The 57,671-nt window shown below is 37.8% G+C and carries 48 protein-coding genes and 5 riboswitches (1 of these 53 running past the window's edge); of the genes, 10 read left to right on the forward strand and 38 right to left on the reverse strand.

Annotation, left to right across the window (positions count from 1 at the left end; translation table 11 throughout):
* Positions 1 to 427: 427 nt before the first annotated feature.
* The 11 genes from AC1DFT_RS04235 to AC1DFT_RS04285 form a co-directional block, all read right to left on the reverse strand.
* Positions 428 to 1,759, reverse strand: coding sequence for an NCS2 family permease (locus AC1DFT_RS04235; protein ID WP_477917940.1), 1,332 nt, complete (start codon positions 1,757 to 1,759; stop codon positions 428 to 430).
* 94 nt (positions 1,760 to 1,853) lie between these two features.
* Positions 1,854 to 1,955, reverse strand: a riboswitch (purine riboswitch).
* Between the two features lie 83 nt (positions 1,956 to 2,038).
* The gene (gene guaA / locus AC1DFT_RS04240; RefSeq protein ID WP_477917942.1) at positions 2,039 to 3,592 is read right to left on the reverse strand and encodes a glutamine-hydrolyzing GMP synthase; all 1,554 of its coding nucleotides are present in this window, start codon (positions 3,590 to 3,592) and stop codon (positions 2,039 to 2,041) included.
* Between the two features lie 132 nt (positions 3,593 to 3,724).
* Positions 3,725 to 3,826: riboswitch (purine riboswitch) on the reverse strand.
* Positions 3,827 to 3,860: 34 nt separating this feature from the next.
* The gene (locus AC1DFT_RS04245) at positions 3,861 to 6,044 is read right to left on the reverse strand and encodes a DUF4129 domain-containing transglutaminase family protein (protein WP_477917944.1); all 2,184 of its coding nucleotides are present in this window, start codon (positions 6,042 to 6,044) and stop codon (positions 3,861 to 3,863) included.
* On the reverse strand, positions 6,041 to 7,246 hold the full coding sequence (locus tag AC1DFT_RS04250) for a DUF58 domain-containing protein (protein WP_477917946.1): 1,206 nt from the start codon (positions 7,244 to 7,246) through the stop codon (positions 6,041 to 6,043). The genes AC1DFT_RS04245 and AC1DFT_RS04250 overlap by 4 nt, the downstream gene beginning before the upstream one ends.
* Positions 7,243 to 8,193, reverse strand: a complete 951-nt coding sequence (locus tag AC1DFT_RS04255; protein WP_477917948.1) for an AAA family ATPase — start codon at positions 8,191 to 8,193, stop codon at positions 7,243 to 7,245. The genes AC1DFT_RS04250 and AC1DFT_RS04255 overlap by 4 nt, the downstream gene beginning before the upstream one ends.
* A 138-nt stretch (positions 8,194 to 8,331) precedes the next feature.
* Positions 8,332 to 9,150: an ammonia-dependent NAD(+) synthetase gene (nadE, locus tag AC1DFT_RS04260; RefSeq protein ID WP_477918084.1), complete on the reverse strand. Its 819-nt coding sequence runs from the start codon at positions 9,148 to 9,150 to the stop codon at positions 8,332 to 8,334.
* An 11-nt stretch (positions 9,151 to 9,161) separates the two neighbouring features.
* Complete coding sequence (locus tag AC1DFT_RS04265) at positions 9,162 to 10,643, reverse strand: nicotinate phosphoribosyltransferase (protein ID WP_477917950.1); 1,482 nt, start codon at positions 10,641 to 10,643, stop codon at positions 9,162 to 9,164.
* A 592-nt stretch (positions 10,644 to 11,235) separates the two neighbouring features.
* Positions 11,236 to 13,437, reverse strand: coding sequence for an outer membrane protein assembly factor BamB family protein (locus tag AC1DFT_RS04270; protein WP_477917952.1), 2,202 nt, complete (start codon positions 13,435 to 13,437; stop codon positions 11,236 to 11,238).
* A gap of 181 nt (positions 13,438 to 13,618) precedes the next feature.
* Positions 13,619 to 15,832 (reverse strand): outer membrane protein assembly factor BamB family protein, encoded by a 2,214-nt coding sequence (locus AC1DFT_RS04275; protein WP_477917954.1) that lies wholly within the window; start codon positions 15,830 to 15,832, stop codon positions 13,619 to 13,621.
* A 140-nt stretch (positions 15,833 to 15,972) separates the two neighbouring features.
* Positions 15,973 to 17,253 carry an aminotransferase class I/II-fold pyridoxal phosphate-dependent enzyme gene (locus tag AC1DFT_RS04280; RefSeq protein ID WP_477917956.1) on the reverse strand — a complete coding sequence of 427 codons (1,281 nt, stop codon included), beginning with the start codon at positions 17,251 to 17,253 and terminating at the stop codon, positions 15,973 to 15,975.
* Between the two features lie 88 nt (positions 17,254 to 17,341).
* On the reverse strand, positions 17,342 to 18,100 hold the full coding sequence (locus AC1DFT_RS04285; protein ID WP_477917957.1) for an exodeoxyribonuclease III: 759 nt from the start codon (positions 18,098 to 18,100) through the stop codon (positions 17,342 to 17,344).
* Between the two features lie 149 nt (positions 18,101 to 18,249).
* On the opposite strand from AC1DFT_RS04285, the gene AC1DFT_RS04290 reads away from it, so the two are divergent.
* Entirely contained in the window at positions 18,250 to 18,684 is a 435-nt protein-coding gene (locus AC1DFT_RS04290; RefSeq protein WP_477917958.1) for a GNAT family N-acetyltransferase, read from the forward strand.
* 66 nt (positions 18,685 to 18,750) lie between these two features.
* Here AC1DFT_RS04290 and AC1DFT_RS04295 read toward each other — a convergent pair whose 3' ends face one another.
* From AC1DFT_RS04295 to AC1DFT_RS04310, 4 genes are all read right to left on the reverse strand, one after another.
* Entirely contained in the window at positions 18,751 to 19,275 is a 525-nt protein-coding gene (locus AC1DFT_RS04295) for a Rossmann-fold NAD(P)-binding domain-containing protein (RefSeq protein ID WP_477917959.1), read from the reverse strand.
* 415 nt (positions 19,276 to 19,690) lie between these two features.
* On the reverse strand, positions 19,691 to 20,773 hold the full coding sequence (phaC, locus tag AC1DFT_RS04300) for a class III poly(R)-hydroxyalkanoic acid synthase subunit PhaC (protein ID WP_477917960.1): 1,083 nt from the start codon (positions 20,771 to 20,773) through the stop codon (positions 19,691 to 19,693).
* A gap of 41 nt (positions 20,774 to 20,814) precedes the next feature.
* On the reverse strand, positions 20,815 to 21,597 hold the full coding sequence (gene fabG / locus AC1DFT_RS04305) for a 3-oxoacyl-[acyl-carrier-protein] reductase (protein ID WP_477917961.1): 783 nt from the start codon (positions 21,595 to 21,597) through the stop codon (positions 20,815 to 20,817).
* Positions 21,598 to 21,664: 67 nt separating this feature from the next.
* Positions 21,665 to 22,126 carry a polyhydroxyalkanoate biosynthesis repressor PhaR gene (locus tag AC1DFT_RS04310; protein ID WP_477917962.1) on the reverse strand — a complete coding sequence of 154 codons (462 nt, stop codon included), beginning with the start codon at positions 22,124 to 22,126 and terminating at the stop codon, positions 21,665 to 21,667.
* 225 nt (positions 22,127 to 22,351) lie between these two features.
* Between AC1DFT_RS04310 and phaQ the strand changes: the two genes are divergently transcribed.
* A complete protein-coding gene (gene phaQ, locus AC1DFT_RS04315; RefSeq protein ID WP_477917963.1) occupies positions 22,352 to 22,762 on the forward strand; it encodes a poly-beta-hydroxybutyrate-responsive repressor in 411 nt (136 codons plus the stop codon).
* Between the two features lie 77 nt (positions 22,763 to 22,839).
* Positions 22,840 to 23,337, forward strand: a complete 498-nt coding sequence (locus AC1DFT_RS04320) for a PhaP protein (protein WP_477917964.1) — start codon at positions 22,840 to 22,842, stop codon at positions 23,335 to 23,337.
* 240 nt (positions 23,338 to 23,577) lie between these two features.
* Here AC1DFT_RS04320 and AC1DFT_RS04325 read toward each other — a convergent pair whose 3' ends face one another.
* The 4 genes from AC1DFT_RS04325 to AC1DFT_RS04340 all read right to left on the reverse strand — a co-directional run bounded on the left by AC1DFT_RS04325 (position 23,578) and on the right by AC1DFT_RS04340 (position 28,514).
* Entirely contained in the window at positions 23,578 to 24,939 is a 1,362-nt protein-coding gene (locus AC1DFT_RS04325) for an FAD-containing oxidoreductase (protein ID WP_477917965.1), read from the reverse strand.
* Between the two features lie 93 nt (positions 24,940 to 25,032).
* Positions 25,033 to 26,628, reverse strand: coding sequence for a catalase (locus tag AC1DFT_RS04330; protein WP_477917966.1), 1,596 nt, complete (start codon positions 26,626 to 26,628; stop codon positions 25,033 to 25,035).
* A gap of 123 nt (positions 26,629 to 26,751) precedes the next feature.
* The gene (locus AC1DFT_RS04335; RefSeq protein ID WP_477917967.1) at positions 26,752 to 27,816 is read right to left on the reverse strand and encodes a M24 family metallopeptidase; all 1,065 of its coding nucleotides are present in this window, start codon (positions 27,814 to 27,816) and stop codon (positions 26,752 to 26,754) included.
* Positions 27,817 to 27,926: 110 nt separating this feature from the next.
* The gene (locus tag AC1DFT_RS04340) at positions 27,927 to 28,514 is read right to left on the reverse strand and encodes a hypothetical protein (RefSeq protein WP_477917968.1); all 588 of its coding nucleotides are present in this window, start codon (positions 28,512 to 28,514) and stop codon (positions 27,927 to 27,929) included.
* A gap of 315 nt (positions 28,515 to 28,829) precedes the next feature.
* Between AC1DFT_RS04340 and AC1DFT_RS04345 the strand changes: the two genes are divergently transcribed.
* From AC1DFT_RS04345 to AC1DFT_RS04360, 4 genes are all read left to right on the forward strand, one after another.
* Complete coding sequence (locus tag AC1DFT_RS04345; RefSeq protein WP_477917969.1) at positions 28,830 to 29,087, forward strand: hypothetical protein; 258 nt, start codon at positions 28,830 to 28,832, stop codon at positions 29,085 to 29,087.
* Positions 29,088 to 29,134: 47 nt separating this feature from the next.
* Positions 29,135 to 29,884 (forward strand): gluconate 2-dehydrogenase subunit 3 family protein, encoded by a 750-nt coding sequence (locus tag AC1DFT_RS04350; RefSeq protein ID WP_477917970.1) that lies wholly within the window; start codon positions 29,135 to 29,137, stop codon positions 29,882 to 29,884.
* Positions 29,885 to 29,914: 30 nt separating this feature from the next.
* A complete protein-coding gene (locus AC1DFT_RS04355) occupies positions 29,915 to 31,639 on the forward strand; it encodes a GMC family oxidoreductase (protein ID WP_477917971.1) in 1,725 nt (574 codons plus the stop codon).
* A gap of 62 nt (positions 31,640 to 31,701) precedes the next feature.
* Complete coding sequence (locus AC1DFT_RS04360) at positions 31,702 to 31,905, forward strand: twin-arginine translocase TatA/TatE family subunit (protein ID WP_093274514.1); 204 nt, start codon at positions 31,702 to 31,704, stop codon at positions 31,903 to 31,905.
* Positions 31,906 to 31,946: 41 nt separating this feature from the next.
* Here the strand turns inward: AC1DFT_RS04360 and AC1DFT_RS04365 are convergent, their stop codons facing one another.
* On the reverse strand, positions 31,947 to 32,543 hold the full coding sequence (locus AC1DFT_RS04365) for a TetR/AcrR family transcriptional regulator (protein ID WP_477917972.1): 597 nt from the start codon (positions 32,541 to 32,543) through the stop codon (positions 31,947 to 31,949).
* Positions 32,544 to 32,765: 222 nt separating this feature from the next.
* Between AC1DFT_RS04365 and AC1DFT_RS04370 the strand changes: the two genes are divergently transcribed.
* Together AC1DFT_RS04370 and AC1DFT_RS04375 are read left to right on the forward strand one after the other, a co-directional pair.
* Positions 32,766 to 32,969, forward strand: a complete 204-nt coding sequence (locus AC1DFT_RS04370; protein ID WP_477917973.1) for a twin-arginine translocase TatA/TatE family subunit — start codon at positions 32,766 to 32,768, stop codon at positions 32,967 to 32,969.
* Between the two features lie 126 nt (positions 32,970 to 33,095).
* Positions 33,096 to 33,893 carry a DUF817 domain-containing protein gene (locus AC1DFT_RS04375; RefSeq protein ID WP_477917974.1) on the forward strand — a complete coding sequence of 266 codons (798 nt, stop codon included), beginning with the start codon at positions 33,096 to 33,098 and terminating at the stop codon, positions 33,891 to 33,893.
* 13 nt (positions 33,894 to 33,906) lie between these two features.
* Here the strand turns inward: AC1DFT_RS04375 and metH are convergent, their stop codons facing one another.
* The 16 genes from metH to AC1DFT_RS04455 form a co-directional block, all read right to left on the reverse strand.
* Positions 33,907 to 37,344, reverse strand: coding sequence for a methionine synthase (metH, locus tag AC1DFT_RS04380; protein ID WP_477917975.1), 3,438 nt, complete (start codon positions 37,342 to 37,344; stop codon positions 33,907 to 33,909).
* Complete coding sequence (locus AC1DFT_RS04385; RefSeq protein WP_477917976.1) at positions 37,325 to 39,184, reverse strand: bifunctional homocysteine S-methyltransferase/methylenetetrahydrofolate reductase; 1,860 nt, start codon at positions 39,182 to 39,184, stop codon at positions 37,325 to 37,327. The genes metH and AC1DFT_RS04385 overlap by 20 nt, the downstream gene beginning before the upstream one ends.
* Positions 39,185 to 39,259: 75 nt before the next feature.
* Positions 39,260 to 39,365, reverse strand: a riboswitch (SAM riboswitch).
* Positions 39,366 to 39,524: 159 nt separating this feature from the next.
* A complete protein-coding gene (locus AC1DFT_RS04390; RefSeq protein ID WP_477917977.1) occupies positions 39,525 to 40,910 on the reverse strand; it encodes a protoporphyrinogen oxidase in 1,386 nt (461 codons plus the stop codon).
* 188 nt (positions 40,911 to 41,098) lie between these two features.
* Positions 41,099 to 41,728, reverse strand: a complete 630-nt coding sequence (kynB, locus tag AC1DFT_RS04395) for an arylformamidase (protein ID WP_477917978.1) — start codon at positions 41,726 to 41,728, stop codon at positions 41,099 to 41,101.
* A 6-nt stretch (positions 41,729 to 41,734) separates the two neighbouring features.
* On the reverse strand, positions 41,735 to 42,577 hold the full coding sequence (gene kynA / locus AC1DFT_RS04400) for a tryptophan 2,3-dioxygenase (RefSeq protein ID WP_477917979.1): 843 nt from the start codon (positions 42,575 to 42,577) through the stop codon (positions 41,735 to 41,737).
* A gap of 14 nt (positions 42,578 to 42,591) precedes the next feature.
* A complete protein-coding gene (gene kynU, locus AC1DFT_RS04405) occupies positions 42,592 to 43,872 on the reverse strand; it encodes a kynureninase (protein ID WP_477917980.1) in 1,281 nt (426 codons plus the stop codon).
* A 241-nt stretch (positions 43,873 to 44,113) separates the two neighbouring features.
* A complete protein-coding gene (locus tag AC1DFT_RS04410) occupies positions 44,114 to 44,245 on the reverse strand; it encodes a hypothetical protein (protein WP_477917981.1) in 132 nt (43 codons plus the stop codon).
* 123 nt (positions 44,246 to 44,368) lie between these two features.
* Entirely contained in the window at positions 44,369 to 45,040 is a 672-nt protein-coding gene (deoC, locus tag AC1DFT_RS04415; RefSeq protein ID WP_477917982.1) for a deoxyribose-phosphate aldolase, read from the reverse strand.
* A 14-nt stretch (positions 45,041 to 45,054) separates the two neighbouring features.
* Positions 45,055 to 46,044 (reverse strand): substrate-binding domain-containing protein, encoded by a 990-nt coding sequence (locus AC1DFT_RS04420; protein WP_477917983.1) that lies wholly within the window; start codon positions 46,042 to 46,044, stop codon positions 45,055 to 45,057.
* A gap of 10 nt (positions 46,045 to 46,054) precedes the next feature.
* Positions 46,055 to 47,032 carry an ABC transporter permease gene (locus AC1DFT_RS04425; RefSeq protein ID WP_477917984.1) on the reverse strand — a complete coding sequence of 326 codons (978 nt, stop codon included), beginning with the start codon at positions 47,030 to 47,032 and terminating at the stop codon, positions 46,055 to 46,057.
* Between the two features lie 18 nt (positions 47,033 to 47,050).
* Positions 47,051 to 48,532 carry a sugar ABC transporter ATP-binding protein gene (locus AC1DFT_RS04430; protein WP_477917985.1) on the reverse strand — a complete coding sequence of 494 codons (1,482 nt, stop codon included), beginning with the start codon at positions 48,530 to 48,532 and terminating at the stop codon, positions 47,051 to 47,053.
* Entirely contained in the window at positions 48,529 to 50,055 is a 1,527-nt protein-coding gene (locus tag AC1DFT_RS04435) for an FGGY-family carbohydrate kinase (RefSeq protein ID WP_477917986.1), read from the reverse strand. The genes AC1DFT_RS04430 and AC1DFT_RS04435 overlap by 4 nt, the downstream gene beginning before the upstream one ends.
* Position 50,056: 1 nt before the next feature.
* Positions 50,057 to 51,094, reverse strand: a complete 1,038-nt coding sequence (locus AC1DFT_RS04440; protein WP_477917987.1) for a galactitol-1-phosphate 5-dehydrogenase — start codon at positions 51,092 to 51,094, stop codon at positions 50,057 to 50,059.
* The gene (locus AC1DFT_RS04445; RefSeq protein WP_477917988.1) at positions 51,069 to 52,040 is read right to left on the reverse strand and encodes a sugar-binding transcriptional regulator; all 972 of its coding nucleotides are present in this window, start codon (positions 52,038 to 52,040) and stop codon (positions 51,069 to 51,071) included. The genes AC1DFT_RS04440 and AC1DFT_RS04445 overlap by 26 nt, the downstream gene beginning before the upstream one ends.
* A 244-nt stretch (positions 52,041 to 52,284) precedes the next feature.
* Positions 52,285 to 54,570: a 5-methyltetrahydropteroyltriglutamate--homocysteine S-methyltransferase gene (gene metE, locus AC1DFT_RS04450; protein ID WP_477917989.1), complete on the reverse strand. Its 2,286-nt coding sequence runs from the start codon at positions 54,568 to 54,570 to the stop codon at positions 52,285 to 52,287.
* Positions 54,571 to 54,804: 234 nt separating this feature from the next.
* Positions 54,805 to 54,983, reverse strand: a riboswitch (cobalamin riboswitch).
* 83 nt (positions 54,984 to 55,066) lie between these two features.
* Positions 55,067 to 55,174, reverse strand: a riboswitch (SAM riboswitch).
* A gap of 94 nt (positions 55,175 to 55,268) precedes the next feature.
* A complete protein-coding gene (locus AC1DFT_RS04455; protein WP_477917990.1) occupies positions 55,269 to 55,985 on the reverse strand; it encodes a 3-ketoacyl-ACP reductase in 717 nt (238 codons plus the stop codon).
* A gap of 228 nt (positions 55,986 to 56,213) precedes the next feature.
* Between AC1DFT_RS04455 and AC1DFT_RS04460 the strand changes: the two genes are divergently transcribed.
* The gene (locus tag AC1DFT_RS04460; RefSeq protein WP_477917991.1) at positions 56,214 to 56,450 is read left to right on the forward strand and encodes a hypothetical protein; all 237 of its coding nucleotides are present in this window, start codon (positions 56,214 to 56,216) and stop codon (positions 56,448 to 56,450) included.
* Positions 56,451 to 56,620: 170 nt separating this feature from the next.
* Here the strand turns inward: AC1DFT_RS04460 and AC1DFT_RS04465 are convergent, their stop codons facing one another.
* Positions 56,621 to 56,950, reverse strand: coding sequence for a hypothetical protein (locus AC1DFT_RS04465; protein ID WP_477917992.1), 330 nt, complete (start codon positions 56,948 to 56,950; stop codon positions 56,621 to 56,623).
* Positions 56,951 to 57,035: 85 nt separating this feature from the next.
* A protein-coding gene (locus tag AC1DFT_RS04470) for a YcdB/YcdC domain-containing protein (protein ID WP_477918085.1) crosses the window boundary here: on the reverse strand, positions 57,036 to 57,671 show its end. Its footprint extends 1,593 nt past the window's final position; 636 of the gene's 2,229 nt are visible here — the last part of the coding sequence; the start codon falls outside the window, past its right edge; its stop codon occupies positions 57,036 to 57,038.

Genomic DNA, 57,671 nt, shown 5'->3' on the forward strand with positions numbered 1-57,671 from the left:
ATAATAGAGAACTTAAAAAGCTCATGTTGTTTTGCTGGCATCATCATTAAATGATGTCAAAATTGTTTTGCTATCAAGTTAACCGAAGTTAATCTTTCAAGCTATATTTCTTAACGTTTTGCATGTTCAGTTTTCAATGTTCATGTTGTTTATTTTGTCGTTTTGTTTTGGCGACCTTTGTATCTTAACACCCTTTTTAATACTTCGTCAACACTTTATTCGACAAAATGTTATAAAAAGATAATAACATTTTATTCAGATAAATGCAACTACTTTCTTTAATTAGTTCAAACGGTACTTGAACCCTTGTGATATCTACTTTCCCCTAATACTACATTAATACTTTTATTCGCTATTATTCTCTTTCTATCTACATTTTTAAAAATAAAAAAAGAGACACTAGGCCTCTTTTTTCATTACATTCTATTTATAAGAAAATAAAATAACAAAGGAAAACAACCCATAAACCATACATAATAGGATGAACTTCTTTAATTCGTCCTGCTACGATCATCGTAATTGGATAGAAGATAAATCCGATAGCGATACCCGTTGCAATGGAGTACGTTAACGGCATTGCAATAATAACGAAGAATGCTGGAACTGCAATTTCGAATTTATTCCAATCAATTCGACCTAGAGATGATACCATCAATACCCCTACGATAATTAACGCCGGAGCAGTAACATTGGAAGTGATTACACTTAGCACAGGGTAGAAGAATAACGAAAGTAAGAATAAAACCCCTGTCACTATTGCTGCTAAACCAGTACGTGCACCTGCTGCAACACCTGCTGTAGATTCTACATAAGAAGTAGTTGTTGATGTTCCGGAGATTGCTCCAGCTACAGTTGCAATTGAATCTGCAAGCAATGCTTTACCTGCACGTGGGAGTTTATCATCTTTCATTAATCCTGCTTGGTTAGCTACGGAGATTAAAGTACCGGCAGTATCAAAGAAATCGACAAACAAGAATGTAAGAACAACAACTAAAAACTGAGTTGTTAACAAAGCTGCTGGATCATTGAAAATTGCATCAAAAGCTACTCCGAATGTTGGAGCCATGCTTGGAATACTTCCAACTACTGCATCCGGTACTGGAACTAAACTAAAAATCATACCTATAATAGCAGTAATTAGCATACCGTAGAAAATACCACCCTTAATACCTTTAACCATCATCACAACTGTAAGCACTAAACCAAAGATTGTTAATAGAATGTTAGGATTTGATAAATCTCCTAATGAGACTATAACATCTGGGTTACTAACGATAATTTTGGAATTTTGTAATCCAATGAAAGTGATAAATAAACCGATACCTGCACCAACTGCATATTTCAACTCAGCTGGAATAGCATTAATAATTGTTTCACGAATGCCTGATAGCGAAAGAACAATAAAAATTAGACCGGAAAACAAAACACCTGTTAAAGCAATTTGCCAAGGAATTTCATAAGTTAACACTACTGTATAAGCGAAGAACGCGTTTAGTCCCATTCCTGGTGCTAAAGCTATTGGATATCTTGCTAAAATCCCCATTAATATAGACCCGATTGCTGCAGCGATCGCCGTAGCAGTAAATACCGCTCCTTTGTCCATATACATGAAATCTGGTAAACCAGGTACAGTCTCGAGAGATAATGTTAATGGGTTTACTACTAGAATATACGCCATGGCTAAGAATGTTGTTAAACCACCTATGATTTCTCGGCGATAGTTTGTACCTAGTTCTTCAAACCTAAAATACTTTTTCATGTGATCCTCCATTTTTTGTCCGTATAAACAAAAAGAAAAGCATACGACCAGTTGACACGGTCGTATGCTTTACATATCCCTAAACAAGCGAAAGAAAAATAGTTCCACTCATCGTAGTCGAATCATTTACGGTGATTCGGTAGAGACTTTTGGGCCTTATTCCCAACGTTATACGACAACATAATTAAATTATATTAGTAATATAACATTGTACTTTTTGAAAATCAATACTAAATCCGAACATTTCTATCGTTTATTATAATATAGTTCGCTTTCTGACTATTCCCACTCAATAGTTGCTGGTGGTTTGCTCGTTACATCATACAGTACGCGGTTAATGTGAGGAACTTCATTTACCAGACGCACGCTTACTTTTTCAAGTACATCCCATGGAATACGCGCCCAGTCAGAAGTCATCCCATCTATAGAAGTAACTGCGCGAATACCGATTGCGTAATCATACGTACGAGCATCTCCCATTACGCCAACACTACGGATATCAGGTAGCACCGTGAAGTATTGCCAAATATCACGATCTAGTCCTGCTTTGGCGATTTCTTCGCGAAGGATTGCATCTGATTCACGAACGATTTCTAATTTTTCTTCTGTTATTTCTCCAAGAACGCGGATACCTAGTCCAGGACCTGGGAAAGGTTGACGCCAAACGATTGCTTCATCAAGACCAAGCTCTAAACCAAGTGCACGCACTTCGTCTTTAAACAAAGTTTTTAATGGCTCGATTAACTTGAACTGCATATCTTCAGGTAGTCCACCTACATTATGGTGAGATTTAATCGTTTGAGCTGTTGCCGTACCCGATTCGATAATATCTGTGTAAAGAGTTCCTTGTGCTAAGAAATCCATACCATCTAGTTTAGATGCTTCTTCATCAAATACGTAAATGAATTCATTCCCGATTATTTTACGTTTTCTCTCTGGGTCTGAAACGCCAGCTAGTTTATTCATGAAACGTTCGCGTGCATCAATTTTAATCACTTTCATATGGAAGCCTTCCGTGAAAGTCTTCATGACTTGTTCTACTTCACCTTTTCGGTTTAAGTTGTGGTCCACGAACATACAAGTTAATTGGTCGCCAATTGCTTTATGAATTAGAACAGCAACTACAGAGGAATCTACTCCACCACTAAGTGCACATAGAACCTTTTTGTCGCCAACTTCCGCGCGAATTTTTTCGATTTCCATTTCTACGAAGCTTTCCATTGTCCAGTCGCCTTTAGCATGGCAAATATCGAATACGAATTGACGAAGTAAATCGATTCCGTAAATAGAATGTCTTACTTCTGGGTGAAATTGAACAGCGTATAAATTCTTCGCTTCATTTGCCATTGCAGCAACTTCACAAGAAGGGCTCGTTGCAATTACTTCAAATCCTTCTGGAGCTACTGTTACATGGTCACCGTGACTCATCCATACAACTTGGTTTGCAGGAAGTTGTCCAAACAAAGCCGTCGCATTTTTTACATCTATTTCCGCTTTACCATATTCTCTGTGAGAAGCTTTTTCTACTTTCCCACCGAAATGTTGCGACATTAATTGCATCCCGTAACAAATACCTAAAATTGGAACACCAATGTCATAAATGGCTGGGTCAATATGAAATGCATTTTCATCATATACAGAGTTCGGACCACCTGAGAAAATGATTCCTGTAGCATTCATTTTCTTCAAATCTTCCGCTGTTACTGTATGTGGGTGCAACTCACTGTACACTCCGAATTCACGAATACGACGCGTGATTAGTTGGTTATATTGACTACCAAAATCTAGTACGACAATTTTTTCTTGTTCTTTCAACAATGGAGTTGAAGACATTAGCATCCACCTTTTCTCTATTAGTGATCCAAGCGCCTTAACTAGAATAAAAAAACGCGTAAGAAAGCAAACCTCTTTCTACGCGTTTATGTTCTCTACTTAAAAAGGTGAATGCAAATGCCCCAAAAAAGACATGATTGCATTCACCTTCATAGTCAAGTTATTATCGGTAACTTGGTAGAGACATCCGAACCATATTATCGGACATATACGAGGGCAACTTGGTCAATTTAATTTGACTTTAGTTTACAGCTTGTGACGTGTAAAATCAACCGCTTAGCTGATTGATTAAATATTCCCAACTTTCCCTCATCATTGAGTAATCAACGTCTTTTTTATTGCCACCGTAAAATCCTTTTTCGTATGCTTTTGTTAACTTTCTCATATGATTACCGTCAAAATAACCATCAATCTGCGTGGCATAATCTGTTAATGTTTGGCCAAGTTCTTTTCCATACCCGTAAGAATGAAGTTGTTTGAGTAACTGTTGATACATTTTTTCAAACGTATCCCAATCATTTTTTCTCGCGCGATACGCAGGGATCAACACTTTCGATAACCATTTGCGTCTATATCGATAAGCGAGTAACCCGATCAAGGCTATTCCGATGATGGACCATATAAATAGAGCTTTTCTGTCTAACACCCAATTGACACTGTTACTCATTGCTTCCGTGAACTTTTCAGAAACCTCTGCTCTTTCTGTCTCCGGCTTTGGTTTGGCAGGAGTCGGAGTTGGTGTCGGTGCAGGAGCTTCCAACTCATCCGTTTGAATATCTAAATCATAGTCTAAGTTAGCACTATTGGAAAATCCGATGGTAGGTTCGAAAGTCATCCATCCGATATTCGGAAAATACGCCTCGACCCATGAATGGGCTTGATTATTCGTTATTTCATAAATAGGTAAGCTATCTTCTCTTTGTACAATCTCTCCTGGTGCAAAGCCTTTCACCCAACGCGCCGGGATTCCTTCTGAACGAAGCAAAACTACCATTGAAGTTGAAAAGTTATCGCAATATCCTACCTTTGTATCAAATAAAAACTGATCGACATAATCCGTATCCCCTTCTGGAATGGCGGCTAATTGCTGGTTGTAGCGAAAACCATTTTGCCGGAAGTATCGCTCAATAGATTTCGTCTTTTCATATAAGCTTCCGTCTCCTTCCGTAATAGAACTAGCTAACTCTCGCACTCTATTTGGAAGAGTTTCTGGCAGTTGAAGATATCGATCAAATTCACTTGGTAGACTATCTAAACTTTCGTTTGTCGTATTTCGAAGTGCTTTCAAACTATAAACGGGCTCACTATAAGCAACATCATAGTTCTGAATCGGCACGGTGCTACCGCCGTTGAATGTAGATATTTTTTGATTTGTTTCGTTCCATGATAAAGTGAACGGCTCTAAGGCATCTACTCGCTTAATACCATAAGGTTGCATAACAAAAGGATATTCCTGCAACATAGAAATGCTTGCAATTGCGGTTCTCTCTTCCTCCCCCGATCTAATGTCGGATTGAATTATATCCCCTATATTATAGCTACTAATTTGCGCCTCCGTATTGGATTGAATCCATCCTTTAGATGTATAGGTGTCCTTCGTTTCGATTTTCCAATATTGTTTGGTCGGTACTTTAGCTGTAAATACAGGAGTGTCATCTGCGACAAATGCGCCACCTAAGTTTTCATCATTTTCTCCATAACCTACTTTTCGATGCCCACCACTTCCACCCTCTCCATTAATAGTAGATGATTTGGCAGAAGTGAAAAACGGTACTGGATCAGGCCAGCTCGGACCAGCTTTTGGTAATATAAATGCCACTGCTCCACTGATAACAAGTATTCCGATGAGACTTCCAATACTACCAAGTAAAAAAGAAGCTTTTATTTGCTCTTTATGTTCACTCCCAATTTTCTGCGCATACAACAATCCCATCGCGATAAATCCTGATACTAATGCAATGATAATACTTTTCTCTCCGTTATATGGACTGAAAGTATCTAAAATGGTTATGAATAAAATCGTCAGAATGAAAAATAATAGTATATTTTTTCTAACACGAATCCAATAATTTAATAAATACGTAGTCATCCACAACAGTAAAAAAAATAAGAAGGTGCGAAAAGGATTCGTTACTTCTAACCAATCGCGTGTAACTAATGCAGTTAGATTTACACGGAGCTCTTCTGTCATATAAGAAAAAGTATTTAAAGAGAAAAACGAAAAATCGGCGTAAATAGAAATAATAATCCAACCAATAAAAACTAACTTTAACGGGGCTGCAAAGTACCATCTCAACCTTACCAAGTAAAATAAAAAAGAGATCAATACGTACAAACTAAATAAATGCAAATGATCGGTATCCGTCAGCTCAATCACCGGTTTTAACCATTCAACCATTAACACAAATACAAATAAATAAATGAAAAAAGATAACACTGCTTTTTTACTCATGAACGAGTCACCTCCAAAAACGCTTGGGCAAAACGATCTTTCGTAATAGTATGAACCCGAACGCCTCTACTTGCAGCAAACTGATGCAAGACTTGTTCATCTTTCATTAACTTCCCATCTTTTTGTTTCACAACAAAGCATGTACAAACCCGTAAATTACTTGCGGTTTTTTGAACACTATCTATCCATTCATATGTAAGATTACTTGTCACATATAAAAGAGAAGTTGCTTGTGCCAATGCCCCGTCATGTAAGATGACTTGTTCAATGGACTTCGTTAAATCAGGTTGCACTTTCGTTAAATGGTATAGCACACGTTGTAATTGGGCTTCACTTTGAACAGTCGGCATAAGAAAACGATTTTCACCTAAAGACAAAAATGCACTGGATGCTTGATGACGTACGATTGCTTGTAAAATAGAGGCAGTTAAATCGACTATTTCATCAAAAAAGGGTGTCGGTGTCCGGTCCATCAAGACGAATAAATCTTGAGATTGACGATCTTCAAACTCTTTCGTTTTGAGCGTTTGCGTTCTGGCAAAGGACTTCCAGTGAATCCAAGAAACCCGGTCACCCGGTTGATAAGATCTTACCCCTGTAGCCATGGAAGTATCTTTCATCGTTTGAATTCTAGAAGCAGCTGCACCTTGGTCATACCGAGTTTCAATCGGGACATATACCATTTCCGTCACATTCGGAAACACGAGGACTGTTTTAGGATTAGGAATAAATGACTCTTTCTTTACCCAACCAAATAAATCACTCACTTGAATCGTTAGCCCCTCTAGTACATGTTCCCCACGTGGAATATGATCCATTTCATAAGTCCATATAAACTCTTTTTTCATCCCCCAAAAAATCATTCGTTTCCGCGAAATGAGATGTGCTAATGATGGACTAACTTTTTCTTCAAATTTTACATACATTAGCGGAAAATGACTATTTCTTTTCACGTGAATGGTTGCCGCAAACTTTCCACCGCTATACACATTACGAGTGTCGATTGTTCTAGTTACTTCCAACTTCTTAAGTGGATAAAAGAATAAGAGCACAGAATAAATAGAAAGCGGAATTAACGCATAAAATAAAAACCAACTAACAAATCCACCTTGGAACATTGCATAAACGAAGGTTACGATTAAAAGAAAGATAGTACCAATGAAACCTTTTAATTGTCGTAATCGTTTTAATCGCTGTTTCATTGATTTACTGTCCTCTTATATGGGACCGGTGTTCGCTTAATAATTCGAGCTAATACTTCCTCTGTGGAAATTCCATCATATCTAGCTTCTGGTCTTAGGATGACCCGATGCCCGAAAACGAAGGGAGTCAAATATTGAATATCATCCGGTATGACGAAATCTCTTCCTTGAAGCATTGCATAACTTTGCGCTGCTCTCATTAGTGCGATAGAAGCTCTAGGGCTAACCCCCAAATAAATATAGGTATCCTGTCTCGTTCGATTGGCAAGATCGACAATATATCCTTTCATCGTCTGATCGACTTTCACCATTTTCACTTGTTGTTGTAAATGGATTAATTGTTCCAACGTAACAACTGACGTTATATGTTCAATCGGCGTTAACTTTTCCACTCTATCAAGAATTTCTATTTCTTCACTTGGATGCGGATATCCCATTTTTAATTTCATTAAAAATCGGTCTAGCTGTGCTTCTGGTAGTGGGTATGTCCCTTCATGCTCAATTGGATTTTGCGTCGCCATGACAAAAAACGGTTTTGCTATTGGCATAGTGATTCCATCTATAGTAACGGATGCCTCTTCCATTCCCTCGAGGAGTGCTGATTGTGTCTTAGGTGAAGTACGATTTATCTCATCTGCGAGTATAATATTTCCCATAATTGGTCCTGCTCTAAATTCAAATTCCATTTCTTTTGGGTTGTAAATGGAAACGCCTAATACATCGGATGGCAATAAATCCGGCGTAAATTGAATTCGTTTAAAATCGGCACCGATTGATTTGGCAAGTGCCCGTACCATCATCGTTTTTCCAACGCCTGGTACATCTTCTAGAAGCACATGTCCTTCAGCAAGAAGTGCGATCACGGCAAGCTCTGCTATGTTTTTTTTACCGATCATCACTTTTTCTATGTTTGTAATAATAGATTGAATTTGCAATTGTTCCGTCATTTATTTTCCCCCGGTACATTCTATTGAAAGATTAGTTTGAAAATTAATGTAATACTCATTTAGCATACCGAAAATTACAATATAAAACAAATAAGAAAAGCCGAGCCATCTTTTAGTAGACAGCTCGGCTTACAATTATTATTTCCAGAAATCATCAAATACTGTAATTGGCATATGTCGCTTATGCAAAGAGCGATTATAGAAACCTTCTATTTTTTCTTGTGATTCTTTTGATACTATCTTACCTTCTAAATAATCATCAATTTCATCATACCTTACACCAAGTGCTACCTCGTCCGGAAGTGCTGGGCGGTTCTCTTCTAAATCCGCAGTCGGTACTTTCAAATATAAATGCTCTGGGCAACCTAATTGTTTGAGTAACTGCTTTCCTTGACGTTTATTTAAACGGAAGATCGGAGTCAAATCGACACCACCATCACCGTATTTTGTGTAGAATCCAGTGACCGCTTCTGCTGCATGATCTGTTCCTAGTACGACACCATTATACATCGCAGCAATCGAATACTGCGCCTTCATACGTTCTCTAGCTTTTTCATTTCCTTTAGCGAAATCTGATAGCGTAATACCCGCATCACTTAGCGCTCTTGCACTTGCATCGACTGCTTCCTTAATATTAATCGTAACAGTTTTAGACGGTTGAATAAAATCTAATGCATCTTGCCGCTCGTGCTCATCGAATTGCACTCCGTACGGTAAGCTTACCGCGATAAATGCATAAGTTTCTTCGCCAACTTCTTTATTTAGTTCATCCACGGCAAGTTGCGCAAGCTTTCCTACTAATGTAGAGTCTTGGCCTCCTGAAATTCCGAGTACCATGCTTTTTAGAAAAGGATGTTTTTTTAAATACGCCTTCATGAAATCAATGCTAGTTCGAATTTCTTTTTCTACATTAACAGTTGGTTTTACTTTCAGCGCTTCAATAATCTCTTGTTGCATTGTAGTCACTATTACAGCCCTCCATTTTGCTCAATAAGATTATGTTCCATTTCTTTTACTTCTTGAATATTACGCATTTTATTGTCCCAACATTTTTGGCTTAAATCGACTGGATACTCCTCTGGGTTAAGCGAACGTTTATACTCGTCCCAAAGTAAATCTAGATTTTTATGCGCATACTCTCGAACTTCATGTAAGTCCGGAATTTGATACGTAACTTCTCCATTTTCAATCACTTGTACATGTAATTCTTTCGCTTCGAAGTTCGTCACAAATTTGGATACAAATGTGTGTACTGGATGGAACATTTTCAAGCGTTTTTCATGTGTTGGATCTTCATCGTGCATTGTAATATAGTCGCCTTCTGCTTTGCCATTTTCTTTATCAATAATTCTATAAAGCTTCTTTTCACCAGGCGTTGTTACTTTTTCTGTTGTGGAAGATATTTTAATCGTATCTTCCATCGTTCCATTTTCATCCTCGATCGAGACGATTTTATATACCGCTCCAAGCGCAGGCTGATCATAACCCGTTATTAGCTTCGTTCCAATACCCCAGCTATCCACTTTTGCTCCTTGAGCCTTTAAGTTTAAAATCGTATATTCATCTAAATCATTCGATACGATAATTTTAGCATTCGGAAATCCAGCAGCGTCCAGCATCTTTCTAGCTTCTTTCGAGAGAAATGAAATATCCCCTGAATCTAGTCGAATGCCAATAAAGTTAATCTTGTCGCCAAGTTCCTTCGCTACTTTAATCGCAGTAGGGACACCCGTTTTTAACGTGTTATACGTATCCACTAAAAAAACACAGTCTTTATGACGTTTTGCATACGAATGGAAAGCTTCATATTCACTTTTATACGCTTGTACTAAAGAGTGCGCATGTGTTCCAGAAACAGGAATTCCGAACATTTTCCCCGCACGTACATTACTAGTAGATTCAATTCCACCTATATACGCTGCGCGAGTTCCCCAAATAGCTGCATCCATTTCTTGTGCGCGTCTAGATCCAAATTCCATGGCAATTTCATCTTTTACTACTTGTTTAATGCGTGACCCTTTTGTAGCGATAAGCGTTTGATAATTCACGATGTTTAAAAGTGCGGTTTCCACAAGCTGCGCCTCTACTAGAGTAGATTCGATACGCATAATTGGCTCATTCGGAAACACAAGCTCTCCTTCCACCATCGAATAAACGTCACCAGTAAAACGAACCGTCCGCAAATAATCGATAAAATCTTCCTTGTAGCCAACCTCATTTTGCAAATAATCTAAGTCACTTTCCGTAAAATGAAAATCCCGCAAATAATCAAGGCATCTTTCTAGTCCTGCAAAAATAGCGTAGCCATTTCCAAACGGAAGCTTTCGAAAAAACAATTCAAATACTGCTTTCCTTTCATGCATATTATCTGCCCAATAAGATTCCGCCATATTAATTTGGTATAAATCAGTATGTAAAGCTAAACCGTCGTCTGGATAATTTTTTTTCATGATAAACCCCTTCTCCATAACTTATCACTGCTAACTCATTTCTATTTGAACCTAGTATACACTATTTCCCCTTTTTCTTGGATATATAAACTATAGCTATCCTTTCGTAAACTAGGGATAATGCGTTGTAGTGCGTTGACTAGTAACAGCTATGATTTTCGCTGCAGTCGTACGCTTTCCGCCGGATGAGCGATGAGCCATTCCCGCCGCTTAGGCGTACGTTGGAATGTCTCATTTTGCTCCCTCATCCGGCTGGAGTCGACGCCTGCAGCGAAAATCAATGGAAATATCACTAACTTACTCAGCATCAACCGATTTAAAAACAAAATCTTATACAGTTTTTGGACCGTGTGAACCCAATAAATGGCTTAGGGCAACAGATCTTTCATTGAAAGCAATCAATACTATTCCGAAAGCAATCAAATCAGCATGAGAGCAACCAAATTGCTGGTGAAAGCAACCAATTCTTAAAATATCTCTTTACTTGGAGTGAGATACCGATGACTACGTCGCATTATCCCTACACTGCGAAAAACAACATAAAGAAACCAGCCATTTCAAATTAATGGCTGGTTTCTTTTAACTTAATCTATTACTCACCCAAAGGAGATACAACCGTTACGATATATTCCGCGATTGCGTCAATCTCTTCTGCTGTAAGTGTATCTTTAAATGCTGGCATGGATACACCTCCATTTGTTATACGATCAATCGTTTCTTGTTTATTTTCCGCTACTTTGCTATTTTGTAGATTTGGACCATTATGACCATTAGCACCTTGATCCCCATGACAAGCGATACAGCTATTTCTATATTCAGCTAAACCAGCATCAATAGCACTTACTGTTTCACCTGTTGCTTCGCCTTCTGTTGTCTCTTCTTGCTGTTTTTCTTTAGCAGAAGCATCAATTACTTGACCTTCGGGTAAAGTGCCACCTATTTTGAACGTGTAAATTTTATCGCCATGCTTAGATCCGGCAAGTGCATTACCTGCAGCGTAAATGGAGATGTACTGTTCTCCATCTATTTCATACGTAACGGAAGGAGCATTTGCACCTGCATCCATCATGTATTCCCATAATTGATCTCCTGTTTTAGCATCAAAAGCAAATAAGCGACCATCGTTATGACCTACAAAAACTAGATTTCCAGCAGTTGTTAAAACCCCGCTATATGCTTGAGCATCCCATTTTTGTTGCCATACGATTTTATTTGTTTTTACATCCATCGCAGTTACTGTACCTCGTGATGGTGCATCTTGAATAGGACCAAAAATACTTCCAAAATACTGATCCCCTTCTTTAAACTCTGATAATTCACTTCTTTCAAATGACATATAAGTGTCGTTACCTAAAACGTAGAAGAGCTCTGTATCCGGATTATATGCCGAAGGAGGCCAGTTAGCCCCACCGGATGGGCCCGGTTTAATTGTAATTGGAACATCCCAGAACGGTGTGAAAATGCTTCCAATTTCTCCAGTGAAATCAGGCGATAAGTCTTTTTTCACATCTTCTTCCATTACAGCTTGTGGTACGAATGAATCTCCCACTGGAAACGGCTGAGTTGCTGCCGTTTTTTGCTCAGCCATTTGTGGAACCGGTTTCTCTTCAATACCTACAAGCGGTGTTCCATCCGCACGATCTAAGAAATAAATCCAACCTGTTTTCCCTGCTTGTCCAAGACCTTTACGCATTTTCCCATCCATTTCAACATCGTATAAAATAACTGGATTCGCAGGGTCCATATCCCAAATATCATGATGTACTTGCTGGAAATGCCATACATAATCTCCATTCTCCGCATTCACCGCTACAATGGAGTTTGCATAAAGATTGTCCCCTTCACGATTACTACCATCTAAGTCAGGAGCCGTATTTCCAGTTGCAAAGTAAATATAGCCAAGTTCCGGATCAACCGCTGGAGTATTCCAAACAGGTCCCCCTCCAGTTAACCATGCATCATTATCGGAAGGCCAGCTGTCACCATCAATATCTCCTGGTCCAGGAATTGTATAGAAACGCCAAACTTCAAATCCTAAATCCGAATCATAAGCCATTACGCGACCACGTATACCATATTCTCCCCCAGCGACACCTGTATACACTTTACCGTTATAGAAAAGCGGTGCACTAGTAATCGTATAACCCTCTTCCCATTCTGCTACTTTTGTTTCCCAAATCACTTCACCCGTTTTTTGGTCAAGTGCAACTAAACGTGCATCTAGTAAACCTACATATACTTTTCCATCACCGACTGCAACCCCACGTGTTGTCCATCCACAACAAACTGTATCCATTTCTTGTGGAATCTCCGGAGTGTATGCCCAAATCTGTTCACCTGTTTTGGCATCAATAGCGAATACGTCATTAGCTCCAGTTGCAATATACATAATCCCGTCCACTACGATTGGAGTAGCTTCACCAGAGTGTTTCCMCTCTGCTCCGGAACCAAGACTACTTACCCAAGTTGGTTTTAAATCCCCTATATTTTCAGACGTAATCTGATTCAAAGTGGAATAGCGGCGGTTATAATAATCTCCTCCGTGAATGGCCCAATCCGTTGAAGCATACTCTACTTTTTCATCCGGATTTGCAGGACTTGGTGCGACTTTTCCTTCCGCTTTTGGCTCTTCTTCTGATTCATTTTGTGTTACTTCCCCTACATCTGACACGCCAGTATCGGCTACTTCTTCTTTGTCTTTATCGGCAATAAGCCAAAGTCCAAAAATTGCTACCATGGCAATTATTACACCGATAAAGATTTGTGTATCTACTGAATTCCTTTGCTTTTGCATCTTCCATCCCCCTTTGTTCACATTTTAGACATAAACTCCATTACTAGTATACTACTACTTTTTTCCTATTACAATGAATTTTCTTTCAACTTAAAAATAATTGTCAGCGTTTACAAAGGTAATAGACAGAACAAAAAGAACTATCCAAGATCTTATACTTCTTGGACAGTTCTATTTTTTTTTACTTACCCAAAGGAGAAACGACCGTCACGATATAGTCTGCTATCGCTTCAATTTCTTTGGAAGTTAATGAATCTTTAAATGATGGCATAGTTGCCCCGCCATTTGTTATTCGATCGATTACATTTTCTCTACTTTCTGCGAACTTACTATCCTGTAGATTCGGCCCATTATGCCCGTTCGCTCCTTGATTGCCGTGACAAGCGATACAACTATTTGTATAAAGGACTAAACCGGCATCTACGCTACTTACTGTTTCACCTTCCGTGGCTACATCGGTAGCGGTCTCTTTTGAATTAGCACTTGCCGAAGCATCAATCACTTGCCCTTCAGGTAAAGTTCCCCCTAATTTAAATGTGTAAATTTTATCGCCATGCTTGGAACCTGCTAGAGCATTCCCTGCGGCATAGATAGAAATGTATTGTTCTCCATCAATCTCATAGGTAACGGACGGAGCATTTGCACCAGCATCCATCATATATTCCCATAATTGATCTCCTGTTTTAGCGTCAAAAGCAATTAAACGACCATCGTTATGCCCTACAAAAACAAGATTTCCTGCAGTTGTTAAGACACCACTGTATGCAATGGAATCCCAATTATGTTGCCAAGCAATTTTATTTGTTTTTACATCAATTGCAGTAACTGTTCCTCTAGCTGGTGCATCTAATACTGGACCAAAAATACTTCCTAAATACATATCACCTTCTTGAAATTCCATTAACTCTCTTCTTTCAAAAGAGAAGTAATTGTCAGCACCTAATACATAGTAATACTCGGTATCAGGATTATACGCGGAAGGCGGCCAGTTTGCACCACCAAATGTACCTGGTTTAAGTGTAATCGGTACATCCCAAAATGGTGTATAAATATCTCCAATATCTCCTGTAAATTCAGGTCCTAAATCCCTTTTCACGTCTTCTTCTGTTACGCCTTGTGGCACAAACGCATCTCCAATCGGAAAAGGTTGAGTTGCTGCTGTTTTTTGACGTTCATCTTGTGGTACTGGTTTTTCTTCAATACCTACTAATGGGGTTCCATCCGTACGATCTAAGAAATAAATCCAACCAGTTTTACCCGCTTGCCCAAGACCTTTACGCATTTTCCCATCCATTTCGACATCGTATAAAATTACCGGGTTGGCAGGGTCCATATCCCAAATATCATGATGTACTTCTTGGAAATGCCACACATAATCTCCATTCTCCGCATTTACCGCTACAACGGAGTTAGCATAGAGATTATCCCCCTCACGACTACTCCCGTCTATATCAGGTGCTGTATTTCCAGTTGCAAAATAAATATATCCAAGCTCTGGATCAACCGCTGGTGTATTCCAAACAGGTCCCCCACCAGTTAGCCATGCGTCATTATCTGAAGGCCAAGAGTCGCCATCAATATCGCCCGGTCCAGGAATTGTATAGAAGCGCCATACTTCAAATCCTAAATCCGAATCATATGCCATTACGCGACCGCGAATACCATATTCTCCACCGGCTACACCCGTGTAGACTTTACCGTTGTAATAAAGTGGTGCACTAGTAACGGTGTATCCTTCTTCCCATTCCGCTACCCTTGTTTCCCACAATTCTTCTCCAGTCTTTTGATCAAGTGCCACTAAACGAGCATCCAATAAACCTACATATACTTTTCCATCACCAACTGCAACTCCACGTGTTGTCCATCCACAACATACCGTGTCCATTTCCTGTGGTATCTCCGGGGTATATGCCCAAATCTGTTCACCTGTTTTTACATCAATAGCGAATACGTCATTAGCACCAGTTGCAATATACATAATGCCATCTACTACTATCGGTGTAGCCTCTCCCGAATGTTTATCTTCTGCTCCAGAACCAAGACTACTCACCCAGGTTGGTTTTAAATCCCCTATGTTTTCAGATGTAATTTGATTTAAAGTGGAATAACGTCTGTTATAATAATCGCCTCCATGGATTGCCCAATCTTTTGAGGCATATTCTACTTTAATATCAGGATTAGCCGGACTAGGTACCATCTTATCCTCTACCTTAACTTCTACCTCAACTTCGGTCTGAGATCCCACTTCTGTTCCTTCTTTTACAGTTATTGTAGCAAATTCGGATACTTCCTCTTGTTCTTTATCAGAATATATATAAAGAACAAGAATCGTTACTAGGGCAATAATACTTCCGATTAAAACTTTTGCCCATACGGATATGTGTTCACCTCTCATTTTAATCCTCCCCTTTAAACTATTAATTTGCCATTTCATTAGTTTATGTTTCGGATTCCAAATAAATGATACCGCTTACATTTGATTGCATAAGAAAAAACCGCCCACGAACATTAGCTCATGGACAGTTTTCGGGATGATTATTTAGTTAAGTCTTGGCACCCTTGATAAATCAAATCAAACAGCTCTTCAATATCTGATTCTTCTACACATGAGAATGCGACACGAATATCTGTTTTATTGTTTGCAATAACTCCAACACCATATTGATCTAATAAATGAAGGCGGAGTGTTTCCGCATCCAAATTCGTTAACTTCAAGCACATGAAGTAACCAGAGTTAAATGGATAATATGTCCAGTAAGGAGCAAACTTTTCATTTGCGAGTACTTCCTTCGTTTTAACGGCACGGGCTTTCATAATTTGGAATTTCTCTTCTTTTTCTTTTAAAAACTCTTCTGATTGTAGAGATTCCAAAAGAATTGTTTGTGAAATATGAGAACCGCTCGAAACCGTTCCGCGGATAATTCCTTTTGTTTTTTGTTCCAACGCATCTAATACATCAGGCGTAGCAGCGTAAGTGATAAATCCAACGCGTAAGCCCCAAACATAGTTTTCTTTCGTAGCCCCGTCGATTTTCACCGGTAAAATATTCGGATGGCTTTCTGCTAATAATCCGAATAATGATTCCTTGATCGAATCTTCATAGAATAAGCCAAAATAAGCATCATCTAATAATACAACTAATTTTGTTCCAGCAGCGGCAGCATCTACTAATACTTGAACAATTGCTTGTGCTTCATTAACCGATGGTGTATAACCAGTTGGATTGTTCGGGAAGTTTAATAACACAATCGCTTTTTCTTTTTGCTTGGCTAATGTTTCACGGAAGGCTTCTACATGAAAACCATTTTGTTCATTAAATAACGGGAACGTTTCAACACGACCGCCTCTTCTTACTTGAAAAACGGTATTATAGTTACCCCAATATTGCTCAGGTGAAATAAGGACATCACCAGGGTTCATAAACAAATCCGCTACGATACTTAAACCATGCGTTAAGGCACTAGTTACAATCGGCAATCCAATCGACTTGTTTTGCATAGAAGGATTATCGGTTAATAATTTGTCTTTCCAAATGGAACGTAATAATTCTTTTCCTTGCGGAGCTGCATAAGGATAAATATCTTTTGGAGCGTACCCTAATTTTTCTTGTATGTGACGGAAATGCATCGGTTCTCCATTTTCCGTTGCGATTCCTATTGTTGCGTTAAAGCGATGTGCTTTTTTCCCTGCTTCTGCACTTTGGCTTAATATTCCTTTAGGATAATATAAACTCTTTCCTAGGTCGGATAACATGTCAAAAATGACAGGATTTTCTTTTTGCATTTTTTCATTTAATTGCACGGCTAAAGCATTCATCTATTGGTACCTCCAGAAAGTTGATATAGAAATATTGTACTCTATTTCATTAAAGTATTGTAGTTTTTCTCGAAATATATTGAATATTTCACGACTTATCTAATTCCAAAATGACCGGACAATGATCACTTCCAAGTACATGCGCATCAATGGAAGCATCCTTTAAAACAGGTGTAAGTTTTTGTGAAGCTATGAAATAATCAATTCGCCACCCAATATTTCGTTCACGCACCTTATTCATGTACGACCACCAAGAATAAGCACCTTCACGTTCCGGATAAAAATAGCGGAAAGTATCCACAAAACCAGCCGCTAGCAAATCCGTCATTTTTCCACGTTCCTCTAAAGTAAAACCAGAGTTTCCTCTATTAGATTTAGCATTTTTCAAGTCTATTTCTGCGTGCGCAACATTTAAATCGCCACACATAATGACCGGCTTCACTTCGTCTAGTTTTTTCAAATATGTACGCATATCGTCTTCCCACTCCAAACGATAAGCAAGTCTCGTTAAATCACGTTTTGCATTCGGTGTGTAGACATTTACTAAGAAAAAGTCTTCGAATTCTAGTGTAATAATTCTTCCTTCATCTTCCGTCTCTAAATCGCCAACACCATATTTCACAGACAGTGGCTTCACTTTCGTAAACACAGCGGTTCCAGAATAACCTTTTTTCACTGCATAATTCCAATATTGCTCATACCCGTCTAACTGCAAGTCTATTTGTCCTTCCTGCAGTTTAGTCTCTTGCAAACAAAAGATATCTGCGTTCACTTCATTAAAATAATCTAAAAAACCTTTCTGCACACATGCGCGCAACCCGTTCACATTCCAAGATACTAATTTCATATGTATTCCTCCTTACAAATAAAGCTGTCCAATTCAAATATGTTGTATTTACAACAAAAATAAATTCATTTACACTAATATGTACATATAAATAGATTATGACTTGAGTCTACCTGCATGTCTAATTAAAAGAAAAGAGCTGAAAATGAATGGATTCTAAAAGAATAACAGAAGATAGTGACTTACAAAAAGCGTTTCAAATAAGAAAAGAAGTATTTGTGAAAGAACAGGGTGTACCTTTAGATGCTGAATTTGATGAATTCGATAGGCTAGATGGACAATGTGAGCATGTTTTAGTCTATTATGAGGACCAACCTGTTGGAACCGGTCGATTAAGAGTAGTGGATGGAATAGGGAAATTAGAACGTATTTGTATTTTAGAGCCCTATCGTAAATTTGGTCTTGGGAAAGTTATTATTAGTGGGCTAGAAGAGATGGCAAAAGGCATGGGATTATCTCAAGTTAAATTACATGGCCAAACACATGCAGAAGGTTTTTATGAAAAACTTGGCTACCAAACTTCATCGGACGTATTTGACGAAGATGGCATTCCTCATATTTTAATGAAAAAAAACATTGGTTGAATAGTGAGCGACCTACAAAAGTCCATTTAGTAAAACTGATGATAGACTTTTTTAGGTCATACAGATTTAATTAGAAATTTCGCCGATTAAACAATAGGGTTGACCAGAACTAATGGAACGAATAACCCCACTTGCTATTTCCTCATTCGTTAACCATCTTTGTCTATCATTTTCTTTAACAAAGCCTAGTTGTATGAAATTATACGCTATGTCTTTTTGGGTTTGGTATTGTTTTTGCAAATTTTTAGCGTTCGCTTTGCTACCTATTACTTGCCATACATTACTTTTCTCCTCTACCAATTCAAATACAGTAGAAAGTGCATGAAGACCATCAGTATGCAGCCAAACAACCGCCTCTGTTAAAGGACCATATACTTGTATATTTTTTTGTAGCGCATTGTACAACTTGGCAGCATCTCGATAATCAAGATAGATTGCTTTAATATTTACAGGATTAGGACAAGAATCTTTCATTCTATTCATTTTTTCCTCATTCCGTGCAATTACCGTAACAATATGATTACTATCTGCGTACCACTTTGTCACTTCTGCTAACATTCCCGTTCCACCAATTATACAAATATGTTTCATTTGCAATCCCCCTTTCAAGAAAATAGATTAATGCTATTTTCAAAATGTCTCAACAAATATATTCGTTTTTCCAAATTAGTATGTAATATAAAATGCAATAGTCAAATGCTGTGCATATGCGCAACGTTTCTAGAAATTGGGTCACAGTCTCGTCATCTCTCACCAAGTAAAGAGCTATTTTAAGAATTGGTTGCTCTCATCGGCGATTTGGTTGCTTTCATGCGGATTTGGTTGCTTTCGCGTTGATTTAGTTGCTTTCCGAATAGAATTGGTTGCTTTCAATGCCCGTTTAGTTGCCCTTATCCATTTATTGGATTTATTTCATTTACTTTAGACGCAATATCCCTACACCATTCAATTTATAAAAGCACAAGAAAAGGAAACAAGTCTATTTCGAGACTTGTTTCCTTTCACATCACTTCGAGTTATCAGTAATCCACTTTTCAATATAAGGATGAATTTCATTGACCGCTTTGCGACCTGTCACAACCGATACATGACCAGTTTCTACTATATGAAGTGTCTTGTTTTTACTAGACACTTTATCATTTAGGGGTGCAATCTGTTGTGGCGAAACAATATTGTCCCTTGTTGCAGAAATGTTCAATAAGTTCGCTTTAATATTAGATAGTTCTACTTTGCGTCCACGTACTACTAATTGATCATTAATCAATTTGTTTTCCTGGTAGAAATCTCTAATCCACTGTCTATATGATTCGCCCGGAAAAGGAACACCGTCATTTAGCCACTTTTGCATTAGCTTCCAATTTAAAACAAAGTCTTCATTTTCCACACGGTCAGCTAAACTTACATATGGTCCTACAACATTGGAAATTGGATTCAGCAATTTATTTCCAAAGTCAATTAATTCGAAAGGAATGTTACCAAGCGTATCGACCAATTTATCTAGCTGAAAATAACGTTTATCTAGCCAGTTCGAATAATGCCCCGCATCCTTAAAATCAATTGGACTCGTCATCAAAATAAGGTTTCGAATCGGCAATTGTGGATAAAGTGCACTGAAAACCGCTGTCATCGTTCCACCCATGCAATATCCTAATAGTGTGATATCCTTCGCTTTAGAAGTCTTTAACACTTTGTTTACTGCTCGAGGAATATAATCTACGATATAATCATCTAGTTTCATATGGCGATCTTCATGACCAGCAGTACCCCAATCTATCAAGTAAACATCATGCCCTTTATCAGTCAGATGCTCTATCAAGCTATTACCTGGGTAAAGATCTAGAATATACGGCTTATTGATCAATGCATAAATCATTAGAATTGGTACTTTGTTTGTTTTCTTAATAGCGGGTTGATAGCGATATAATTTAGCTTTATTTTTCGTCCAAATAACCTCTTTCGGTGTCTGGCCAACTTCTGGTTCAGCATCCGAAGAGATAACTTCTGTTAAGCGTTTAATCTGTTGGATGTTTTTATCTTCTGAAAGACGGTCGATCCAATTATCGAATTGTTTCGTATCTAGTGTAACCATACAATCCCTCCTACAACTATTTTTTTATCAATTGCTATTTATTACATGTAAAGACCGCCATTTACATTGATTTCTTGACCAGTAATATAACTTGCTTGCGCTAAAAAAAGTACCGCTTCTGCAATTTCACTAGTGCGACCCAATCTTTGTACAGGTACTTTAGCAACAATTGCATCTTTTACGTTATCCGGCATTGCTGCAACCATCTCTGTTTCGATGAATCCTGGGCAAATGGCATTTACGGTAATGCCATTTCTAGCTGTTTCAAGAGCTAGCGACTTCGTAAAGCCTAGTAGTCCGGCTTTTGAAGCAGCATAATTCGTTTGTCCGAAACCACCAGCTTGACCGATGATTGAACTAATATTAATAATTCGACCAGACTTTTGTTCTAACATATGGTTGATAACAGCAGATGTTGTGTTGAAAACACTATTTAAATTGATATTGATTACTTGATCCCATTCTTGTTTGGACATTTTACGGAAAGTACGGTCTCTTGTCACACCTGCATTATTAACAAGGATGTCTATTTTTCCGAAGCGTGCCAATACTTCCTCTACAAGCTTTTGTGAATCCTCTTCTATAGAAACATCCGCTTGAATGGCATACAGACTACCACCTTGTTGCTCGATTTCTTGCATAACATTTTCCATATCTAAAGTGCTACTTAGAAAATTACCTACAACTTGCGCACCGTTTTTTGCTAACGCTTTAGCTATTTCAGCACCAATTCCTCGTGAAGCACCTGTTACTACAGCTACTTTTCCTGCAAGAGGTTTTAATGGATTCGTTTGTTCCAATACAGTTGTTTGCAATTCTGACATTTAAAATACACTCCCAATATATATTTTATTTTAGAAATCATTATTTAAGAAATCTTGTAGTAGTAAATTATTTCTTCGCACTTGTAACTGTTGGTGTTACTGGTCCAGCTGTTACTTTAGGATTGTTCTGTGATTCTAGTGATTTATCTAGTAGTTCAATTACACGATCTAATTTCTTATCTAAGTTATTTACAACTTTTTTTAATTGATCAATTTCTCTTGACGCATCTGCCTTCTGTGCATCCAATTGGTCTTCCAGATCATCCACTTTCGATTCGACGTTTATGATAAGGGAAGCAACATTTGCAATTTCATCCCTTGAAGGCAAATTAACTTGTTTTAAATAGGACTCAGTCATTTTGTTCACAATTCCTTGATACTGTAAATACTGACTTTGAACCTGCCCTAAACTTTCTGCAAAAGACTCTTTTCCAAGCGTATCTTGGATAGCATCTCGCCATGTACTTTCCGTTTTCTCATACACATTTTTCCACATTGTAAAAGCATCGAATGAAGTTGTCTGGGTCAATGGAAATCATCTCCTCTTCTTAAATTCACCATAACTTTATCACACTTTAACATGGTAGTGTGTATTAAAAATGTAAAGATTGTGACTATTCGATATATTTCCAACGTATTCCTCTTTATTCGACAAACCTTGTCAAACTTTTTCGAAAATGAATCCCTTGACTTATCAAACATATAGGTGTAAATTACACTTATATGCAACAGCTAATAAAGTAGGTGATTGATAATGGAATCTAAAGAGGAAGAAACAAAAAAAAATAAGAGCCCCAATATAGGTGCTCCAAAAAATTTCCTTATCCCAATCATGTTGCTACATTTACGTGATTGGAATACACATGGTTATGGATTAATGGAGAAAATTTCACAGTTCGGTATGGAGTCCGTTGACCAAGGGAATTTTTATCGTCTTCTTAGACAGCTCGAAAAAGATGCCTTAGTAACATCAGAATGGGATACGACATCAGGTGGTCCAGCTAAACGTATTTACTCGATTACGGATGCAGGTAAACAATATTTGGATTTATGGGCAGGTTCATTGAGTCAGTATCAAAAAATGTTGAATCAGTTTTTCAATATATACAACCCTTTTTTCACCCCACTCCAATCTTCCTCCGATAAGAAGGAAGATGAGGATTGATACCTGGATGTAATGCGAAAATTAGCATTCATTATAAATAATAAACATGTTTTGCTAAATTAAAGGAGGAATTACAAATGGCTAGAGAACAATTAGGTAACGGTGTAGATTTATTGTGGGATGGATGGTTAAACGGTTTTAAAACGTTACAAAGCTTGCAAGATGATGTTCAGAAAAAATCATTACAAGCATTTACCTACCAAAAAGAGCTTCTAGATTCTACAGTAGCTACGTTGACTGCCATGGAAGAAGAAACAAAAAAAGCGACACAAGAATGGCAAGATAAAGTGCAAACAAGCGTAAAGGGAATCAGTGGAAACACACAATTAGATCAAGTGTCTACATGGCTGAACAATGTTCAAGAGATTAATGATAAAGCACAAGCATTATCATGGAAACCAAGCTATGCGGTTCTAGATCTTTTCGTTCAATCACAAAACCACTTAGAGTCAACTGTTAAAACAGCAATTGAACAACAAAAAATCGAACGTGAAGAAACTTTAAACAAAATCGAAGAATTGACTGTATTACTTAAAGGTGCGCATAAGGATTTATTAGCATCTGCAGGAGTATAATTTCTAGCTTTTCAAATCATTCTAAACGAAAAAGAGAGGGGTTATCATTTCAGATGATACCTCTCTCTTTCTTTACTTTTTAGTTAACCTCAACAATACAAAAATGGCAAGCGCCAGTACGAGCAAACCAAATATAAGAGCAAGTGAAATAATTCCAAAAGCAACTAAACTCATTTTAATAACACTCCTTTACGTATAATCCATTTTAAAGGAGTGAAAAGGAGAGTCAACTAATACTAGCTAATCGACTTTAGAAAACAAATCATTGAGCGATTCACTCATTGTCGGATGGGTAAATATAGTATCCCGCAAAAATGTATAGGGCAATTTTGCTTCCATTGCCACTCGCACAACATTAATTACTTCACTAGATTCCACACAAAATAAGGTGCATCCTAAAATTTCTTTCGTTTTCGGATTAACAAGTGCTTTTAAGTACCCTTCTGTTTGCTCTACTATGCGTGCTCTTGGAATTCCAGCTGCTGGCATTGTAACTACTTGATAGTCTAAACCTTTTTCTTTTGCCATTTTTTCATTTAATCCGACATGGGATAGTACGGGATCGATAAACACGGAGTATGGGACGTTCATGCGTTCTTTTTTCGTGTAAGAACCATCTCCGAAAAGTTGGTTTTTCACGATACGGAAATCATCTAGCGAAATATATGTAAACTGGGGACCTCCATTTACATCACCTATTGCCCAAATATTTTTCGCAGTAGTTTTTAAAAAGTCATCCACTACCGCTGCACCTCTATCATTTACTTCTACAGAGGTATTTTCCAGACCTAAGCCTTCTGTATTTGGCTTTCTGCCTGTTGCAAGTAAGACTGCATTTCCGTGCACTTCTTCGATCCTATTATTTTTTTTATAAGTGACTACTACCTCACCTTGTTGATTGTTTACTGATTCTACCTTGCTATTCACTTCGAATGTTATGTTCTTCTTCTCTAGTACTTTCTTTACTTCGTCTGCAATATCCTGATCTTCATTTGGCAAGAATTGTTCATTTCCATCAATTACAGTAACTTCGGAGCCAAAGTTCGCATACATCGAAGCAAATTCAAGTCCAATATAGCCTCCACCTATAATGATTAGTTTTTCTGGAAGCTCTTTTCGTTTTTGCAATGTCGTTGAATTATACACAAATTTAGCATCTTTTAGACCTTCGATTGGGGGAATGATTGGAGTAGATCCTGTATTAATAAAGAAATTATCCGCCGTTACTTCAAACTGGTCTTCCGCAGTTTTCACTTTCACTTTGTCGTTGCTTTTAAAAGTTGCTTCCCCGGTAATCACTGTAATTTTCTCTTGATCATCCAGAATATGAAAGTTTTTGTTACGTAAAAAGGTAGTTAACTCATCTTTTTGATGAATAGCGTTTGCATAAAATCCCTCTTTGGAAGTATTTACATATTTTCTTTTTTCGGCTGAATGAACAAGCGATTTCGTTGGGATACACGCAATATTAATACATGTTCCCCCATACATTTGGGATGACTTTTCAATCACTGCAACCGTCTTTCCGTTTTTAGCGAACTCGGAAGCAAGTGTTTTCCCACCTTTACCAAAACCAATAATAACTGCATCATATTTTTGCATCTAAAAACCTCCCTAATACACTATTTCCTTTTATATAAGAAGGTAAACTTAAAACCCCACTTTCTGATATCCCGGAAAGTGAGGTTCTACTATTTAATAAGGTTCTGCTTCATTACTTTTTTCGATCGCATCTTTAGGTGCCTGATCGCCTTCACGATTTCCTAGCGGCTTTTGGCTAGATCCACCTGATTTGGCTTGTGCTAGACCTTCTTTTAAGTGACGTCCGTATTCTTCATCTGCTTCTTCTGCCAATGCAATCATTTTTTCTTGAATTCGTTTATCGCAACTAGAAAGGTCATTAACAAGATTGGCAATGAGTTCAGTTTTTTCCCATTGTTCAAAATTTCGGTATGTTTCTCCAGCTTGTTTTGTATTACTTTGTCTGTCAATCGATTGTCGTACTAAATTTCCTTTAATCATCGGGGTATATTCTTTGCCCAGTTGCTTTGCTTCCTTTAGCCCATCTAATATGGAAGGTTCATAATTAATATGCGGATTTTGAAAAGGTGCCCGGTCCAACTTATATTGCATTTGCCCTCCGCTTTGATTGGTCGCAACTCGTTTTTTAGGAGCATTAATCGGTAGCTGCAAATAATTTGCTCCTACACGATGACGCTGAGTATCTGAATAAGAAAAAGTACGGCCTTGTAACATTTTATCGTCTGAGAAATCTAGTCCGTCGACAAGTACCCCAGTTCCAAATGCTGCTTGCTCAACTTCCATAAAATAATCTTCTGGATTACGATCTAATACCATTTTACCAACGGCCATCCAAGGGAATTTATCTTCTGGCCACAGTTTCGTGTCATCTAACGGATCAAAGTCTAGTTCGGGATGCTCATCATCACTCATTATTTGAACGAGCAGTTCCCATTCAGGAAAGTCACCTTTTTCAATGGCATCATATAAGTCTTGTGTTGCATGGTTAAAGTTTTTCGCTTGTATTTCCTCTGCTTCTTTTTGCGTTAAGTTTCGAATACCTTGTTTTGGCTCCCAATGGTATTTCACAAGCACAGCTTCACCTTCATCATTGACCCATTTATACGTATTAACTCCTGAACCTTGCATCATTCGGTAATTTGCTGGAATACCCCAAGGTGAATAGACAAATGTAACCATATGAAATGTTTCTGGTGAACTCGCACAAAAGTCAAAAAATCGCTCGGAATCTTGAATATTTGTCACTGGATCTGGCTTAAATGCATGGATCATATCCGGGAATTTTATCGCATCTCGGATAAAGAAAATCTTTAAATTGTTCCCAACTAAATCCCAGTTACCATCTTCCGTATAAAACTTCACTGCAAATCCACGCGGATCACGCAATGTTTCTGGAGAATGACCGCCATGAATAACAGAAGAAAAACGAACAAAAACAGGGGTGCGCTTCCCTTTTTCTTGAAACAATTTTGCACGGGTATATTTCGAAATCCTTTCATCACCAGCTGCTCCATACGCCTCAAAATAACCATGTGCTCCTGCACCACGAGCATGCACAACTCGTTCTGGCACACGCTCTCTGTCAAAGTGACTAATTTTCTCGATAAAATTATAGTTTTCAAGTGTAGCAGGTCCACGGTTTCCAACTGTTCTCATATTTTGATTGTTCGTAATTGGATGCCCCTGCCTATTGGTTAACGTATCCTCATCCTCTATATTTGTTTCAAAATCCGGTTGCTCTTTTGTCACTTGTTGTCCTCCTAAACATCATATAGATTCTACTTCCCCTATATACTGTCCAGTTACTATATTTAATAAACAAAAAAGTGAATAATAAAAGCCTTCCGCTACATTCACGGAAAGCTTTTCTCGCTACAAAATAATTAATTCTTTATTGGATTTCGTAATAATTTCTATTCCATCTTTTTTCAAGATAATATCATCCTCAATTCGAACACCACCAAGATCAGGAATATAAATACCTGGCTCTACCGTCAAAACCATTCCCTCTTCAATATGCTGCTCGCATTTTGGATTCATAAAAATATCTTCATGGATATACAAACCAATTCCATGACCCATGCCATGGCCATAGTATTCACCATATCCTTTTTCACTAATAAAATCGCGAGTCAATGCATCCGCTTCTTTCCCTGTCATGCCAGCTTTTATACCATCAAGTGCATGTTCTAGGGCCCCAGATACAATACCATATATTTCTTTCAGCTTTGGATCCGGTTCACCGACTGCAACTGTTCTTGTCATATCAGAGCAATAGCCATTATAATATGCGCCAAAATCAAGGGTAATCATATCTCCTTGTTCTACTATCTTTTCACTAGCCACTCCGTGCGGTAATGCAGAGCGAACACCCGAAGCAACAATCATATCGAAGGAAGAAGAAGTTGCCCCTAGTTTTCGCATATGGAATTCTAGTTCATTTGCTATTTCAATTTCCGTAATTCCTGGACGAATAAATGTTAAAATATGAGAAAATGCAGCATCTGAAATTTCAGCGGCTCTCTTTAGAATTGCAATTTCGGATTCACTTTTAATCATACGTAATTTTTCCACTGCTCCAGAAAGTGCCACTAAATCCGCTTTGGCATATTTACTGAACTGAGAATAATACTGGTAAGATACATGTTGTTGCTCGAAACCTAGCTTTTTAATCCCTAAACTTTCCGCAAGATTAGCAATTTCTTCATAGATTACCGCTCTATCTATTTCTTTTACTGTAAAATCCTTTGTTTGTGCATTTGCTTGACTAGTATATCGAAAATCTACTAATAGATACGCGTCTGTCTTAGAAATTAGTACTGTTCCAGCGCTGCCAGTAAAGTCTGTTAAATATCTTCTATTAATACCATCCGTTACTAATACACCATCAATCCCCAGTTCATCAAACGATTGTCTTAATTTCACTAGCTTTTCCATCATTAAACCCCCATAGTATTCATTTCCCTATAATTCAATATAGTACGAAAACGTTGAATTTACTATAGGAAAGAAATCATTGGTAGGCTTAAGTAGGAAATAACTGCACTTTATTGCATTTGAAAAGCTAGACGTTTCCAAACATTTTCTCTGACTAGTTTCTCTATTCCTCGTTTTTCATATAAATACGACTGTAAATTCCCTTTATATTGAAGACTCGTCGTCGGAAGTTGTTCGAAATGATGTGGCTGTGCAAAACATGGGGCAATCGGAAGTCTAGTTGTCTCACATTCGTTCATCAGCATTGCTACAAACTGCGAACAAAAAAATGCATACGGTCGCTCTATTTTAATGTTCATAGCCACTCCAAATAACCCGATCAAATTGTATTTATATAATCCTTTTTGTTGCTCCATGCGACGAATTTTATATCGCATTCGATTATATTCTTGTATGGAAACTTGGCATTTATATATTGCACAGGTCGCATTAGTAAAAAGCCCTTCTGTAGGTTCTTCTCTTATGAATCCTCCATTAAAAGGATTATGCTTATTCTTTCTCCCAAAACTATACATCTCATTAAGCGCTTCATCGAAAGCAATGGACGCATGATTCATATCTTTTCTCGTGTACATACCAATCGCTTTGGAAAACAAGGTCCCTGTGTTACTCAAAACGATATAAATAGTTTTTCCCATTCTTCTCACCTCGTTCATAGGAAGCATTTTGCCCCCTTATCTACTGTTCTAATCATCTCTTAAAAGCATTCTTTTCCAAACGGGCTCTAGGAGGAAAATTAGTAAGGCTTAAGACGTAGGAAAAAAATAAGTTACGAAAATAAGATAGAAATTCAATGATTACACAACAGATTATATAAGAGTGTTGTGTCAGTAGTCACTAAGTTTCGTTTTAATGATTGTTCCTATTTCTTAAGACTGTTAAAATTTCAATGAGTATCTAGTACATTTAGATTACTTTTGATTTGTTACTAATAAAATGCAAGGAGAGATAGTATGACTCAATACAACTTAGAAGAATTGAAATTATTAAACCAAGTTTTCTTCGCTTTATTTATAGTAGCTGATTTTGCACTTTTTCTTTTTTTCTATACTAGTGCATTTCCTTGGTTTGCATTATTAGGTGCTGGCATCGGTTTGTTCATTATTGTACTTTGCTGGACAGGCAAAAAATATATATATTTTCTGGCTTCTTTGCTAGCATTTACAGCTGTATTTTCAATCATTTATAACTGGCATCTCATTTTCCATTAATCATATGCGTAAAAAAATTCTATTCTATTAATTTGGAGGTTTCATTAATGTCGGAACAAGAAAAGAACAATCCTATTTTAGATAAACGTACTTCTAGACGTTCATTTATCAAGAACTCTGGATTAACAGTTGGCGGACTAGTAGTAGGTGGTGCCATTGGTAGTTTATTAGGCGGGAAATCAGAGACAACTACACCTACAGTTGCTCACGATTCAAATCATACTGCTATCGATTATAGCGAGACCCGTCAGTTTTTCGCACGTCAAAAAGATTTTGATGCAATGGCAGCAGCAACAGAAATGATTTACCCGGAAGACGAAAATGGTCCTGGTGCCATTGCATTAGGTGTCCCTTATTTTATCGATAAACAATTAGCTAGTCCTTGGGGAAGCAATGCAGATGACTATAGAAAAGGTCCTTTTACTGCAGGAGACACTCCACTTAATAAAGCCGATATCGTATTACAAGGTTCTCGCAAGCTGAATGAAGTCAGTGAAAAAGAATATGACGGCACGCTTTTTAAAGACTTAACAGAAGAACAAAAAATTACTTTATTAACATCTTTCCAAGCAGGCGAAGTAGAAATGGAATTAGTAAGTTCCGCTGCATTCTTTAGTTTACTAAGAACACTTACACTACAAGGATGTTTTGCGGATCCATTATACGGAGGTAATAAAAACATGGCTGGATGGAAAATGAAAGAATTCCCTGGCGCACAAATGTCTTATACTGCCTATTTAGAGGAAGAAGAATTTGTTCTAATAGAGCCTGTTAGTTTAGGCGGACACAAACATTAATAAGCAATTAAATGAGGAGGTACATATATTATGGTGACAAAATTGCCTAAAGTAGACGTTGTTACAACAGGTATGGGTTGGACAGGCGGTATCGTTGCTGCCGAACTAACAAAAGCTGGCTATCACGTAGTGGGTTTAGAGCGTGGAGTAGAAAGAACAATTGAAGATTATTTACACGGTCATGATGAATTAAAATACAATACGCACAAAGAGTTAATGCAAAAATTAACGAAAGATACGATTACTTTCCGAAATACGTTAGCAGACGAAGCGAAACCAGTTCGTGATGAAGCTGCTCTTGTTCTTGGGACTGGAACTGGTGGTGGCGGTGCTCACTGGGGTGCACAAACATATCGCTACTTCCCTTATGATTTTGAAATTCGTAGTAAAACAATCGAAAAGTATGGCGAAAGTAAAATTCCAAATGGCGTAACAATCCAAGACTGGGGTATTACATATGATGAATTGGAACCATATTACTCTAAGTTCGAGCAAATGGCTGGGGTTTCGGGAGAAGTGGACCCACTAGCAGGGCCACGTTCCATCGATTATCCTACCCCTGCACTAAAAAAACTGCCACAAATGAAAATGTTCCATGAGGCAGCAGAAAAACTTGGCTACCATCCGTATGTAGTACCAACTGGAACTATATCAGAGGCTTATACAAACCCAGATGGAGAAACATTAAATGCATGTCAATATTGTGCATTTTGCGGAAACTACGGTTGCGAATATGGAGCGAAAGCCGATCCAATCGTAACAGTTATTCCAACTGCTAAAAAAACTGGGAACTTTGAACTTCGCACAAATTCCATCGTAACTCGTGTTTTATATGATGGAGACAAAGCGACAGGTGTACTTTACAAAGACACTCGCACAGGAGAAGAATTCGAGCAGCCTGCAGATGTAGTCGCATTGACTAGTTACACGTTTAATAATGTTCGTTTACTATTGTTATCTGGAATCGGCGAACAATATAATCCCAAAACAGGTACAGGTATGATTGGGAAAAACTATACAGATCATCATACGATTACCGGAGCAATTGCTTATTTTGAAGAAAAGAAATTCAATAGTTATATCGGGACCGGTGCACTTGGATCTGCGTATAATGACTTCAATGCAGATAATTTCGACCATAGTAATGTTGATTTTATCCATGGTGGTCAAATTGAGATGCATCTTATGGGGAACGAGCCAATTGCAAATAATCCTGTCCCTTTTGGAACGCCTACTTGGGGGAAAGAGTTTAAAGAAAACTCTTTACACTACTATCACCGTAATATGACCATTGTTTCGCAAAGAGCTATTTTGCCACATAAAGATCATTATTTAGATTTGGATCCTACTTACAAGGATGATTATGGCGATCCTTTAATTCGTGTAACTTTCGATTATACAGAAATGGATCATAAGCGTAATGAGTTTTTAGTAGAAAAATGTGCAGAAGTAGCGAAAGAAATGGGTGCCGATATTATTGATATTATTCCAATGGCAGAGCATTTTGGCGGAAGATTCGCTTTCCAACATGATGGAGGCGGAGTCATTATGGGAAGCAGTCCTGAAAATTCTGCAGTGAATAACTACTTACAAATGTGGGATGTAGACAACCTTTTCGTATGTGGAGCTTCGGCGTTTCCACACTTTGGACCTACAAATCCAACGCCAACAGTTGCCGCATTAACATACCGTGCAACTGAAGGTATGATCGAGTTTTTGAAAAACGGTGGCGGTCCACTAGTCAACGCAAAATAACACTTCTTTAACGAACTATGTTATATTTGTAGTGATTCTAAAATAGAAAAGGAGGAAATACCATGCCAAATATAGGGATACCAGGTTTAATCCTCGTATTAATCATAGCTTTAGTTATCTTTGGCCCATCAAAGCTTCCTCAACTAGGTAGAGCAGTTGGACAAACACTGAAAGAATTTAAAACCTCGACACGAGATATTATAAACGATGAAGAAAAAGAGGAAGTTAAATCCGAAGCGAAAGAAATCGAACTTGAAAAGAAATAATAAATAGGAAGAACCAGCTATTTTTATGATAGCTGGTTTTTTTAGTTAAACCTAAAAGAACTAGTATTTGTCTTGAATATTTCTAGAAGATTATCAGCTATTTCATCTGGTGATTTTACATAGCCCCCCTCAATCCATTCCAATAATACCCCATATGATCCATACATTTTATACGTATTAAAATGTTCAATTTGAATCTCTTCATTTTCCGTATTTATATATGTAATTGCATCGAATATTTCTTTCATTTTCCCTAAAAACTTCTGCTGTAAGCCTGGTATTGTGTCTTGTATCGTTAAAAGGCTATAGAAGTTTTTATATTTATAAAGATGTTGAAAGAACGTGTTGGATGACGGCAGTATGTGATTATATTTTATATCCTCCACGTCTTCAAAAGGTACGTGAAATGAATAATGTAGCTCTTCCAAAATCTCGTTTACCAATTCTTCCGTCAAATCTTCTTTATCTTTAAAATACAAATAAAAAGTACTTCTATTATAATCTGCCCGCTCCACTATATCTGTAACGGTTACGTTTTTATATCCTTTTTCCCGGATTAAACTGATAAAGTGTAGCTTAAAGATTCGCTTTGTTCTTCGAATACTTCTATTTGTATCATGAGATTTTACTGGATTCACATATATCGCCCTTTCTGTTGTATATTATACAGCACTGGCCATTCTATCTCTAGTTAAATAGGCATTAGATATTTCCTTAAGGAAAACACCTTTTTTCTTATAGTCCTTTTAAATGATTCAGTAATTGAGATCAGTTAGTAAAAGCTAAAACCGACAAATGAAAAGTATAAAAAGATCCGAATTAGTTAATATTAAGAGTAGTTGCTAAAAGGAGGTAATACCATGCCAAATATCGGTGTACCTGGTTTAATCATCGTTCTAGCATTAGCTTTAATCATTTTCGGCCCAACTAAACTACCTCAATTAGGTAGAGCTGTCGGACAAACTTTGAAGGAATTCAAAACTTCTACTAAAGAAATAATGGATGATGTGACGGATGAATTCAAATTAGACGACAATGACGGAGAAGCTAATAAGAAAAAATAACAGACTGAGCCAGCTATTTTTCTCGAATAGTTGGCTTTTTGTTCCTATAGAAAGCAACTTGCAAAAGTCTATTTCGTCCAAATTCTAAGGGAATTATTTTAGATGAAAGTCGAGGTTAGGCTTACGATGAAGAACTTTCTAAAATTTGGGTATTTACAAGCACTGTGTTGTATCTTCCCTGTTATCATTTTTGGTGCACTGGCATTATCGAAGTTTATAGCTATTCCGTTTTTACCACGTTATGATTTCATTTTATTCATTTGTATAGCTGCCCAGATTTTTATGCTTGTATCCAAATTAGAAACATTTGACGAGTTAAAAGTTATTTGTATGTTTCATATAATCGGCTTGGCATTAGAAATATTCAAAGTACATATGGGATCTTGGGCTTACCCAGAGGAAGCTTATAGTAAGTTTTTCGGAGTACCTTTATATAGTGGTTTCATGTATGCGAGTGTTGCGAGCTATATTTGTCAAAGTTGGAGACGAATGGACTTACATATGTATAACTGGCCAAAGCCATTTTTCGCAGTTGGTATTAGTGCTCTTATTTACTTGAATTTTTTTACACATCATTTTAGCTATGATGTGCGATGGGTGTTAAAAGCTTTATTGCTAATCATTTTCTTCCGAACTTTTGTCACTTTTCAAGTGAACGAAAAAGTTTATAAAATGCATATGATTCTCGCTTTTCTATTGATTGGTTTCTTTATTTGGATTGCTGAAAATATCACGACGTTTTTAGGCGCTTGGCAATATCCAAATCAGGAAGCTACGTGGTCCATTGTGCATATTGGGAAAATAAGTTCGTGGTTTTTACTTGTTATTATTAGCGTTATTATTGTTGCTCAGTTGAAGAGAGTGAAAAGTAGTACTAAGCTAGTAGATTCAAAAAACACAGTCAACAGATATCAAAACTGCTGACTGTGTTTTAGTTTTAGTCTACGACAAAATATCTCGCATCTGGATGCGCAAAAACAATGGCGGATACTGATGCTTCAGGCTCCATCATGAATTCTTCCGTTAACTCTACACCGATATCTTCTGGTTTGATAAGACCAAATAATTTGGATTGGTCTTCCAAGTTAGGACAGGCTGGATAGCCGAATGAAAAGCGTTGACCTTGGTATTTAGCAGCGAATCGTTCGCGCATTGTAAAATCTGTTGCATCAGGGAAGCCCCACTGATCTCGAATTTCTTGGTGAATTCGTTCTGCAAATCCTTCTGCTAGCTCAAGTGCAGTTGCTTGCAAGGCATGGCTTTCTAGAAACTTTCCTTGCTCTTTTAATTTGTTTGCTGCTGCACGTACGCCATGACCTGCCGTAACGAGCATGAATGCGACATAATCCATCTCGCCACTTTCGACCGACTTCAAGTAGTCGGCAAGGCAAAGATAAGGTTCTACCGATTGACGCGGGAATGTAAAGCGCTCAATCTCCGTTTTGGCATCACTTGGATCATAGATAATGACATCATCCCCATCTGATTGTGCAGGGAAAAACTGATACATACCAGATGGTTTTAATATATCAGCTCCTAAAAACTCCGTTACAAGTTCATGCAATTCCACTGCACGCTTATCTTTTTGTTCAAGCAGTTTATCGCTATATCCTTTTAACCCTAAATGGTGACCAATAAGTGTCCGCATATTGACGTATGGATATAGATGCGACACGGAATAATCTTTTAATACACGTCTACGTAAGTCTTTCGGTTGGTATATTTGCACGTCTTCCCTTACTGTTTTCACCGGCTTCGTTAATACCGCGACCGCTTGTTTTGATGCTCTGTTGGCTTCTGCTACTTTTCGTTTTTCTTGTTGAATCGTTAGTTCTTCTAAAAGTGTTATTTTATCTCCTTCATTTTGTAAGCGATTCGCCAACTCTAACCCTTGCATCGCATCTTTTGCATATAGTACTGGTCCTTCATATTCTGCTGAAATTTTTGTTTCCGTGAAGCGCCTAGAAAGAGCTGCCCCACCTACCAGCATCGGTACATCTATACCAGCTTCTTTAAAATCCTGCGCTGTAATGACCATTTGTTGGGCGGACTTAACAAGTAGACCAGAAAGCCCCACAATATCTGGTTTCTCCTTCCGAATGACTTCTATTAATTCAGCTGGGGTTACTTTTATTCCTATATCCAACACTTTATATCCATTATTACTGAGGATGATATCGACAAGGTTTTTTCCGATGTCATGTACGTCCCCTTTAACAGTTGCGAGAACTATTTTTCCTTTACCAGAGTCATTCTCATTTTTCTCCATAAATTGTTCCAAATAAGAAACCGAAGCTTTCATCACGCCTGCACTCTGAAGAACTTCCGCGACAATTAATTGATTGTCATTGAAAAGACGCCCTACTTCCGACATCCCCTCCATAAGAGGACCATTTATCACTTCGAGTGGTGAATCGTACATGTTAAGTGCCTGTTCTAGGTCTGGAATAAGTCCTTCTTTCGTTCCCTCGATAATGTAATAAGCGAGACGTTCAGGTACGGTTTTCGGAATATCGGCTTCCGTTTTTTCTTTCTTTTTATCTCGATAAAAGTCTGTGAAATCTGCAAGTGTTTTGTCAGTAGTCGTAAATAATAATTCATTAGCCATTGCAACTTCCTGTTCTGGAATCGATGCATATCGCTCTAATTTTTCCGTATTTACAATCGCGTAATCGAGACCTGCTTGTGTGCAATGATAAAGATAAACTGCATTAAGCACTTCCCTACCAACCGGTGGTAGACCGAAAGATACATTACTTACACCTAGGGTAGTCAGTGACCTTGGCATTTTTTCTTTTATTAAACGGATCCCTTCTATTGTCTCTACTGCAGAGCCAATATATTGTTGATCTCCTGTCCCTACTGGAAATACAAGTGGGTCAAAAATAATATCTTCTGGTACAAGTCCCCATTTATTCACGAGTAAATCATACGAGCGCTCAGCGATTTCTAGTTTACGTTCACGCGTAACTGCCATTCCTACTTCATCTATTGTTCCAACAACTACCGCCGCACCGTATTTTTTTACAAGTGGCATCACAGCGTCGAAACGTTCTTCCCCATCTTCTAAATTGATTGAGTTAATGATTGTTTTCCCTTGAGAATATTTCAATGCTTCTTCAATAACTTTTTCATCCGTCGAATCGATTACAAGTGGTACTTTTACTTTTTTCACTACTTCTTTCATAAAGTTTGTCATATCCGCTAGCTCGTCGCGGTCTGGATTTGCCAGACAAATATCAATAACATGGGCGCCACCTTTTACTTGGGCGCGTGCAATTTCCGAAGCTTCTTCAAACTTTTCATCTATTATAAGTCGTTTAAACTTTCGTGATCCAATTACATTCGTACGCTCACCGATTAAAAGTGGGCGCATCGAATCATCGTAAAGCAGGGGTTCGATTCCGGAAACAACATGACCATGACTTGCCTCAGCTGCTTTTCTTGGTGCAATACCTTCCACCGCTTCTCGTACCGCTCGAATATGGGCAGGCGTCGTTCCACAACATCCGCCAACTAAATTTAACCAACCTTTTTCTGCAAAACCTTTTAGCTTTTTAGACAATGAGTCTGGAGATTCATGGTAATGCCCTTCTTCGTCCGGTAATCCCGCATTCGGATAACAACTCACATATCCATCTGATAACTCCGAAAGAGAGCGGATATGATCCGTCATAAATTCGGGGCCAGTCGCGCAATTTAAYCCAACCGAAAGCGGTTTTATATGTTCAATCGATATATAGAAAGCTTCAATGCTTTGCCCAGCTAGAGTAGTTCCCATCGGTTCAATTGTGCCGGAGATCATAATTGGAAGCTCTTTGCCTGTTTCAGTGAATGCTTGTTTAATTCCTATTGTTGCAGCTTTTACGTTTAGCATATCTTGACTTGTTTCGAGTAAAATCAGGTCCGAGCCGCCTTCCACTAATGCTTTTGCTTGGACGTAAAAATCATGCGTTAATTCATCAAAAGTTATTCCGCCAGTGACAGATAACGTTTTTGTCGTCGGACCAATTGCCCCTGCTACAAAACGTGGCCATTCGGAAGTTGAGAATTCCTCTATGCATTTCTTTGCAAATTGGGCTGCACGAAAGTTTATATCATACGCTTGGCTACCAAGATCATACTCGTTCAATACAACTGGCGTTCCACCAAATGTATTCGTGCAAATGATGTCTGCACCTGCTTCTAAATATTCACGATGAATTTGCTCAATGATTCCTGGGTTGACGATATTCAAATACTCATTGCACCCGTCATATTGCTCTCCTCCGAAGTCTTCCGGCGCGAGATTCACATTTTGGATCATTGTCCCCATCGCACCGTCGATAATGAGGATTCTATTTTGAAGTTGCTGCTCAATTAGATGTTTGTACATAGCTGTTTTCTCTCGCTTTCTTACTATCGATTTCATTAATATGTTTGATTAATTCGAGCGACATATCGTATCTGAAAAAAGGTGTAATTATATAAATACCATTGAATAATTCCGCTGCAGTGTCTATTAGTTCTTTGGCAATTTGTATTCCTTCTGCAGTGGCACTTTCTCTATCTTCGCCACATGCACGCATCCTTTCTAACACTTCATCGGATAATTTGATGCCCGGTACTTCATTGTGCAAGAACTCGGAATTTCGAATATTTGTTAGCGGCATAATACCGATGAAAATAGGAGTTGCTAAATGTTTGGTTGCCTCATAAATTTCTTGAATTTTTTCTTTTGTGTAGACAGGTTGCGTGATGAAATAATCGGCACCACATTCGATTTTCTTCTCTAATCGTTTTACAGCACGGTCTAAGACTCGAACATTTGGATTAAAAGCCGCTGCTATAGAGAAGTTTGCCTTCTTTCGAAGCGATTTCCCTGAGAATGAAATACCTTCGTTTAATTGCTTAATTAATTGAATTAATTCCAAACTTGAAACGTCATAAACACTTGTAGCACCCGGGAAGTCACCAATTTTTGTTGGGTCACCTGTTACCGCTAAGATGTCATGAATACCAAGCGCATCCAGCCCCATTAAATGCGATTGGAGGCCAATAAGATTGCGATCGCGACAAGTAATATGTGCAAGCGGTCGAATATTATTTTGTAGCTTTAACATAGATCCCATCGCCATATTGCTAATGCGAGGGGAAGCAAGTGAATTATCCGCCATTGTCACAGCATCAACACCAGCATCGTAGAGTTTACTTGCACCTTCCATAAATGTTGTCGTATCTAGGTGTCGCGGTGTGTCTAGTTCTACAATTATAGTCCGTTCTTTTTGTGCTTTTTCATGAAGAGCCTCGTTGATATTTGGCTCTGCTTCACGAATGATAATCGGCTTTTTAGGAGCAACAACTTTCGCTTTTAATGGGGGTAATTGGCCAATTCTTTTTTTCGCAGCTTCGATATGCTTTGGAGTCGTTCCACAACATCCACCTATCAATCGAACGCCTTCTTCACGGAGAAGCAATGCTGCACGACCAAAATAATCGGCCTCTGATTCGTACACTATGCGACCATCCTCCATATCCAGTAAACTTGCATTCGGAAAAGCTGAAAGGAACGCATTTTTCGGAAGTGTAACTCCCTCTAGTGCTTGTATGGTATGGAAAGGACCTAGACGGCAATTGACTCCAACAACGTCTGCACCTAATACATCAAGTTGTTGTAATGCGTCATTCAGTGATAAACCATTTTGCAATATGCCTGGCTCATGCATGGATACTTGCGCTATGATTGGTGTGTCCGTCAACTTTCTTAAATGAGTAACTGTTGCAGATAATTCTTCAAAATCATAATACGTTTCGAGTAATAGTCCATCCGGATTGCCAGTAAGCAAGTGACTCGCTTGCCCATCAACCATTTGAATAATTTCGGCTAACGTTGCATCACTTTTACGAATGCCCCGTATTCCCCCTATTGTTCCTAGCACAAACTGTCTACCCGGTGCAGCAGCTCGTTTAGCGATTTGAATTGCCGCTTCATTGATTTCCTTCACTTTATTTTCTAAGCCGTATCTGGCCAATTTAATCGCATTTGCGCCGTATGTATTCGTTTGGATAATATCTGCACCTGCTGTGATATAGTCCTGGTGGATCTTCTCGATAATTTCTGGTCTTTCGATGTTTAGTTCCTCATTGCAATAGTCAATTCCATAAGAATATAGCAGCGTCCCCATTGCTCCATCTGCCGTTAACACACTTGTTTGTAGTTTATCTAACAATCCCACTCGCACCCATCCTCTCTACAATAAAAAAAAGCCCACTTTTAAAAAGAAGGCTTTACGAGTATAATAATTCGTCCCTTCTCATCTTTCAGACTATTATATGTCTGCTGGATTTAGCACCTGACCTAAACGGCAGGTTGCTGAAGCTTCACAGGGCCAGTCCCTCAGCTTCTCTTGATAAGAATTAAATATTCAGTTTTTTAGTTAGACATATCGTACCTTTAATAAACTAAAGCGTCAAGTACATTTTAGAATTTTCTTTATATTTAACTGGCGATTTATCGATTTATGCCAATAAAAATAGGACCAAAATTGAATTTTGGCCCTACAATATCATCTAAAATTAAATTCTTGCACCAATTAACGCTGCTGTATCTTTCCCATTTTGAATACAAGCACCGATGCCAACCCCATAATACGAACATCCAGCCAGTACCACATTAGGCATCACAACTGCCATTTTCTCCTTCAAAGATTGAACCGCTTGTCCATGCTCTAAGTGATAATTTGGCATTAAATCATTCCATTTGGTCACTTCGACAACTTGAGGCTTCCCAGTTAATTTCAAGCTCTTTTCGATATCTTGTAAAGCGACTTGAACTAACTCTTCCTCACGCATATCTTTCATCTTTTCAAATGCAGGATTTGTGCTTTTGTAGAACATACGAACAAGCAAATGGCTATTTTCAGATGTATGCTTCCACTTGCGACTTGTCCATGTACACGCATTGCATTTCACATCGCTATTTTCGGAAACGATAAAGCCGGTACCTTCAGCAGGAAGCTGTTCATCCGGAATGTCAAACCCGAGATAAATACTAATGAGAGATGAATTTTTTAGTTTATTAAAATCAGCGTCCAATTCTTCGTCTTGCAATAGACTTTGTGCCACATTATGTGGAGTTGTTAATATAACGTAATCTGCTTCGATTGACTCATGATTAGAAAAGGAAACCTCATATCTATCTTCATTTTTCGCAACTTTCGTTGTGTGTACTCCTTTTAAAATAGTAGCATCGCTTAGCTCTTTTTCTAAGCGATCTATTAATGCAGAAAGGCCATTTTTAAAAGAAATAAACTTTTTATTGGAAGCACTTTGGAATTTTTCTTTATTCGCTTCTAAACCTTTGATAATGCTACCGTATTCATCTTTATAATCTACTAAATAAGGTAATGTGGAAGCCAGTGTTAGCTTATCTAGATTTCCAGAATATACACCTGATAGGACAGGTGCTATTTGTTTTTCCACTAACTCTTTACCTAAGAAATGCTCTAAAAAAGATCCAATCGAGCTATCTTTTGTAAAGCTTTCATTAGGCAACTCAAAATCTTTCAACGCCTCTTCTTTACCTTCTTCAGAAACTAATGTGCTACTTTCTAACGATTCCTCACTCGTTGGTATACCAAATACCGTATCCGCAGGGATGGCGTGCAACTCATTATTCGTATATATATAAGAAATACCTGTTGCATTATAGACAAGTTCGTCTTGTAAATTTAACTCTTCGACTAAAGGCAAAACTCCTGCATTGCGTGCAACAATGGAGTCTGCTCCGGTTTCCATGATAAACTCTCCATTACGGACAGAATGAATTTTTCCCCCTAAATAATCATTCGATTCCACTAAAACTAACTCTATATCTAAGGCTTTTTCTATTTTAAGCTTTTGCAAATAGTGCATAGCAGAAAGTCCTGTAATTCCTCCGCCAATCACAATTACTTTTTTCAAAATGCTCACTCCTTGTCTTAAATCCGGTATTATTCACTACCTCTAGTATAATCATTATATAAAATATGCGGTATGATTTACCTCACTATTCTTTCCCTATTCCATTAGAAATCCGCAATAGTTTTCCATTTCGTCAAATTCACAAAAAAATCCTTCTATCAGCTAGCATTGCTAATAGAAGGATTTTCTCATAATGGACGTATTACTGCACGTACCGGACTTCCATCTGCACCTTGAATCCTAAGAGGCAAGGCTATTAGTTCATAATCACCAGGATCAATATCTAGTAATGATAGATTTTCTAAAATATGCACCCCATGACGATAAAGCGCATGATGAGCTGGCAAGTCTTTACTATTCAAATCATCAACTGAAGGATGGTCGACTCCGATTAAAAAGATACCTTTTTCCTGCAAAAACGCACCTATATTTTCTTTTAATAGGGGAATTTTTGTTGGAAATTGTTCCTCATTAATCGTTTTAGCTGTTTTTAAAAGTAATCGTTCCGCGCCATCGAGATCAAACACTTGCAACTCTTCTCTTCCAATTAACTCTAATCCCGTCACATCCACTACTTTTGCACGTCCAATATAAATATTAATATCGAGCTGTTCAATTGTCGGTGCTTGGTTATCAAAATGAAACGGAGCATCGGCATGCGTCCCTGTATGCACACTCGTTGTGATTCGTCCTATATTAACGGAACCAGTCTGTTCTTTCGTATATGCAAGTTCAAATTGAAATGGCGTATCGCCTGGCCAAGTACCGATTTTATTTGAAAAGGCTTGTGAAATATCTATCCATTTTGTCATTGCCAACCCCCGCTATAAATTCGTTCTCAAATCCCATAATTCAGGGAAAAATCGATGATCCAGCACTTTACGTAAATAATTCACGCCGGATGAACCACCTGTTCCAGTTTTAAAACCAATAATACGTTCCACTGTTTTCATATGGCGGAAGCGCCACTGTTGTAGCCAGTCCTCCACATCTACGAGCTTTTCTGCTAACTGATACAAATTCCAGTACTTATCCACATTTAAATAGACTTCCTTCCAAGCACTCGCAACCGACTTATCTCCACTATACGTTACGGAATAGTCACGCTTCACAACCGCCGGATTCAGCGCAAATCCTGCTTTTGCTAGTGCTTGGATAGACACATCATAAATGCTCGGTGCATGGAACGCTTTTTCTAGCTGCTCATGTAAGGCTGTATCTTGTTCGTAGATTTTCAGAATATGCTTCGTTTTATAGCCCAGTGCAAATTCAATTTGTCGGTACTGGTATGATTGAAATCCAGATGCTTTTCCTAGTGTATCCCGAAACTCTAAATACTCAGCTGGCGTTAATGTTGATAATACATCCCAAGCTTGAATAATCTGTGTTTGGATTTTCGTCACACGAGCGAGCATCTTAAAGGCAGCTTGCATTTTATCATCTGAAATTGCTTGGATAGCATTAGTTAATTCGTGCAATATTAACTTCATCCAAAGCTCGCTTACTTGGTGAATTACAATAAATAACATTTCGTCATGATGGCCCGATAACCGTTTTTGACTCGATAAAATGCTATCAAGCTGCAGATAATCACCGTAAGTCATATCATCTCGAAAATCAGTGTGAATTCCTTTTTCACTTTTCGGATCCGAATTATTCTCTGCCATTTAACCCCTCCTTTTTAAGCAACAACATCTCGCTTATTTTCGAATTTTTTATATGCCTCTTCTTTCATTATTTTCTTTAGAATTTGCACTGTTTTCCATACATCTTCAAAAGAGTTATATAATGCAAGCGGCGCTAAACGAATACCATTTGGAGAACGGAAATCTGGAATGACTTGAAATTCCTTTAATGCTTTACAAATACGTGCTGCTTCTTCATGCACTAAATATATATGACCCCCTCGACGGTTATGTTCTTTTGGACTGGCAATCATAAACTGATGGTCACTCAACTCTTCTTCTATTAGTAATGTCATATAATCCGTTAATTTCAATGATTTATCACGAATGGCATCTATCCCTGCCTCTGCGAATATTTCCAGTGAACCATATAATGGAGCGGCACTTAATATATTTGGCGTCCCGATTTGGTAAGCACTCGCATCAGTTGCGGGTGTCATTTGAATCGAAAGATCAAACTGCTTTTCTTTGTCAGAACCAAACCATCCAGCAAGTCCTGGTTTTTGTCCGAAATGTTTTTGATTCACATATAAGCCTCCAACGGCTCCAGGTCCTCCGTTTAAATGTTTGTAATTACACCAAAAAGCAAAGTCCACATCCCAATCATCTAACTGATGTGGAATAGATCCGATCGAGTGACATAAGTCAAAGCCAATTAAAATATTTCGTTCATGCGCCGCTTTCGTCAACTCTTTTATACTTAAAATTTGACCACTTCTATATAACACGCTCGGCAAAACAATAAGCGCTACATCTTCTTTCATTGCTTCTACTATATCCGCTTCGTTTAGCGTGTCCCCATCACGACTTTTTACTAATTTCATATGCTCCTCAGGATTGTATCCATGCAAAGATAACTGACTACCAATCGCATACAAATCAGAAGGAAAGTTCAACTCATCTGCTAAAATTTTCGTGCGTGCCCCTTCCGGATGATAAAAACTGGCGATTAATTGATGTAAATTCGATGTGGTAGAACCAGTAATAATCACTTCTTGCTTTGAAGCTCCAACAAGTGGCGCACACATTTCACTTAACCTATCGGAGAAATAAAACCATGGATGCTCCCCTTGCGTCCACCCATCGATCCCGTATTTCTTCCATGAATCTAGTAAGATGAGCAGTGACTGTTCCGCTCGTTTTGACAATACCCCTAAAGAATTCCCATCCATATAAATAACATCTGGCTGCACATAAAACTCCTCACGAAATTTTTTTAAAGCATCCAGCTCATCTAATTTCTTTGCATATTCCAACGTTATTTCTCTCTCAATCATCCCTTATCACCATCCACATCGATTATTTTGAAAATTCTTTCTACTGAACTTAATGATATGTTCTATGTTATGTAGTGTCAATTAAACTATGATTAGACTGACGAAAGGAGCTAGTTATGATTTTGATATTGCCCTCAACTTTATTAGTTAGAAAAATATCCCACTCAAAAAAAGAAGCTGTCTCATAGTCCATTTACTAACTAGGAGACAGCCCTCTTTCTTATTAATAACTTGAAAAATATTATGTGGTTGGAATTTCACTAGATGCACTTGGAGTATCGTAAGCAACTAGCATGACCCCAAGTTTCTCTTCCAGTTCATTCAGCTCTTGCAACTGCTCACGATCAAGATCTGCAAATGTGTTATCTTTCATCTAATTACTCATCCTTTCTTTTCAGTTAGTCTGGCCATCAAAAAAGAGATTATACAAAAAAGGAAAAGCATAGTAAGTGCTTTTCCCAGTTACTTATCTTCGAATGTTTTTATACCCTCATTATTAATAGTCGCTTGTTGATAAAGTACCATTAACGATAGAGACTCCGTTGCTGGTCCCAATTCTTGATACGCCCATAGATAGATATTTTTGAGCGTCCTCAGCTGTTCGAATTCCTCCGGATGCTTTTACCTTAACTTGTTCACCAGATACTTCATTCATAATTTGAACAGATTCTTCCGTTGCTCCGCCACTTCCAAATCCTGTTGAAGTTTTCACATAATCAATACCACACTCTCTTGCAATCCACGATACTTTTGATATTTCATCATTTGTTAAATAACATACTTCTAAAATAATCTTAATAGTAAGATCTGGGTATTTTTCTTTAATTTCTAGAAATTGCTTCATTTCGTTTTTCACGCTATGGAAATGGCCATTTTTAACATCACTAATATTAATAACATAATCGATTTCTTCTGCTCCATCCTGCACGGCCAGTTCCATTTCCAATAGTTTAACAGCTGTTTTGTTGGCACCTAATGGGAACCCAATCACCGTGCAAACCTTTACTTTTGTATTAGCTAACAATTCTGCCGAGCGTGATACGTAATGTGGATTTACACAAACGGTAGCAAATTCATATTGTGCCGCCTCTTGACATAGCTTTTCAATCTGTTCATTTGTGGCATCTGCCTTTAATAGCGTATGATCGATCATAGATGCAATTGTCATAATTATTCCCTCCATTATTTTACTTCGGCAAATTTCTTCGAATCGTCAACATAATTATTAACATTCGATTCATCGATTAAACCTGTCTCAGCATTCATAATTTTATCTACTTCTTCGCCATTTCCTGCTTTAATTGCTGTTTGAATTGCTAGAGATCCAAGTGAAATAGGATCATTAATCACAGTTGCTTGGAATGAACCATCTGCAATTTTTTTAACAGCTTCCATTAATCCATCAACTCCGACTACTTGGACCTCATTTATTTTACCCATTTGAGTTAATACTTGAACAGCACCCAGAGCCATATCATCATTATGTGCATATACAAGGTTTACATCTGGATGTGCTTGTAGTAAATCCTGCATCGATGAAACTGCTTTTGCACGAATGTAGTCATTGTATGGTCCTTCAATAATTTTAATTCCAGCTACTTTTCCTACCGCTTCGTGGAAACCATCATGGCGTGCCTTTGTTACTGTTCCACCTGCATCACCTTGTAGCTCAATAATTTTTCCGGAAGCAGAGTCTCCACCTAAAAGTTCAATAGCTTTTTCCCCTGCAATACGACCCATTTCTTCATTATCACGACCAATATAAGAAACCACTTCTTCTTTTGTAGCTCGGTCAACAGTAATGACTGGAATACCTGCAGCCTCTGCAGCTTTTAAAGCTGGAGCAACTGCTGAAGGATTTACGGGATTAATAAGAAGAACATCTATCCCTTTTGTAAGAAGGGATTGTACATCCGTATTTTGTTTTTCAATATTATTTTGAGCATCAACAACAATCAATTCCACACCTTCTGCCTCAGCAGCTTCTTTTGCTCCATCTACTAAAGATGTGTAAAAAGGGGATTCAAGTGTAACTTGAGAAAAACCTATTACTAGTGATTTATCATCTTTATCATTTGTTGAACCTGAATCTCCAGATTTATCTTCCCCACATGCTGCTAAAACAAGTACCATTGTTATCCCAAGTAAACCTATTAGCCATTTTTTCATCATTCCGTTCCCCCTACTTTTTATTAGAAATATATTGATTCATAATTAAAGCTAAAACGATAATAATCCCCATAAATATTGACTGATAGTATGATGATAATCCTAGTAAATTAAAGATATTAATGATCATACTCATAATTAGCACACCGATGAACGTTCCTCCGACGCCACCCTTACCACCGAAAAGACTTGTTCCCCCTAATACAACAGCAGCGATAACATCTAATTCCAGTCCCGTTCCAGCCGTGGGTTGTCCAACTGTTAGCCAAGCACTCATCAAGATACCTGCAACTCCTGCTAATGCTCCAGATATTACAAAACACCATGTTACATATTTACCAACTCTAATGCCTGAAAGTCTGGATGATTCTTCATTTCCTCCAACCGCATAAATTTTCCTTCCAAAAGTCGTATATTTTAAAACGACAATTGCTACGATTGTTAACACAACCCAAATCACCGCAGTAAGAGGAATTCTACCAAACACATTGCCTCCAAGCATAGTGAAACTATCAGGCAAGTCATACACAGGCTCACCGTTCGTTGTTAAAAGAGCCAACCCTCTTGCACTCACCATCATTGCAAGAGTCGCTATAAAAGCGGGAACCTTAAATTTAGTGGAAATGAATCCGTTTACGAAACCTAATCCTGCTCCGACAATTAGCGTGATGAATATAGCTAATCCAGGATTCATACCAGTGCTTAGCAAGATTGATACACACATACCCGTTAAAGCTAAAATCGCTCCTACAGATAGGTCTATACCCGCAACTAAAATAACAAAAGTCATCCCAATACTAACAATTCCCACAAAAGACGATTGTTGAAGTAGATTTAGAATATTTTGTGTAGAGAGAAATTGATTTGATAATAAACTACCAATAAAAATAAACACTAAAAAGATAAAAAATAGATTATATTTCTTTAATATATATTTAAAAGATGGTAGTTTCTTTTCCGTCTCATGCAATTCTTCAACTTTTATAGTCATAATACATCCCCCTTGCCCTTAGCCTGACACGGCGAAGTTCATAATATCATTTTTATTTTCTGCCGGGCGTGTAAATTCTTTAATTACCTTACCTTCAAACATAATCAACACTCGATCGCAAACCGTAATCAATTCTTCAATTTCAGAAGTTGCCATAATAATGCTTGAGCCTTGACCAGAGATTTCCTTCATAATGTTATAAATCTCATCTTTTGCACCTATATCAATTCCTTGAGTCGGTTCATCAAATAAAAGAAGTTTAGAATTATGAATTAGCCATTTGGCAATAATCACTTTTTGTTGATTTCCTCCACTTAAGTTTCCCATTGGGACATGTATACTACTTGCCTTGATATTTAACCTCTGAATAGTATCCTGCATTGCCATCTTCATATCCTTTTGGTTCACAAAGCTTCCTTTAGAAAAGGAATGAAGGGATGGTAACATTGCATTTTCTAATATTGATAGTTCTAAGTTAGCCCCTTCTGTTTTTCTATTCTCTGGAACTAATCCGATTCCTAAATCTACCGCAAAACTCGGAGAGGGTATCGATTTCTTTTCTCCATTCATATATAGCTTGCCTGATTGAATAGCATCTGCTCCGTAAATCGCTCTTAGTAGTTCTGTTCTTCCCGAGCCAACTAAACCATATAGGCCAAGAATTTCCCCTTTTCCGACAGTAAAAGATACGTCCTTAATTTTTTTATTTGTGAATCCTTCTACTCGTAAAAATTCTTCTTTGGTCGAGGTTACATGCACCTTTTCTTCTTTTTCAATAGAACGGCCCGTAATATGATAGATTAATTCCGGTTGTTTAATATTCTTCAAACTATCTGTAATAATCCATTTTCCATTTCTTAATACAGTTACTCGATCTCCAACAGCATATAGCTCATCTAGCTTATGAGAAATATAAACTATCGTATATCCTTGGTTCTTGAGTAATTCAATTACATCAAATAGTTTCAATACTTCATCGCTAGAGAGAGCAGTTGAAGGCTCATCCATCACAATTATTTTACATTCAGACTTAATTGCCTTTGCAATTTCAGTCATTTGTTTTAGTCCCATACTTGCTTCGGAAGTTTGCAGATTTGGTGAGGCAGATATCCCCAATAGAGAGAAAATCTTTTTAGATTGTTCGTTAATCTTTCTCCAATTAATAAAACCACCACCCGGTTTTAAATAATCTCCAAGAAAAATGTTTTCTGCTAGACTCAATTCTTCTATTAATGAAAGTTCTTGATGTATAGTAGAAATACCTAATGCCATACTGTCAGCAGGTGTTTTAATACTTACATTTTTTCCTTCAAGCAATATTTCTCCTTCATCTTTTGTGTACACGCCTGCTAATATTTTCATCAATGTAGATTTCCCAGCCCCATTTGCCCCTATTAAACAATGTACTTCTCCTTTTTCCAGTGAAAAATTTACGTTTTGAAGAGCCTTTACGCCCGGAAATGATTTAGATACATCTTTCATTTCAAGTATGTTACTCACTTTGTTCTGCCTCCTTTCTTCAACTTCTCCATGACTGGAAATAATAATTGATTTAATTCAAGATAGCTTTCAAAAAGTAAATCGTATTTTTCTTTCATCTCAGTATTAGGTGTATACGTTTTTTTCATCTCGACCATAGATGACGATGCCTCTACTAAACATGAATATTTCCCCAGACCAAATGAGGCAATGATAGCTGCTCCCTTAGACCCTGTTTCGATGTCTTTTGGAATCGAAATTGGCACTCCCGTCACATCACTAATAATCTGCATCCACGACTCATTTTGTGTACCACCGCCACCCGCAATAATTCGTTTAACAGGTATTGTAGATTCGTTAAATGTGCGTATAACATTTCTTGTACCAAATGCAACCGCTTCCAAGATTGCTCTATATATATGATATTTATTATGAGAAAGTGTCAGCCCTATAAAAGCACCCGTTGCATATGGCGTTTTGTAAGGAGTTCGATTTCCCTTCCAACTATCCAGCATTAGAAGTCCGTCACTTCCTGGTTCAATATGTTGAATCTCTCTCTCTAGTTCCTTGTATACTTCCAACTTGTTAGGTTGATGCTCATAAAATTCCTTTAGAAACCATGAGATGATAGAACCACAGGAGAGTTGACCTCCTTCTAACAACCACATATCCTGTACGAGCGGTGAATCATATGGTCCCCACAAAGAATCATTAAATATTGGTTCTTCATGGTGCATTAAATGTACAAAACTAGTTCCAGTGGTCATATTAAGATTTCCTGGTTTAAGTGCTCCTGCGCCAATCATCCCTATATGGGCATCTATGCCCCCTTGAAATACCGGTATTCCAGCCTCTAACGATAAGAAGTCAGCGGCCTCCTGCGTAACAGTACCTACCAAGTCACCAACATGTATAATCTTAGAGGGCCAATGCCTTGTAATACCTTCAAGATCTATACCGTGTAAAAACTCTTCGGAAAATCCACCAAGTCGTTCAACATACCCCCATTTACAGGTAGCGTTGCATTGTGAGCCTACTAATTCACCAGTTAATTGATAGTTCATCCAATCTATTTGCTCTACAATCCTTTTACCAGTTAGATCATAATTCTTTTTTAACCACAATGACTTTGTCAGCATCCACTCAATGGAGGTTTTTCCTCCAGAATAGCGTAATCGCTCTTTTACCTGAACATGTAAATTTTCATTGATTTCATCTTCCTCGTCTGTTGACCGCTGATCCATCCAACATTGGGCTAAATCGATTGGTTGTAAATTTTCATCTGTTAATAAAACAGTTGATGAGGTTGCGCAAAGTGCAATTCCTTTAATCCGTTTACGATTTACTGCTTTGATAACAGACTGCATAGCTGTTTGTAAAGCAATCCACCAGTCATTCGCATCTTGCTCCGAATGACCGTTACTACCGTTATGCGTTGGATAAGCAGCACTTGCATTATAAAGCTGCTCTCCTTCAGTAGTATAAACACCGACCTTCAAAGATTGAGTTCCTAAATCGATACCTAGTACATAATCTTTCATCATTTTATTCGCCCGGATAGATTAAAATTTTATTGAAAGCTAATTCTTTGTTTTTTAGTTTTTCAAATACTTGTGGTGTTTCTTCTAAATCAAAACGGTGAGAAACAATTTCCTCTGTTTTAATTTTCCCTTGTGCCATACATTCAATTGCATACGTCCATTCTTTTCCTGGAAATGGATCAGAGAAGGAATTCCAAGAACCCTTAAGCGCAATTTCATAGCGCATAAGTCTATCTACGGATTTAGCTGATAGATTAAGTGACTGGTTAGAAATACCAAGGAATACTACTCGTCCCATTTTTCCTGTGATAGACACTGCTTGATCCTGAGCAATAGGTGAACCTGAAGTATCTAGTACTACATCTATACTTACATCTGCTAATGCTTCCATTATGTTCTCTTTCATTGAGTTAACGACATGGTCTGCACCTAAAACTTTTGCTATTTCTAGTTTTTCATCAAAGATGTCTATAGCAATCACTTCTTTTGCTCCCATTTCACGGGCAAATTGAACTGCAAACATTCCAATTGCACCAAGTCCAATAACAACCACCGTGTCACCTTTTTTCAAATCGCCTCTCCAAAGACCATGAACGGCATTTGCTGCTGGATCGACCATTGCGCCTGCATCATAAGAAATTGTGTCATCTAGTTTCAAGATATTCTCTTTACCTACTTTAATGTAGTTAGCCATAGCTCCGTCAGTTCTTGAGCCGTAATAATTATAGGAATCACACAATCCATATTTCCCTTGCTTACAATATACACATTCACCACAAGGTACTAATGGTGCAATTGTTACGCGATCTCCTACTTTCCATTCTGTCGCTTCTGAACCACATTCAATAATTTCTCCCGCAAATTCATGACCAAGCGTTAAGCCTTTGTAATAAGCACCTTTAACTAATGCCCTAGGAATATCAGAACCACAAATACCCACTGCTTTCACTTTGATCAATACTTCAGTTGCTGAAATCGTTGGTATTTCTATTTCCTCTACTTGTAAATTTCCAGGTTCATATAATTTGACTGCTTTCATCATCTAAATACATCTCCTTTATACATATCTCTTTAGCTAATTCTTCATCTATGAAAAGGGTATTAACATATCCTCCATTTAAGGCACCTATCACACTAGTTGCCTTCTCTTTCCCAGCTGCAAGCGCAATTGAATACTCTTTACTTCGTAATTCTTCTAACTCAAGCCCTATCGTTCGCTCGTTTAAGCTTCGATCAACGAGCTCACCAGTAATAGAAAAATACCTAGAACAAATATCCCCAACTGCATTTTTTTCAATCAACTCTTCGTATGTATCTCCTTTAAAATATCCACCTTTATAGAGAACCGAATCGTATGAAACATTTCCTATTCCAAATAAGGCAATATTACTTTTCTTCCCGAGTGTCAGTGCCTGTTCTATATTAGAATCTGTCATGATGGCTTCAGCAATTATGGAAGAATCTACAATAGATGGGACAGGTAAGTGATAATGCTCCGCACAAAAAGCTTGCGATAGTTTTTCAAGCAGTGCTCCTGATCCAGTAGAATATGAACTTTTTGCAACCCCGCCATTTAATTGGACAATTTTCATATTAGGTAATACTTTTTTCTTTAAATAAGGAACAACATGACTTAAACTAGTTCCCCAAGATAATCCCAAGATGGAATCGTCTTCGCAAATTTCATATAGATAAGCTGCAACAGCTTTTCCGACATCATTCAAAACAAGTTCTCTTTCATGTAAATACACAGGCAATACAAATACCTTTTTCAAGTTATATTTTTCTTTAATCTTACTTTCTAATTTTTGAACAGAACTAAGTGTATAATTTATTTCCACCTTTATAATACCGGCCTTAAATGCTGCATCTATTATTCTACTAATGGTCGCCCTTGAGTAATTGAGCTTTTCAGCTATCTCTTTTTGAGTTAATTTCATTTCGTAATAGAGCTTTGCAACTTTAATCATTTCTACTTTTGAGTACATGTTTCCCCCTCCACGAAACTTTGTTCACTACATAAAATTTTGTTCTAAATGTATTATAATCGAAAGATTCTAATATGTAAGCGTTTGCTCATACAATGAACAAAATTTCAATTGTTTCTGAAATTAATACAATTAGTATTCTTATCACTAGTTTTGTAATGGAATAAAAAATAAGCGCAATGCCATTCACCATTCGAATGAGATTGCGCTTATTTTGAAATATCTTTTAGTCAACTATTCACTATTACTTTTGAATAGCAGCCAACTGGCTTTCTCTTACTTCTTTCGCAGCCTCCACCATCACTTTCAAACCTTCGATTGTTTCTTTTTCTTTTCTTGTTTTCAAACCACAGTCTGGGTTAATCCAAAATTGTGTTGGCTTGATTGTTTGAAGTGCTCGATTAATATTTTGTTTCATCTCCTCTTTACTCGGAACACGTGGGCTATGAATGTCGTAGACGCCTAAACCAATTTCTTTATCATAGGTGTTTTTTTCAAATGCCGAAATGATTTCCCCGTGACTTCTTGATGTTTCAATCGATATTACATCTGCATCTAGGGCACTAATAGAACCGATGATACCGCTGAATTCCGAATAACACATATGCGTATGAATTTGCGTATCATTTTTAACTGATGAAGTTGCCAGTTTAAATGCATAAACAGCTGCATTTAAGTACTCGTCGCTTTTCTCAGGATCTAGCGGCAATCCTTCTCGTATCGCAGGTTCATCTACTTGAATCATTCCGATGCCATTCTTTTCAAGCTCCTCGATTTCCTGACGAAGTGCGTATGCAATTTGGTTCAACACTTCAAAACGAGGGATATCGTCACGTACAAATGACCAGTTCAAAATCGTTACAGGTCCTGTCAACATGCCTTTTACTGGCTTCGTCGTTAAAGATTGTGCATAAACACTTTCTTTCACTGTAATCGGCGCACTAAACGCAACATCCCCCAAAATAAGTGGAGGTTTAACACAACGCGAACCGTATGACTGAACCCAGCCAAACTGTGATACCGCAAAACCATCGAATTTTTCACCGAAGTATTCCACCATATCTGTTCTTTCAAATTCACCGTGAACTAAAACATCAATGCCAATGTCTTCTTGAATTTTGATCCATTTTTCAATCTGTTCCTGAATAAATTGTTCATATGCTTGATCCGTTATTTCCCTTTTACGCCATTTCGATCTAGTTTGTCTTACTTCCGGTGTTTGTGGCAGACTCCCAATTGTCGTTGTAGGGAGAAGTGGTAAATTGAATCGTTGTTGCTGCTTTTTAATACGTTCTGCAAATGGCAATGTACGATTCACATCTTTTTCTGTTAGCTTTTCGATATTTCCCTTCACTTTTGCATTTTGTCTATACTTGGAGTTATTTAAGACGGACAGGGCATTTCTACTGTCTTCAAGTCCCGCCTCAATTGCCACTGCTCCTTCATGTACTCCTTTACTCAGCAGAACAATTTCCGTAAGCTTTTCATCAGCGAATGCCAGCCCTCCTTTTATAACCTGTTCCAATCGTTCTTCCAGTTTCGTACTAACCGGTACGTGTAAAAGAGATGCGGAAGGTTGAACAATAAGTCGATCTTTTTCAACAGATGTTTGAATTTCGTTTAGAAGTGCCACTTTTTTATCTAAATCTGCACGCCATACATTTCGTCCGTCAATGACACCTGCAAAGAGAACTTTGTCTTTAGGAAATCCATATTTCTGTAGTAGTTCAAGTGAATCACCATGAACAAAGTCGAGCCCTAATCCTTTCACTGGCAATGCGGCAACCGCTTCATAATTAGCAACTTTTTCAAAATACGTTTGCAGGATGATGTTGAGTTTTGGAACTGCCTCCTGAATTGCAGCATAAACTTGTTTCACTTGCTCAAACTCTTCGCTAGACAGTTTACTAGTCAAAATAGGCTCGTCCACTTGAACCCACTGTGCTCCCGCCTCCTCAAGTCCCTTCAACACTTGAATATACAGTGGTGTGAACTGTTGTAATAAAGAAATGAAATTCTCAGTCCTCGCCAGTTTAATATATGTAACTGGTCCTAAAATAACAGGTTTACCGTTGATACCCAGCTTCTCTTTTGCTTCTTTATAAAAAGTAAGTGGACGATTTTCTACTAATTCCGGTGTTACACCTTCGAGTTCCGGTACGATATAATGATAATTTGTATTGAACCATTTCGTCATTTCCGATGCTACTGCATCTTTATTTCCACGGGCAATTGCAAAATAAGTTTCCAAAGACACTTTTCCACCCTTGTATTCAAAACGCTTTGGAACAACACCAAACATAACAGACGTATCTAGCACATGATCATATAGTGAAAAGTCTCCTACCGGAATAAGATCTACTCCCAATTCCTTCTGTTTACGCAAACTCTCTAGGCGTATTGCGCCCGTTGTTGCTAACAGCTTTTCTTCTGAAATATTACCATTCCAAAAGCCTTCTAATGCTCTTTTCCATTCACGTTTTTCACCAATTCTTGGGTATCCAATATTCGAACTTTGTACGTTTACCATGCATATTATCCCCTTTTAAGTTTATATTTTTTTGAATATATAAATCTGTGATTGTCTCTTTCCAAACCACCCCCTTTCCGTTTTCTCTACATATTTCAATAAAAAAAAGCGATGTCCCAGCCATCTTCGGCTGAGCTATCGCTCAAAGTTAAAAGTAGGAAACAATAGGACTAATCCACCGATACGATGAAAAGAGTCCTTCGCCCCCACCTCTCAACCCCCGAAGAAAGTGTTGCTTCATACGATATAAAGGCAGGTATACTGGCTCGTGCTTCACCCTTCTGCTGGCCTTCCCACGATTGCTCGCAGTGGCTGTTTCAACAGTCGTCCACACTTACAGTTGCGGGGACAGCTTCGGTATTTCACCGAATTCCCTTTTAAACCATAATGGTACCAATGTATCGTTAACATGCTATCTATTCTGATTTTAAATACAAAAAAGAGTCTGCTCCTAATAATTATTAAAGGAGCAGACTCTTCGTATGAATAAGTCTTTTCCTCATCTACCAAGTCATTTAATCGACTTGCTGGAATTAGCACCATGCCATAACAGGCGGTTGCTGAGGTGTCATCGGGCCAGTCCCTAAACCTCTCTAGATAAGAAAAACTATTGAATTTTATTGTTGCTTACAACTCTACTTCATTATCTAAAAATTTACAATACTATTTTTCAAAAAAGAATTTTTCCTTTTTTACATTTATGGATTTGTCGACCACAATCCAGCCGATTTAAGCAAGATTCTTGGATGCATTTTAAGCTGAGCAACCATGAAGTCTGCGATGTCTTCCGGTTGCATTACTGTTTCCGGATTGCCATCTGTTAAATTTAGTTCAATTGCCATATCAGTAGCTACCGTGCTTGGCGTTAACGTAACGACACGAATATTATGCTTTCTTACTTCTAGCATTAACGATTCGCTTAAGGCGATAACCGCAGCTTTTGATGCACTATAAGCACTTGTTACAGGTGCTCCTTTTTGTCCGGCAGTAGAAGAAATATTAATGATATCCCCTGTTTTTCTCTCAATCATTTCAGGTAATACTGCTCGAGTTACGTAATAAGTCCCCATGACATTTACTTGAATAATTTTTGCCCATTCTTCTGGATCTAGTTCAAGGAAATTGCCGAATTTACCTATACCCGCATTATTTACTAAAATATCAATAGAACCGAGTTCTTCTCTAATTTTAGCTACCGCTTGATCTACAGATTCCATATTTGCAACGTCCGCAGTTGCTATAGAAACTTTCACTCCATATTCTTTTAACTCGGCTGCAACTTGCTCCAAATTTTCAATTGTACGTGCTAATAGTCCAACATGAATACCTTCTTTTGCAAATGCGATCGCTGTAGCTTTTCCTATACCACGACCTGCTCCTGTAATAAGGGCAGTTTTTCCAGTAATTGTTTGCATTGATTTCTCTCCTTTTTGTAATAAAAATTATGTACATTCTCTATACAGATTACCGTCACTTATCTGAAATGTATACTAATCTGCTTTTTCATCATATCCAATAACTGGTTATACATAACCAAACCAGTTCCTACTTCCCGTTTCACTCTTCATTTATGTAAAATTACGGTATTTAGCACCATTTTTAATGAAGATTTCTAAAGTACCATTTTTACCAACTATCCCCACATGTACTTGAAAGCTCCAAAAATAGCTGACTATAATAAAGAGAGTGAAATCTATCTTCATTTAACAGGGAAAATTAGTAATCACACATTGGAATCATTCAACTATGGGCACCAACTTGCACCGGTGAAGTTTAAAGCGATTTATGATAACAAACATGAATTCGATTTCCTCGCAACTACCGAATCACTGGACGGAACAAAGTTTGGTGGAGCTAGTATTGATTCTTTACAAGAATAAACGATTCATTTATATGCACAAGTACCACTGCCAGTTTCAGAACGTGAGAATTCATTAGTGTTTGTCATCACCGATAGTGAAGGCGAACACGAAGTCATCCTTCGTTAAAGAGAAAAAGCATCGATGCACATATACGTTATATGCATCGGTGCTTTTGTCATTTTTATGTATTACTCCTCCAAATAATCAACCAACATCAAAATCAAACCGACCATTAAAAAAAATATCCCAAAACCTATCACACCGCCACTTGATGTTAATAACTGCTTTAGTATCAATACAATGCCATAGATACTCATAGCAATCGCTATCCCCATCGGTCTAACATATATTTTTCCTTTTTTATTTTTCCTATTATTTAGAAGTACAACACCTAATACGATAAAAACTACTCCGTAGACACGTGAAATAATATTTCCTATCATACTATATGACCCATGAGTTATATTTGCCAATATAATTCCAAATAAAATAGCTAGTATACTAACGGTTACCCTCATAAAAATCTCCACCTCAAACAATCAAAGTAAAGACTTCTACCGTATGAATACATGGTAGAAGTCTTCAGAAATTTAACTTACATCATTAGTAATACATGCCATTTCTTTTTTCGGACAATTCATGCGCCAAACGAATCGTTGAAGCTGCTAGCTCCGCATAGGATACTTCTTGCTCAGGGTTAAACTTGTTTTGATCTGCCTCTACTAATCCCATAGAACTTGCTAGTGCAACATAGCCAACATTTTCTTTTTTCACTTTCGTTGCATCGGCAAAGCTCAATTTATAAATATCGCTATGCTTCGCTGCTTGCTCTAAACCTAGAACACGTATATACCAAACTGCTATTTCTTCTCTTGTAACTTGGGAATCCACATCAAAGCTCTTCGTCTCTGGTTTAATAACCCCCATTTCAACAGCACGTTCTATCGGTTGATACAAAGGATGTTTAGGATCTATATTATCAAATGTTTGATGCAAATTCTCGCTGCCCCCATAATATCCTCCTGCATAAAAATAAGTAAGCGAATTCATCACAACTTTTAACGCTTCTCCTTTTGAAATAGCAGCATCCGCATTAAAGTCTTTCTTATTTTTAATATCTATGATTTTAGCGTTAATCAGATAATTAAGTTCCTCTTCAGCCCAAGGATGTGAAATAGCTGTCGTATTACTCTCCCCATAAATGTTCTTCCATTCTCCTGTACTAGCATCTAAATAACT

It is taken from the genome of Psychrobacillus sp. 05T411 (assembly GCF_056396485.1).

Coding starts and splice junctions, on each gene's coding strand:
- AC1DFT_RS04235 (WP_477917940.1), bottom strand. CDS start 1,759: ATGAAAAAGTATTTTAGGTTTGAAGAACTAGGTACAAACTATCGCCGA.
- guaA (WP_477917942.1), bottom strand. CDS start 3,592: ATGTCTTCAACTCCATTGTTGAAAGAACAAGAAAAAATTGTCGTACTA.
- AC1DFT_RS04245 (WP_477917944.1), bottom strand. CDS start 6,044: ATGAGTAAAAAAGCAGTGTTATCTTTTTTCATTTATTTATTTGTATTT.
- AC1DFT_RS04250 (WP_477917946.1), bottom strand. CDS start 7,246: ATGAAACAGCGATTAAAACGATTACGACAATTAAAAGGTTTCATTGGT.
- AC1DFT_RS04255 (WP_477917948.1), bottom strand. CDS start 8,193: ATGACGGAACAATTGCAAATTCAATCTATTATTACAAACATAGAAAAA.
- nadE (WP_477918084.1), bottom strand. CDS start 9,150: ATGCAACAAGAGATTATTGAAGCGCTGAAAGTAAAACCAACTGTTAAT.
- AC1DFT_RS04265 (WP_477917950.1), bottom strand. CDS start 10,643: ATGAAAAAAAATTATCCAGACGACGGTTTAGCTTTACATACTGATTTA.
- AC1DFT_RS04275 (WP_477917954.1), bottom strand. CDS start 15,832: ATGAGAGGTGAACACATATCCGTATGGGCAAAAGTTTTAATCGGAAGT.
- AC1DFT_RS04280 (WP_477917956.1), bottom strand. CDS start 17,253: ATGAATGCTTTAGCCGTGCAATTAAATGAAAAAATGCAAAAAGAAAAT.
- AC1DFT_RS04285 (WP_477917957.1), bottom strand. CDS start 18,100: ATGAAATTAGTATCTTGGAATGTGAACGGGTTGCGCGCATGTGTGCAG.
- AC1DFT_RS04290 (WP_477917958.1), top strand. CDS start 18,250: ATGGATTCTAAAAGAATAACAGAAGATAGTGACTTACAAAAAGCGTTT.
- AC1DFT_RS04295 (WP_477917959.1), bottom strand. CDS start 19,275: ATGAAACATATTTGTATAATTGGTGGAACGGGAATGTTAGCAGAAGTG.
- phaC (WP_477917960.1), bottom strand. CDS start 20,773: ATGGTTACACTAGATACGAAACAATTCGATAATTGGATCGACCGTCTT.
- fabG (WP_477917961.1), bottom strand. CDS start 21,597: ATGTCAGAATTGCAAACAACTGTATTGGAACAAACGAATCCATTAAAA.
- phaQ (WP_477917963.1), top strand. CDS start 22,352: ATGGAATCTAAAGAGGAAGAAACAAAAAAAAATAAGAGCCCCAATATA.
- AC1DFT_RS04320 (WP_477917964.1), top strand. CDS start 22,840: ATGGCTAGAGAACAATTAGGTAACGGTGTAGATTTATTGTGGGATGGA.
- AC1DFT_RS04325 (WP_477917965.1), bottom strand. CDS start 24,939: ATGCAAAAATATGATGCAGTTATTATTGGTTTTGGTAAAGGTGGGAAA.
- AC1DFT_RS04335 (WP_477917967.1), bottom strand. CDS start 27,816: ATGGAAAAGCTAGTGAAATTAAGACAATCGTTTGATGAACTGGGGATT.
- AC1DFT_RS04340 (WP_477917968.1), bottom strand. CDS start 28,514: ATGGGAAAAACTATTTATATCGTTTTGAGTAACACAGGGACCTTGTTT.
- AC1DFT_RS04345 (WP_477917969.1), top strand. CDS start 28,830: ATGACTCAATACAACTTAGAAGAATTGAAATTATTAAACCAAGTTTTC.
- AC1DFT_RS04350 (WP_477917970.1), top strand. CDS start 29,135: ATGTCGGAACAAGAAAAGAACAATCCTATTTTAGATAAACGTACTTCT.
- AC1DFT_RS04355 (WP_477917971.1), top strand. CDS start 29,915: ATGGTGACAAAATTGCCTAAAGTAGACGTTGTTACAACAGGTATGGGT.
- AC1DFT_RS04360 (WP_093274514.1), top strand. CDS start 31,702: ATGCCAAATATAGGGATACCAGGTTTAATCCTCGTATTAATCATAGCT.
- AC1DFT_RS04370 (WP_477917973.1), top strand. CDS start 32,766: ATGCCAAATATCGGTGTACCTGGTTTAATCATCGTTCTAGCATTAGCT.
- AC1DFT_RS04375 (WP_477917974.1), top strand. CDS start 33,096: ATGAAGAACTTTCTAAAATTTGGGTATTTACAAGCACTGTGTTGTATC.
- kynA (WP_477917979.1), bottom strand. CDS start 42,577: ATGGCAGAGAATAATTCGGATCCGAAAAGTGAAAAAGGAATTCACACT.
- kynU (WP_477917980.1), bottom strand. CDS start 43,872: ATGATTGAGAGAGAAATAACGTTGGAATATGCAAAGAAATTAGATGAG.
- AC1DFT_RS04410 (WP_477917981.1), bottom strand. CDS start 44,245: ATGAAAGATAACACATTTGCAGATCTTGATCGTGAGCAGTTGCAAGAG.
- deoC (WP_477917982.1), bottom strand. CDS start 45,040: ATGACAATTGCATCTATGATCGATCATACGCTATTAAAGGCAGATGCC.
- AC1DFT_RS04420 (WP_477917983.1), bottom strand. CDS start 46,044: ATGATGAAAAAATGGCTAATAGGTTTACTTGGGATAACAATGGTACTT.
- AC1DFT_RS04425 (WP_477917984.1), bottom strand. CDS start 47,032: ATGACTATAAAAGTTGAAGAATTGCATGAGACGGAAAAGAAACTACCA.
- AC1DFT_RS04435 (WP_477917986.1), bottom strand. CDS start 50,055: ATGATGAAAGATTATGTACTAGGTATCGATTTAGGAACTCAATCTTTG.
- AC1DFT_RS04440 (WP_477917987.1), bottom strand. CDS start 51,094: ATGATGAAAGCAGTCAAATTATATGAACCTGGAAATTTACAAGTAGAG.
- AC1DFT_RS04445 (WP_477917988.1), bottom strand. CDS start 52,040: ATGTACTCAAAAGTAGAAATGATTAAAGTTGCAAAGCTCTATTACGAA.
- metE (WP_477917989.1), bottom strand. CDS start 54,570: ATGGTAAACGTACAAAGTTCGAATATTGGATACCCAAGAATTGGTGAA.
- AC1DFT_RS04455 (WP_477917990.1), bottom strand. CDS start 55,985: ATGCAAACAATTACTGGAAAAACTGCCCTTATTACAGGAGCAGGTCGT.
- AC1DFT_RS04460 (WP_477917991.1), top strand. CDS start 56,214: ATGTACTTGAAAGCTCCAAAAATAGCTGACTATAATAAAGAGAGTGAA.
- AC1DFT_RS04465 (WP_477917992.1), bottom strand. CDS start 56,950: ATGAGGGTAACCGTTAGTATACTAGCTATTTTATTTGGAATTATATTG.